Below are 41873 nucleotides of genomic sequence, written 5' to 3'. Positions count from 1 at the left end.
ATCGCCTTGGCCGCCATGATGGCGGTTGCTAATGGTTTAAGTGCCTTGGCGCCCAGCTTGAATTGGTTAGTGTTTTTCCGCTTTTTAAGTGGCTTGCCCCATGGTGCATATTTTGGTGTCGCTATGTTACTGGCGGCTTCCTTAGTGCCGCCAGAGATGAAGGCTCGAGCGGTTTCTCGGGTGATTATCGGCTTAACCTTAGCCACTATCGTTGGCGTGCCCTTTGCGACTTGGATGGGGCAAACCGTCGGTTGGCGCTCAGGTATCGGCATAGTGGCGATTATTGCCGCCGTTACCGCCGTGATGCTGTATTTTCTCGCGCCGAATGTCGCCGTACCGCAAAATGCCAGCCCTAAAAAAGAGCTGCAAACCCTTAAGAACCGTGAAGTTTGGCTCACGCTCGGCATTGCGGCTATCGGTTTTGGCGGGATTTTCTGTGTGTATACCTATCTGGCCGAGACACTGATCCAAGTCACCCAAGTCGAGCCCTTTAAAATCCCGGTGATGATGGCGGTCTTTGGGATTGGTGCCACCTTAGGCACTTTAGTCTGTGGCTGGGCGGCGGATAAGTCGGCGCTGGCGGCGGCATTTTGGTCGCTGGTGTTAAGCACCTTAGTGTTGGCGTTGTATCCAAGTTTGACGGGATCTTATTGGGCATTAATGCCAATTGTATTCTTTGTGGGTTCGGGGATTGGTCTGGCAACCATAGTGCAGGCGCGATTAATGGATGTGGCCCCCGATGGGCAAGCCATGACGGGCGCTTTAGTACAATGTGCCTTTAACCTTGCTAATGCCATTGGCCCTTGGGTTGGCAGCTTAGTGATCTTATCTGGCCAAGGTATTGCCGCGACTGGCTATGCCGCAGCACTTTTATCCCTCGGCGGTTTAGTCATGTGGTGGTTAACCCACAGAGAGAGCCGCCGCGCTGACAATCTTTGTACTGCAAACTGCATTGATTAAGCTGACCATGACGGCGCAGCTCTATATCTGCGCCGCCTATCGGTTAACTCTTAACTTCTTTGAATGGTGATATCGGCGATATAACCGTGCTCAGTAGCGAGTAGCGCTTGTTTTAGCATGCCTGCGGCCTCATCGGCGGACATAAAGCTTGAGGTATCTAGACTCTTACCACTGCTTGGCCAAAAGCCGGTATCCATACCGCCGGGATAAACTGCTATCAACTTCATCGGACTTTGCTTGAGCTCCAAACGTACCGATTCGATAAAGCCCCGCACCGCCCACTTGGCGGCGCAGTAGGTCGATTCACCCGCTTTGGCGGCGAGGGCGGCGGTGGACATAACGATCACCACCTTAACCGCTTGCTGCTTATAGCGTTTCACCAATTCACGCACCAGCAGAATCGTTGAGGTGACATTGTTATTCAGCAGCGCTTGGATTTCGCTCGCACCTTGGGTTTCCAGTGCGCCAAAGTAACCACTGCCAGCGCAGTGGATAACCGTATCGGGGGCATCGGTAAGGCCATCGAATAGCGCTTCGACACTCGCTTCGTCTGCTAAATTGGCACTGATGGCGCTAATGCTTTGATTCGAAAATGGGCTGAGGGCATTAGCCACAGTATGAAGACGGTTGGCATCGCGTCCCGTCAGTGTAAGTGCTTGGTTATCCTTGGCATACAGGGCGGCTAATGCTGCGCCTAAGCCACTGCTTGCGCCAGTAATCAGTATCATCTTTACCTCTAAATTCTATTTCGAAGTCTAAGTTTCGATCAGAGTGAACAGCGGCTGGTCGAAGGCGACCTCATCTCCGTCTTTCACCCAAATAGCGCCGACTATACCGTCACGCTCGGCCTCGATGGGATTTTGCATTCGCATGGCTTCGATAATGCAAAGCGTGTCGCCGCGAGCCACCCGTTGACCGATGCGCACCAAGGGCGCCTCGGTTTGGCCTTGCGAGGTATGGAAGGTGCCCACCATGGGCGATACTTGCACAAAACCTTCAATCACAGGTAAGGCGTCACGGGTTTTGGCAGGCTTTGGGCTCGATGCAGTGGAAGGCGGAGGATTATGCGCGCCTTCGAGTGTGCTTACTGTATGTGGGCCGTAGCGGGTGATGCGAATGGACTCTTCCCCTTCGGTAATCGCCAGTTCTGCAATCCCAGATTCCTGCACTAATTCAATCAGTTTTTTGATCTTTCGAAGGTCAACCGCCATGGCTTGTGGCTCCCTGTACTCACGCTAATCGCGTTTATGCCTTCAATCTCTTAATCGCCGCCGCGAGGGCAAACTCATAGCCCTGGGCGCCGAAACCACAAATCACCCCAATGGCCTTATCGGACAAATAGGAGTGGTGGCGGAATGGCTCGCGGGCATGGACATTGGATAAATGCACTTCAAAGAAGGGAATATCCACCCCGAGCAGTGCGTCACGCAGGGCCACACTGGTGTGGGTAAAGGCTGCGGGGTTGATAATAATCATCTGCGCATCGGTAGCATGGATCGCGTTGATCAGTTCAAATTCGGCATTCGATTGAATATGCTCAAGTTCAACACCTGCTGCTTGAGCTTGTTCACTCAAAATGGCAACGATATCGGCTAAGGTTTGATGACCGTAAACACTGGGTTCGCGGCGGCCAAGGAGGTTTAAATTGGGGCCATTGATGAGCAGAACTTTATGATTCATTACGCTTTCCTTTTACGACATGCCTTAACGGGTTGAATGCCATTAACTTAACCTGTTCGGGCGGATTTTGCATTATGAATATCGTTACTGTGCAAGCTGGGTTAATCCAACTTAATCTGGCGCATAGCCTTAGTGGCACCACGTTGTTTTTTGGTGTCTAAGCGTTTGGTTTGGCTGCTTTTGGTCGCACGGGTGGGGATACGTTTTTTGGGCACTTCGGCCACGCTGGCAACTAGGGCGATAAATTGTTCCAATGCGGTTTGCCGATTCGCCTCTTGGCTGCGGCTCGCCTGACATTTGATAATGATTTTGCCGCTGGCGGTAATCCGATGATCGGCTTTTTGCAGCAGGTGCTGCTGATAAAACTCGGGTAATGACGAGTTTCTGATATCAAAAATCAATTGGGCGGCGGTGGAGACTTTATTGACATTCTGCCCGCCAGCGCCGCTTGAGCGGATAAATTGCCACTCGATTTCATTTTCCGGAAGTTCCACACGGTTTGAGATTTTTATCATGGCAGACTTAGGGTTTTGTCCAATTGCTTTGAGAAGCGAGCAATAACTGCTTATGGCTTTTCAATAGATTTGTTATCATCGGGCGCATTCTTGCAGGGCAGGCGTGGTTGCCCGTTCGCAAAATAGTGTTCTCGTTTCGGAGTGCCTTTATGTTATGCCAAATCCCCGATATTGCTAAGGGTGTTATCAGTCTTTTCGCCAGTGGTCGACTCTCTTCAACCGATTATCGTACCCGCTTACAGCCGGCCATTAAGAGTTACCGCAAGGATTGGGGACAGGTTTGCCTGTATATTGAGGCGGACGTCTTACTTGAAGGTTGGGAATTTGAGTCGCTAACGGGCAGTGGTGAAGTCCAACTTCCTAATTTTGAAGCTTTAGTATTTGTTGGCGGCCCAGATTGGGTGGGTAACGCTGTGCGCTTACTCGGCCCCTTTATGCAGGGCGAAGTGGCTTGGTTCCCCTTGGAGCAGAAAGCCAAAGCCATTGCGTGGATCGCTAAACGTTCAACTTTTTAATGACCCATGGTGGGTATAACTTATAGGGAATTAACTATGTCTTTGTTGAAAACTATGACTGCCAAACCGACCGCTAAATTAGGCGCTATCGCCCTAGTGTTGGCCTTTACCGCAGGCTTAAGTGCCTGTGCGCCAGAGGTAGGTAGTGATGCTTGGTGTAAACAAATGAAGGAAAAACCTAAAGGTGATTGGACTGCGAACGAAGCGGCCGATTACGCCAAACACTGCGTGTTTAAGTAAGTTTTTCAAGCGAATAGTGTCACAGCTTGACAGATTAATCCTTGCAAGCTGTGAACTTATGCTTAAAATCCCTGTCTTAAGTTTGCACAAGCTATTGCTGAATTATGACTAAATCGTCCAAAGGTGATATTTGATTTCGACCGCTAAGCCATTCTTTAGCCGAATGGTGACCCTACTGATAGCCATTATCGTGCTGCAATTTGCGGGCGCGAATTTGGGTGCCCATCAGTTACATGCGGGCAATGGCGTAGAAGAAGCCGAGAATCATCCCCACCTACAATTTAGTGCTCCTGTGACCACCTTAGCTCAATGTGTGGATTGTGTGTGCCCCAATGAGCAGACTCCCGGATTCAGCACCGAGCAGTTTGGTGAAGCCGCATTCAATGCGGGCGTATCGACTGCCAGTGCTAGTAGCCACTCTCATTTAGTGCAAACCACTGAAATTCAAAACTTTGACCTTTGCCTTGATTGCCAATGCCATGGCGGCCATGTGGCGTTACTATCTCATTTTGAAAGCCAAACCCTAACGGCATTCGAAACGGCTTACATGCCAACGGATTTAGCCTATTTCCCTCCAGATCAATTACCTAAGTACCGCCCACCCATCGCTTAACCCTCAATATCTGCTTATTTCTGGTTGCGTATCTATTGTTCGGGCGCGCCGCAATAAGCCCTTAATTTATCCCCAAAGCAAAGGTTTTATTAACCTCGAACGTGTTTGGCTCGCGCTAGCGCTTTGAGCTTATTCGACATTTTGCCTCTGGGGAGCATTCGATTGGTATCCGCACGTCGATGGCGTAGGGCCAATCCTATTTAGATATTGTTAGGAATTGCGATGAAGAAAACCATTATCGCCCAGACCTTGTTTGGCCTGTTGAGTACGCTAGTGCTCGTTGGTGGACAGGTGAATTACGCTGTTGCAGCAAGCTCAAGCCTAGACGTCAAAGAGCTAGATGCAGTAGCGCAAGGTGAACTTTTAACCCAAGAAACTCAAACCTCGCTGAATCAGTGGTTACCAGAGTTACTCAAGCAAATTAACCAGTTGCCAGAGGTGCAGGCGCAAATTGCTCGGCAGCAACAGGCGGAGCTGGTGATTGCCGCGGCGGATCGCGCCGTCTATAACCCTGAACTTGGACTCAATTATCAAAATGCCGACACAGATACCTACAGCCTAGGGCTGAGCCAAACCATCGATTGGGGCGATAAGCGTGGCGTAGCAACCCGCCTTGCCCAGCTTGAGGCGCAGATCCTGTTAGCGGATATACAGTTAGAACGCAGTCAGATGTTGGCCGAGCGTCTATTAGCGCTGGCCGAGCAGTCGCAAAGCCACAAGGCGCTTACTTTTGCAGAGCAGCAATTAAGATTTACTCAGGCACAGCTCAATATTGCCGAGCAGCGCTTTGCCGCGGGAGATTTGTCTGATGTTGAGTTGCAACTGCTTAAACTCGAACTGGCAAGCAATACCGCCGACTATGCTCTAGCCGAACAAGCGGCCTTAGTCGCCGAAGGTAAAGTGATTGAGTTACTTGGGGTTGATAAGCTCAAGTTTAGGGAGTTCATCTCTGATATTGGCCAATTTGTGTCGATGATTGCCCCGAGAGCGGAATTACCCGCATTGACCAGTGCCCATCAGCAGGTGTTATTGGCAAAGGCCAATGCCATGAAGGTTAAGGCTGATACAGCGGCGGATCCCACCATCAACCTTGGTCTCGAACGGGAAGGCTCTGACAACAAGTTTGGCGTCGGTGTGGCTATCCCCTTGCAGGTTCGTAATAACTACAGTGAGTTACAGTCGGTTGCAGATAAGGGCATCGCTATCGCAGAGCAGTCCTACTTAGCCCGTGAGCGAGTGCTTACTGCTAAACAGGCGCAATTTAACAATGCCTTACCCCGTTTACTGGCTCGTTACCAAGATTGGCGTGAGCGAGTCGCAGCCTCGGGGAGTAAAGCCGCTAAATCCTTAAGTGAACAGTGGCGCTCGGGCGATGTGAGCACCAGTGAGTATTTACAGAGTCGGCGACAACTTGCGGCCAGTTATTTGGTCGGTTTAAACCTCGAAACGGCGATTTATCAGAGCTGGTTAACCTGGATGGGGGACAGCGGTCAACTGCTGCCCTTTATCGATTCGTTAACAGCCACTTCTCCCACTAACGCCGTGCCAGCCAAGTCAATCGTGAGGTCACACTAATGAATTCAACTTTTCCTAAATCTGTTTTTCACTCTTTCGCCAATGTGTCTGCAGCAGGTTTCATATCGGTGTTTACGCCATCACGTTTAGCGTTGGCACTGATGCTCACCTCGTTAACCTTGATTACGCCAACGTCAGCATTTGCTGGTGACGGCCATGATCATGCTGGCGAAAAACAAGTTAACAACGCAGCGAAGAGTACTGCTGCCGAGCAAGCACCGGATGACCATAGCGAGCAAGCGTTAACCTTTACGCCGGCACAGTTGGAGCTGGCGGGAATTCGTTTGTTACCCTTGAGCAGCGATAGCTTAAGTCTTGCCAATTTAAACCTCGATGTTCGAGCAACGGCTTCTTTAGTGGTTGACCGTGATAGAACCGCGACCTTAGCGCCACAGCTCGATGTTCGCGTACAAGCGCGCCATGTGGTACCAGGCCAAGAGGTGAAAAAAGGTGAGCCTTTACTTACCTTGGGTGGCGCAGCCGTTGCGCAGGCACAGGCGGACTACATTAATGCCGCTGCTGAATGGAGTCGAGTCAAGCGCATGAGTGAAGGCGCTGTGAGTGTGAGTCGCAGAATGCAGGCTCAAGTCGATGCCGAACTGAAACGGGCGATTTTAGAGGCGATAAAAATGACCCCTGAGCAAATTCGTACCTTAGAGTCGACCCCTGAAGCTATCGGTAGCTATCAACTGTTGGCGCCTATCGACGGCCGTGTGCAGCAAGATATCGCCATGCTAGGCCAAGTGTTTAGCGCAGGCACGCCATTAATGCAGTTGACCGATGAGTCGCACCTTTGGGTTGAGGCTCAGCTAACGCCTGCCCAGGCAGTCAATGTGAAGGTGGGTGCCCCAGCGCTGATCCAAGTGGGAGATAAAACCTTAGCAGGTAAGATTATCGGCCGCTCCCACGAGCTGGATAGCGTGACACGTACTGAGCAAGTGTTAGTCAGTATGCCTAATCCTGATCATGTGTTGCACGCTGGGCAATTTGCCGAGCTGTACTTTGCCGATGCCTCTCAAAACATGGCTGCGGCGAGTAGCGGGTCAGGTATTTCATCGGGAATTGTATTACCCGATGCAGCGTTAACCCGTAGCAGTGATGGCGATTGGCAGATTTTTATTCAGGATGAGGATGGTTTTGAAGCCATTGAGGTGGAGCTGGTGCAGCGTCAGCGCGGCTTGAGTTTAGTGCGTGGCAGTGAGTTGGATAAAGCACGGCAGGCACAATTAAAGGTGGTAGTTGCAGGGGCATTTTTCTTGGCATCGGAGCAGGCGAAAGCTGGTTTTGATATTCATGCCCACTAATCGCGATGCCTATCACTGTGCCTATGATTCTCGCTTAAGGAATTCTTATGTTGCAAAAAGCAATCGAAGCCGCGATTAAAAATCGGCTATTAGTGGTGTTGGCGCTGCTGGCGGCGGTCGCTGCCAGTGTGGCCATGTTGCCCAAGTTGAATCTCGATGCCTTTCCCGATGTCACCAACGTACAGGTGACCATCAATACCGAGGCTGAGGGCTTGGCCGCCGAAGAGGTAGAGAAACTCATCAGTTATCCGGTCGAATCGGCCATGTATGCTTTGCCAGCGGTGACTGAAGTGCGTTCGTTATCGCGCACAGGCTTGTCCATTGTGACGGTCGTCTTTGCTGAGGGCACGGATATTTACTTTGCCCGACAGCAAGTGTTTGAGCAGTTACAGGCGGCGCGGGAGATGATCCCAAGCGGGGTGGGTGTGCCAGAAATTGGCCCTAACACCTCTGGATTGGGGCAGATTTATCAATATATTTTGCGGGCAGATCCAAGTGCAGGCATCAATGCCGCCGAGCTGCGTAGTCTTAACGACTACCTCGTCAAACTTATCTTGATGCCCGTTGGCGGCGTGACCGATGTGTTATCTTTTGGCGGCGAAGTTCGTCAATATCAAGTGCAGGTCGACCCTAATAAGTTGCGTGCTTATGGCTTGTCGATGGCGCAAGTGAGTGAGGCGCTCGAAAGCAATAACCGTAACGCTGGTGGCTGGTTTATGGACCAAGGCCAAGAGCAATTAGTGGTTCGAGGCTATGGTATGTTGCCTGCCGGAGAGGCAGGGCTTGCCTCAATTGCTCAAATTCCACTCACTGAAGTACGTGGCACGCCTGTGCGAGTGGGCGACATTGCTAAGGTCGATTTTGGCAGTGAGATCCGCGTAGGCGCAGTGACTATGACGCGCCGTGATGAGGCGGGGCAGGCGCAAGCCTTGGGCGAAGTGGTGGCGGGCGTAGTGCTTAAGCGCATGGGCGCTAACACTAAGGCGACGATTGATGATATCGATGCGCGGATTAGTCTGATTGAGCAGGCGTTGCCCAAGGGCGTGTCCTTTGAGGTGTTTTACGACCAAGCAGACTTAGTCGATAAAGCTGTTACCACAGTGCGCGATGCGCTGCTGATGGCTTTTGTGTTTATTGTGGTTATCTTGGCGCTGTTCCTTGTTAATATCCGCGCCACCCTGTTGGTGTTGCTGTCTATCCCTGTATCCATTGGTTTGGCGCTGATGGTGATGTCTTACTATGGCCTTTCAGCCAACTTGATGTCCCTTGGTGGTTTGGCGGTAGCCATTGGTATGTTGGTCGATGGCTCAGTGGTGATGGTTGAGAATATTTTCAAACATTTAACCCAACCGGATCGCCGCCATTTAGCTGAGGCAAGGGCGCGTGCCGATGGTGAAACTGACCCGTACCATGGTGATGAGGATGGTGGTGTTAACGCTGATGATGACGAACATCAGGGGAATATGGCCGTGCGCATTATGCTGGCGGCTAAAGAAGTGTGCAGTCCTATATTCTTCGCGACCGCCATCATCATTGTGGTGTTTGCGCCGCTATTTGCGCTGGAAGGAGTTGAGGGCAAGCTGTTCCAACCTATGGCCGTCAGCATTATTTTGGCGATGATTTCCGCCTTGCTGGTGGCATTAATCGCGGTGCCAGCTTTAGCGGTATATCTGTTTAAACGTGGAGTTGTGCTCAAAGAAAGTGTGATCTTAAGGCCGCTGGATAGCGCATATCGCAAACTGCTCAGTGCAACGCTAGCGCGTCCTAAAATGGTGGTACTCAGTGCGGCGCTGATGTTTGTCATGAGCATGGCATTGCTGCCCAGACTCGGCACCGAGTTTGTGCCCGAGTTAGAGGAAGGCACGATTAACCTGAGGGTCACGTTAGCACCCACCGCCAGCCTTGGCACATCTTTGGATGTAGCACCTAAGCTTGAGGCTTTGCTGCTGGAATTCCCCGAGGTGGAATATGCCTTAAGCCGAATCGGTGCGCCCGAATTAGGCGGCGATCCTGAGCCTGTCAGCAATATTGAAGTCTATATCGGCCTAAAACCCATCGAAGAATGGCAATCGGCCAGTTCGCGTTTGGAGTTGCAACGGCTGATGGAGGAAAAGCTCAGTGTCTTCCCTGGGCTGCTACTCACCTTCTCACAACCGATTGCGACGCGGGTCGATGAGCTGCTTTCGGGGGTTAAGGCTCAGTTAGCGATTAAACTCTTTGGCCCCGATTTAGAAGTCTTATCTGAAAAGGGCCAAGTGCTGACCGATCTGGTGGCGAAAATCCCTGGTGCTGTGGATGTGTCCCTCGAACAGGTGAGTGGGGAGGCGCAGCTGGTAGTGCGGCCTGACCGTTCGCAGCTTGCCCGTTATGGCATCAGTGTTGATCAGGTGATGACACTCGTCAGCCAAGGTATTGGTGGCGCCAGTGCCGGACAAGTGATCGATGGTAACGCCAGATACGACATTAATTTACGCCTTGCCGCCGAGTTTCGCAGCAGTCCGGATGTGATTAAGGATTTGCTCTTGAGTGGCAGCAATGGCGCAATTGTGCGCTTAGGCGAAGTGGCCAGCGTTGCAGTGGAAATGGCGCCGCCGAATATTCGCCGTGATGATGTGCAGCGCCGCGTGGTGGTGCAAGCGAATGTGGCGGGGCGAGACATGGGCTCTGTGGTAAATGATATTTACGCGCTGGTGCCAAAGGCCGATCTACCTGCTGGATATACTGTGATTGTCGGCGGTCAGTATGAGAACCAGCAAAGAGCACAGCAAAAGCTGATGTTGGTGGTGCCAGTCTCTATCGCCTTGATTGCCTTGCTGTTGTACTTCTCCTTTGGCGCGGTGAAGCAGGTTTTGTTGATCATGGCGAACGTTCCTCTGGCATTAATTGGCGGTATCGTGGCGCTGTTTGTCAGCGGCACTTATCTGTCGGTGCCAAGCTCCATTGGCTTTATCACGCTGTTTGGGGTGGCGGTGCTCAACGGAGTGGTATTAGTGGATTCGATAAACCAACGCAGGCAGAGCGGCGAGTCGCTCTATGAATCGGTTTATGAAGGCACTGTGGGCCGCTTACGACCAGTATTGATGACGGCATTAACCTCGGCCTTAGGGTTAATTCCGATCTTAGTGTCATCGGGCGTTGGTAGTGAAATCCAAAAGCCGCTAGCGGTGGTGATCATTGGCGGTTTGTTTAGCTCAACGGCGTTGACGTTATTGGTATTACCTACCTTATACCGCTGGTTATATCGACACGATAAATTGCCTGATTAGTTGGGGCTGAGTCTTGGCATGATTTTGTGGTAAGTCTCAATGTTAAAGTTTAAAAATCAGCGAGCTATAGTGTGTGATATAGGCTAGGCTTAGCGCTGGTATTAAGGATAAGTATCTCTGGAGAGAGTATGATCGCAGTCATTTTTGAAGTCGTTCCCACGAAAGAAGGAAAGGAAGAGTATCTGCATGTGGCCGCTGAAATGCGCCAGTATTTAGAAGGCCGCAAGGGATTAATTTCGATTGAACGTTTTCAGAGCTTAACCGACGATGGCAAGGTGCTGAGCTTATCGTTTTGGGATGATATGGCCTCTATTACCCAATGGCGCAATCAAATGGCCCACAGCATTGCTGAGCAGACTGGCATAGTTCCTTGTTTGTTTAACGCTTATCGCATCCGTGTCGCCGAAGTGGTGCAAGATTATAGCGAAACCGTGCACGAAGCCGCAGAGTAATCGAGACCTGACAGGTTAAAAACAAAACCCATCGAAATCGATGGGTTTTTTATGTTCAATACTCTGCCTAAGTGACTTTTAAGGCTTATTTTTCCTGTTGAGCTTTAAGCAGATCGCGGATCTCAGACAGTAGTTCTTGATCTTTGGTTGGTGCGGGCGGAGCGGAAGGCGCTTCTTCTTGTTTACGTTTTAAGCTGTTAATGGCTTTTAAGCCCATAAAAATCGCGAAGGCGATAATGGTAAAGTCGATAACGGTTTGGATAAATTTACCGTAAGCGATGACAACCGCAGGCGCATCACCTTGGGCAGCGAGGAGCACAACGCTCAGATCACTAAAATTCACCCCCCTAAAATGATCCCAATCGGCGGCATAATGATATCGGCCACAAAGGATGAGACTATCTTGCCAAAAGCGGCACCGATGATAATACCCACCGCCATATCGATTACATTGCCACGGGATGCAAAAGCCTTGAACTCTTTAAGTAAGCTCATTAGGTTTCCTCCGAAAATATGATTAAATGTTAAATTTTATTGTATTAACTGTATCAGGAAAACCTTAGGGTCTTTTGCTGCCTGTTACCTTGCCAAGCTTATAGGGGCTTAAGGATTAAGGCAATTCTGAGATTAAGGATTTATCCTGCACTGGCAGATTTCACACTCTCAAGGTTACAGTTGTTAATTTTGGTGTGAATGGGTCTATTTTTGCTGACCGATAAATTCTGGCACTTCTAATACTTGTGATCCCCAGCGTTTAAACAAAGAGGCGTAGATAAACTCGATAAAAACGCGGTATTTGCGCGGCAGATAGGCTCGCTTGGGATAGCTGAGTACCACCTTGGTTTGCACCATAGGATAATCGTCAAGGAGTCGCACTAAATAGCCTTTCTCTATCGCCTCTTGGGCAATAATCGACGGCACGGCCGTAATGCCAAGCCCTGCAATGGCGGCTTCGCGGGCAATGGTGACATTATTCACTGTTAATTGCGTGACGGGCTCAATGACTACCCAAGTTTTACCATCAAATAGCTTCCATGCCCCTTCAATATGGGCCGACTGTAAACGAATCGCTTTATGTTTAGCCAAATCCTGTGGCACTTTTGGCGTGCCATGTTCGGCCAAATATTTAGGGCTGGCCATTAAGGATTTATAGGCGTTAACTAAGGAATAACTTTGTAGGCGGGTATCACTCGAGTCAGCGATTTGGAATAGCAGATCCACACCTTCTTCTATCACATCCACTTTACGGTTAGTGAGCTCGGCTTCTATGGTGATATCGGGATAAAGGGTTAAAAACTGGGCGAAGATCGGCCCAAGAAACAGTTGACCTAATTCAATAGGGCATACGATTCTTAGGTTACCTTTGATTAATTGCTGGTGGGCACTGAGCTGATTTTCGGCGCTTTGAAGATCACTTAAGATCTTATTGATTCGATTGTAATAACCTGAACCCGCTTCTGTGAGTTTGAGTGCGCGAGTCGTTCGGAATAATAGCTGAGTACCCGTATCGGCTTCTAGTTCGGCAATTTTGCGACTGACTGTTGCCTTAGTGAGTCCGAGGGCTTTAGCTGCCCCGGTAAAACTACCTTGCTCTACCACTTGAGCAAATATTTGCACCCGATTGAGATCCATGATTGTTACACCTGTGAAACAGTGGGTTGATTTTTAACTACCTAATAAACTTGATGAGACAGTAGTACACTAGTACTCACTAATCAAGGAGTCATTCATGTCCAAAAGTAAGCTCATTATCGCCGTTCCACTATTACTCGCCGCCGCTGCGGGTGGCGGCTATTACTGGTGGACGCAAGTACGTTTTATCGAAACCACCGATAATGCTTATGTTGAGGCCGATATCTCCCATGTGAGCGTAAAAGTGCCAGGTTATGTGGTGTTATCCGATGTGACCGATAACCAGCATGTGCGTAAGGGCGAGTTATTGGCGCAACTTGAAGATAACCAGTTTAGCGCCAAAGTCAGCCAAGCTGAGGCTGCACTTGCCAGTGCCAAAGCCGATCTACAAACCTTAGCCGCTAAGGTGGATCTGCAACATGCGCTGATCAGCCAAGCGAGTGCGGGTGTGGTGGCGGCGCAGGCTGATAAAATTCGTGCCGAGCAACAATTAAGCCGAGCGAAAAAGTTAAAAGTCAGCAATTACAGCTCACAGGACGATGTCGACCAATTACAGGCGGGTTTTGATTCTGCTGCTGCGCGCCTCGATGAAGCCAAGGCGCTGTTAGTGGCTAAAGAACGTGAGCTTGCTGTGTTTAATGCTCAGCTTAATCAAGCCAGCTCTGTGGTTGAGCAGTCGAATGCGGCATTGGAGCTAGCTAACATTCAGCTCAATGATACCCGTGTGACCGCGCCCTTCTCTGGGGTGATTGGTAAACGCGGCGCTATGGTGGGGCAGTATGTGCAGCCCGGCCAAGCACTCTTTAGTTTGGTTCCGGATGGGGCTGTGTGGATCTCGGCGAACTTTAAAGAAACCCAAATCCAACATATGCAACCCGGGCAGTCGGTGCAGGTCAGTCTCGATGCGTTTCCCGACAAAACCTTTACAGGTGTTATCGATAGTCTGTCGCCGGCGTCCGGAGCCAAATTTAGTCTGCTGCCCGCCGAAAATGCCACGGGTAACTTCACCAAAATCGTGCAGCGTATTCCGGTGCGGATCCGTTTAGAGCTCTCAGAAGAAGAGGCGCGTGTCGTCCCTGGGTTAAGTGCGGTGGTGAAGGTCGATACTGCGTCGCATCCGACGACAGCTATCGTTGCAAACGTCGGTCGCTAAGTAGGTCGTTAACATGAGCACAATTGCTGCTGCACCTGAGGCTATCGCCGCGGGGGCTACGCCGAGCGAATATGAGCGTGGTAGTCGCCGTTCGTGGATTGCCGTTTTTGGTGGTTTGATTGGCGCCTTTATGGCGATCCTCGATATTCAAATCACCAATGCCTCGATGAAGGAAATCCAAGGCAGCCTCGGCGCAACGCTGGAGGAAGGCAGTTGGATTTCAACGGCTTATCTGGTTGCCGAGATGATTGCGATCCCGCTCTCGGGCTGGCTAAGCACTGGGCTTTCGGTCAGGCGTTATCTGTTGTGGACCACAGCTGCCTTTATCTTTGCTTCTATCCTGTGTTCGATTTCGTGGAACCTCGAAGCCATGATCGCCTTTCGGGCGTTGCAGGGCTTCTTTGGTGGCGCGCTGATCCCGCTGGCGTTTCGGCTGATCTTAGAATTTTTACCCGAGAATAAACGTGCCGTGGGGATGGCGTTATTCGGGGTGACGGCGACGTTTGCGCCATCGATTGGCCCAACCTTAGGTGGTTGGTTAACTGAGCATTTTAGCTGGCATTACCTGTTTTATATCAACGTACCGCCCGGATTGCTGGTGATGGCGATGTTGGCCTATGGCCTCGAAAAACGCCCTGTTGTTTGGGACAGACTGAAAAATGCCGACTTAGCGGGCATTGTCACTATGGCGCTAGGCATGGGCTGCCTCGAAGTAGTGCTTGAGGAAGGCAACCGCAAGGATTGGTTTGGCTCGGATTTGATCCGCAATCTCGCCATAATTGCCGCGGTGAATTTGGTGTTGTTTGTGTGGATCCAGCTTAAACGTAAAGATCCTTTAGTGAATTTACGCCTGCTCGGTAAACGCGATTTTGTGCTTTCGACCATAGCTTACTTTTTGCTGGGGATGGCACTCTTTGGTGCTATCTATTTGATCCCACTTTATTTGTCCCAAGTGCATGATTACACACCGCTGGAAATCGGCGAAGTCATTATGTGGATGGGTTTCCCGCAGCTCTTGGTATTGCCATTAGTGCCGCGGTTAATGCAACGTTTCGACGGGCGTTATTTAGCCGCCTTCGGCTTTTTTATGTTTGCCCTCAGTTATTACATGAATAGCCAAATGACCGCCGATTACGCCGGGCCGCAGATGATCGCCTCCCAGGTGGTGCGCGCCTTAGGCCAGCCCTTTATCTTAGTGCCCATTGGCATGTTGGCGACGGCCCATTTTAAAGCCCCATGAGAATCCTTCGGCTTCGACCGTGCTGAACGTGATGCGTAACTTAGGCGGCGCCTTTGGTATCGCGCTGGTGGCGACCTTAACCGATAACTTGGCCCGTAGTCATTTGGCCCATGTGAAGGAGTCTCTGCCAGCGGTCAGCACACAGGCGCAGGATTATTTGAATCAGAGCGCCAACATGTTGCAACAGGGCGGCTCGGATCCCTATACCGCCTCCATGCAGGCCAAGGCATTGTTAGGGCAAACCATGAGTCAGCAGGCCTATATTCAAGCCTATAACGATGTGTTTTTTATTATGGGCGCCCTGTTATTAATTGCCGTGGTGGCTGTGCTGCTTATCCGTAAACCACAAGGGCCAGTCGCCCACGATGCAGTTGTCGAATAAGACTGACTTATTTCGTTTTCGCAATGCGTAACCCCTGCGCCTTAATTCCCCTAGGATTAAGGCGCTTTTTTATGTGTAGACCTGTGATAGACTCGAGCTCTTTTCCGGTTGTACGCAGAGCTTTTTTATGTCGATACCAGATTCAGTCGAGTGGCAAAATCTTAAATTTAATCAATTAACTGCTAACACTTTGTATGAGATTCTCAAATTGAGAGTCGATGTGTTTGTGGTTGAGCAAGCCTGTGCTTATCCAGAACTTGACGATAAGGATAGGCATCCTGAAACCCTTCATTTATTCGGCCTATCGCCCGCTGGCGAGCTGCTCACCTATGCCCGCATCTTACCTCCTGGGCTGAGTTATCCCGAGGCCAGTATTGGCCGAGTCGTCGTGTCTCCTGCTGGACGAGGTAAAGGGTTGGCAACGCCTTTGATGCAAAGGGCGATCGATGCTGCACTCAGCACTTGGCCTGCTGCAGGTATCCAAATTGGTGCTCAGGATTATCTGAAAAGCTTCTATCAGAAACTCGGGTTTAGCGCGTGCTCTGAAATGTATTTGGAAGATGGTATTCCCCATATTGATATGCGCTACCAGCCTCAGTGATCTGGTTTTAACTAGCTGAATTTACTCTTATTAAGGAAATCAAATGACTACAGTTACGGACTATAAAATTAATCAACAACAACTCGTTTGCGTCGCGAGCTTTTTAGCGAAAGAGGGTAAAACCGAGGCCTTGATTGTGGCGCTTGCTTCGCTGATCCCCGATACGCGCCGCGAAGCGGGCTGCATCCGTTATGAGCTGAATGTCAGCCGTGATGAACCGCGCCGCGTGACTTTTGTGGAAAAGTTTGTCGATATCGCCGCGTTCGATGAGCACTGCGCTAAAGAGGCTATTCAACATTATTTCCACCAAGTGATGCCTGAGTTGGTTGAGTCGTTCCAAGTCGAAACCTATCATCAGGTCATCGTCTAAGTGTTTTACCGTGTTATCGCTTAATAAACCTTATGTCGTCAGTAGAATGTATTAATTTACATTGTCTTTGCAGTTTATAGCATTGTATCAGGAGATTTTATTGGTTAGCTTACTGTCTTCGCTATTCAATGCCGCAACAAAATGTTAAAAACCAATTAACTCACGGATGTATACAATGCTAAAAACATGGACACTGAGCCTTATTCCCCTCGTATTTCTCGGTTTGAGCGGTTGTGCATCGACAAATGCTGATACTAACTCTAACTCGAAAGTTACAAATACTGCTGAAAAGAAAGCTGCCAAGGAGTGTGACAAAGTTGCATCTATTGGCTCCAATATTGGACGTTGCAAAAAATAACATCCTGAAGCTTTGGGTTATAAGCATTCTCAATTCAGCTAAATCTGCACACATTTGTGTGACAGTCTGGTTTGCCATCAGCAGCTACTGATTGACTCCTAAAACACCTGATGAACCCATCGGGTGTTTTTATTTAAAGGTATTATGCGGCGGTTAATCGCTCAAAGGGAATGGCAAAATCTGACGCATCAATTAGCTTTGTTTTTTAAATCAATTATTTAATTTTTTGCATGTTTGATGTTTAAGAGTATGCTGCAGAGAACTGAGCTTAACATATTAGATAATACTGATATTGAGTTGATTCAATCAGTCGTCAAGAGTTGTAATGAAAGAATTTGGCATTACAGTAAGTCGGCTTATCAAACTGTAATGCCAAAATTTATCGTGGGCAGACTAAGCGTTATTTTGCCGCTTGATGTATCTCAATTCGATTTCTTTCAAACGACGATTAAAGTCTTCTAAATGTGCCAACATGGCGGCTTCGGCTTTGGCTTCATCTTTTTCGATAACGGCTTGAACGATAATATCGTGTAAGCCCAAGGGATGGATTTCATCCGTTGGTGGCTCAAACTTTATTGTTTGATTTTTAAGTAAAATCAATAGTGATTTTACAATTGCCTCTAAGAAACGGTTGCCTGACATTTCTGCTAATAAATAATGCACTTCAGAGCGTAAAGCGACAGTCTCGGGATAAGCGTACGAGTCATTTTCATGTCGCAATGCTTCATGCAGCGCAATTGCTTGTGCTGGTGTGCAATTTTTAGCTGCCATTCTGGTGACTTGAGGCTCAATCAAAATGCGCGCTTGGCATAATTCGGGGAGTGATAACTTTCCCATCATAAACATGTCATGGCAGGCATCACTTAAACGCTCAAATGTCAGATGTTTAACAAATGCACCACCCATTGCACCTTGGCGAATTTCTACCAAGCCGCTCGCTTCAAGGCTCTTAATGGCTTCCCTGACAACGGTTCGACTCACTTGGAATAATTCTATGAGCTCGCGTTCGGATGGTAGTTTATCACCAGCTTTATAATCGCCACCTAAAATAGCATTTTTTAGCTGTTGTCCAACTTCACTAGATGCTTTTATCTGCTTAATTGGCTTGAAGTTATGCACTAGTTTGCCCTCAATATGCTTAGTTCTGCCATCTTAACATAAAAGTACTTTTGAGGCAGAAAATGTACTCTCGCTTTTCCTATATTAGTGATTAAAAAACATTCATTTTTGTTGATCGAAGTAACATCTCTATAAATTTCGCAACTAGTTTCTCATATTTGTTCAGTCTTCATTGTTAATTAAGGTTATACGTCATACATTTCTCCAAAGTGGTTTGGAGTCTGTTTCTTAACCAGTATAGGCATGGCAAACATGTCAACTAATAACAGGAAGATGATGATGAAAATGAAAAGCCTATCTTTTTTTGTGCTGTCGGCACTTTCTGTATCTGCGTTCGCAGATACAACGATTGATAAAATGTTTAGCGATGGAACGGTTAAAGGTGAATTGCGGTTATTTGATTTTACGCGTGATTATGATGGCGCAACGAATAAAAAACATGATACGTCATTAGGTGGGCTGTTTTATTATAATACCGCTAAAGTTAACGGTATTAGTTTTGGTACTAGCTTTGCCTCTGCTAATCCAATTTGGACTAATGATTCTGATAGTGTTTATGGTTTAGTGGCTCGAGATAAAAATGGCGACCATGATAGTGTCAATCGATTGCAAGAATATTTTATTCAAGGTGATTGGTGGAATACTAAATTTAAACTTGGAGCTCAAGAATTAAGAACTCCGATGATGAATCCTCACGATATTAGAGCCATTCCAAGAACCTTTCGTGGTTTTTCTGTTGAAAATAATAGCGTAAATAATCTCACTCTTTCCGCATTGTATATTACGGACTCAATGGGATGGTCTGATAACAGCTTCATATCGGTTAAAGAAGCTGTACAAAGTGAGCTAGCGAGAGCGGGTGTGATTACTGAGGTGGCAGATAACCCTGTTTATGCTCTGGGTGCTAAATATCAGTTACCTTTCGAAGCGGTCAAAACCGAGGTTAATCTTTGGCATTACCGCATGGAAGATGTTTTTAATCAAACCTATGCAAAAGTAAAATTCTCCACTGACATCAGTGCGGTTAATTTTTATCTTACTCCATCTTACTTAACTCAGAAAGCAACGGGTGATGAAACTGGCGGCCCACTAGACACATATCAATATGGTTTCCATCTCGGTGCCAAGTTTGCTGGTGCTGATGTCACTTATCTATATGCTAAAACTGGTGATGACACTGTGCTCACTCCATGGGGAGATGAAAAAGTGGTTATTCAACAGGTATATCAATCTGCGCGTGCTGATGAAGAAGTCAATGCATTAAAACTAGCCTATGATTTTGAGAAACTCGGCCTTAATGGATTAGAGGCCTATGCATATTATGGTCAATATGATGTGCCAGAAAATGCTGGTAGTGATTTTAGCGAAATCAACTATTCAATTAGTTATAAATTCTCTGGAGCACTTTCCGGTTTAGGGTTAAAAGCTCGTTATGCCACTATTGATTTTGATCAAGGTGAGAATTTCAATGATGTTCGGTTCTATATTAACTATAAATTTACTTTAGGTCATTAGTACTGAAAACTGCTCCCCTGCAACTTTTTAAGGGTATACCATTTTTTTTGGGGTATACCTATTTTTTCTTGTGAAATAAATTTTAAATTACTTTTTAATTAGATAATTGAAATTAGAGTATTTATCTATTAAATGGTGAGTTTGAAAATAGTCTGAAGTTGCTTATTAAATAAGGTTAGTTTTTCCATAAATTTAATATTTTGTGAAGTACTGCAAAGATGTTGCTAATACCTCTTTTTATGTATTGTCATATGTCATACATTTAATTGTCGATTGATTGGGTGTTCTTAAGTCAACGCAGCGGTTTTAGCTTCTAAATACACGTAAAAAATCTGGGCACGAATAGACCCAGCACCATTGTGAGTGCAATACCACTCGCAATGAGGGCAAAGGAGTATCAAATGAGTAATAAATCGAAAGAAATTGATCAATACACAGCGAGTGTGCTTCAAAACGGGATCTCTCGAAGAAGTTTTCTGACTCGAGCGGCAATGGGCAGTGGTGGTTTAGCTTTTGCCTCTTTAGGAATGGGGTCTGCCAGTGCTGCACCACTGCAAGTGGGTGCCGAATGTGCCGAGATTGGCGGTGCAACCTTAAGTTTTTTACCTAAACCTAAACCGATTGCAGATAAAGATATCGCAACGACTCAAACCTTTGACGTTGTTGTTGTCGGTGCCGGAGCTTCCGGTGTTCCTGCGGCATTATCTGCCAGAGAAAACGGCGCCACAGTTGCCTGTTTACAAAAACAAGCCATTCCTGTTTCACAGGGAAACACTGGTTCTGGCATCGATCTTAAAAATAGTGATAAAGCAGCTATTGAGGCGTTAGTAAGCCGTTTGATGGCTGATAATGCTCACCGCTCGCATCCTGGTTTATTAAGACAATGGGCTTACAACTCCGGTGAAGCTGTCACTTGGGTGATTGATCGAATGAAACAAAGTGGTGGCCAAGTGGTCGATCAGGGTACCAAGGTACAACATGGTATTCGAGGTATTGCGGACCAATCTGATCGTTTAAATTTTGTGACCTCATTCTGTGGCCCTAAACCCTACACAACCGGTGATGGTATTCGTGCACTGGCAAAAACAGCGGAAAAGGCAGGTGTAAAATTCTTCTTTAACACTCCTGCACAACAACTGATCCAAGACGAATCAGGCAAAGTGATCGGTGTTATTGCTCAAACTCGTGATGGTAAGTACCACAAATACATGGCGAAGAAAGGGGTCATCCTGTCTTCTGGTGATTACCAAAATAACAAGGCCATGTGTGATTTCTTTATTCCAGATTTGAAAAACTTTGAACGCAAACAAATGGACCGTACCGGTGATGGTTTTGCCATGGCGTATTGGGCCGGTGGGGTTATTGAACCTGTTGGTCATACCAAAATGTTGCATGACTTCGACGCGGGTCCTGCTTCAATGTGCGATATGCCTTTCTTAGCCGTTAACCGTAAAGGCGAACGCTTCGTTAATGAAACAGTTGAAATGTCATTAATGAATAACTACCTGAAAGATGAGTATAACGCGGGACATTACTCCCAGGTATTTGATTCGGATTACATGACACAAGCGAAGGATTGGCCTGGTCATCTTTATTCTCCAGAGGAGCTTAAGGTTTATATGCCTGAAGTGCCCGGCGAGAAAAAAGGTGTATTCCCTTCTTTGACCAATACCTACGCCGCCAACACCTTAGAAGAATTAGCTGTGAAGCTAGAATGTGATCCCAAAACCTTTGTTGCAAGCGTGAATCGTTACAACGAATTGTGCAAAAAAGGTAAAGACGAAGATTTTGGTAAACCAGCCAGCAAAATGGTTCCAGTGCTTAAACCGCCGTTTTACGGCATTCATCGTCGTATGAGAATTTCAACCTTATGTTCAGGAATTCTGGTGAACGAAAATCATCAAGTACTGGATGCGGATGGTAAAGAAATTCCTGGCCTGTTTATTGTCGGCAACTTGGGTGCGGGCTTCTATGGTGGTGTTGATTACCCATTAACAGTATTCGGTCTGTCTCTGGGACGTTGCTACACCTTTGGCTACTTAGCGGGCAAATACGTCGCGAAACTTTAAACGCCAAATTATCAATAGCGGCTGCTTTTAGTTGGCATCCAGTGACATGAATGATGGAATTTAAAAATGAAAAATCTCACAATTATTTTGGCTCTTGTCTTGGGCATTTTCGCAGCAAGTGCGATAGCAAAAGACAATGTTCTACTCGATCAAACCCATGCTGCAAAAGGGATTAAATGTAACAGTTGCCATGGAACAGGAGAGCGTCAAGCTGTGCCTATGCTTAAGTGTGTGCAATGCCATAACACTGAAAAGCTGGCGCTAAAAACTGAAAACCTGAAACCGACTAACCCCCATAACAACCGTCACTTTGCTACCGAGACGGATTGTGCTAAGTGTCACCACGTACACCAAAAGTCAGAAAATTTATGTGTAAGTTGTCACCCAAGGTTTGATTTGGTTACTCCCTAGAACCTTATCAGCATTAACTTGATATAAAGTATTGCAAATCGAAAATGCCAGTTAATGTTAACTGGCATTTCTTTTGGTCGGGTTTCACGACTTTATGCCTGAGTAACCATTTTTTAATGGCCTTTCCAATGGGTTATTTTCGTACCTACATCATCATCTTCAACGGTTAAGGTATTTATTTTTATGTTTGTTTTATTAAGCCAGTGAGTGGTTTCTACAAAAATAACTATACATATATGTTTTTTCATATATATTAAATTCCATATGTAATTTTATCTACCTTTGGACTAAACCATGCAACCTGTCGCATTTTTTAAGGCGCTTGCCGATGAAACTCGGTTGAAATGTCTGCTGCTGATCCAGCGGGAAGGGGAATTATGCGTGTGTGAACTGATGGCTGCGCTGTCTGAAAGTCAGCCCAAGGTTTCGCGCCACTTGGCTCAGTTAAAAAAAGCCCGGCTGTTAGTCGATCGACGTCAAGGACAATGGGTGTTTTATCGGATTAATACTGAGATCGCGCCTTGGTGCCAGCAGGTACTTGCCCAAACCTGTGATGATAACGACATCTTTTTGCAGGAGAACCTGCGTAATCTCTGTCAAATGGGTGGGCGGCCTGAGCGAGCAAAAGCGTGTTGTTAATATAACTTTTGAAACGTACTGGATTGGAGTTTGTCATGGCGGCTATAGAACAATATGTGGAGCTAACCCCCGATTTTAACGTGCTTTTTTTGTGCACACATAATGCTTGTCGGAGCATTTTAGCGGAGGCCATTGCTCGGCAACTGGCATTGGGGTTGCCACTGACTTTTATGAGTGCTGGCAGCGCCCCATCGGGCAAGGTCCATCCTATGACCCTGAAACATCTTCAGCAACATGGGTATTCAACCGCAGGCCTTCACAGTAAAAGTTGGGAGGCGTTAGCTGACTTCTCGCCGGATCTGGTTATCACCGTTTGTGATAGTGCAGCGGGCGAAACTTGCCCTTTATGGCTAGGAAATACCCCGAAATTGCACTGGGGATTACCCGATCCAAGCCAGCTGAACGTTGAAGATCAAGATGTCTTATTTTTTAAAATAATCAGATTGTTAGAGGGACGGATAGGTGCTTTGCTGCGTGTTGATCTAAAGGCCGAGCCTAGGGTTTTATCGGCAGCATTACAGCAAATTGTACTTGCCCACCCGTTAGTCGATTAAGAGGTTTATATGGGAATTTTTGAGCGTTATTTAAGTGTTTGGGTCGGGCTGAGCATTATTGCTGGGGTTGTGTTGGGGAATGTTGTCCCCGGTGTATTTGCTGCTGTAGCCGCGCTTGAATATGCCCATGTTAATTTAGTCATCGCCCTGTTTATCTGGGTAATGATTTATCCCATGATGGTGCAGATTGATTTTTCTGCGGTGAAAGATGTTGGCAAAGCGCCGAAGGGATTGATGTTAACGCTTTTCATCAACTGGCTCGTTAAACCTTTTACTATGGCATTGTTAGGCTGGTTATTTTTCAAGTTGCTATTTGCCGACTGGGTTCATCCACAAACCGCCAGTGAATATATCGCGGGAATGATATTACTCGGTGTGGCGCCTTGTACTGCAATGGTGTTTGTGTGGAGTCAACTGACGAAAGGTGACCCGAACTATACGCTAGTGCAAGTCTCTGTTAACGATATCATTATGGTGTTTTTATTTGCGCCACTCTCGGCATTATTACTCGGTGTGAGCGATATTCAAGTGCCATGGGAAACCCTGTTACTTTCGGTTGTCCTCTATGTGTTATTGCCTTTGATTGCGGGTGTTGCGACTCGAAAACGCCTTGAGACTCGCCATGATACGAGTGCTGTGCCGCAGTTACTGGCTAAACTCAAACCTTGGTCTGTGATTGGGCTACTCGCGACGGTTGTGCTGTTATTTGGTTTTCAAGCGAAGACTATTGTGAGTCAACCACAGAATATTCTACTCATAGCTATCCCTTTGATTATTCAAAGCTATGGCATTTTTATCTTGGCCTATTGGCTTGCCTTAAAACTAAAACTTACCCATGCGATTGCGGCGCCAGCGAGCATGATTGGCTCTTCTAACTTTTTTGAGCTGGCGGTCGCTGTGGCTATTTCATTATTTGGTCTGCACTCGGGAGCGGCTCTCGCGACTGTGGTTGGGGTATTAGTTGAGGTGCCTGTGATGTTGTCGCTGGTGTATTTTGCGAATCGCACTCGGCACTGGTTTCAATCTTAATAAATCGCAGGGTGTAGGTCTGCATTGTTTTAAGGAGCGATATGTTCCAAATATTTACTGATTTTGCGACTTGGCTAGTGTTTGGCGTGTTTGGCCTCGATGCGGGGTCGGCCTTGGGCGACGCAGTGCATTTTTTTGTTGAAGATGTCAGTAAAATTTTCGTATTGCTGGTGGTGATGATTTATGTGATCGCCCTGCTGCGGGCGTCCTTAGATGTTGAGCGAGTCCGCAATTATTTAGCGGGCAAGAATAAGGGCATGGGTTATTTGCTGGGGTCGATTTTTGGCGCCATCACGCCTTTTTGTTCTTGCTCTAGCATACCAGTGTTTTTAGGTTTTACCTCGGCGGGTATTCCCCTTGGGATTACTATGGCCTTTTTGATCACTTCACCTTTGATCAATGAAGTTGCTGTCCTATTACTCATGAGTTTACTCGGTTGGAAATTTACCTTGCTCTATGTGGTTGTGGGGATGGCAGTGGGTATGCTCGGCGGATTATTGCTAGATGCGATGAAGGCTGAGCGTTGGTTGCAATCCTTCGCCGCCGAAGCCCTCGTCCGTGGGCGTCAGATGACAGCATCAAATGCTGTTTCAACGACTCAGCGAGCCCTCTCTTTTTCTGAACGTCACCAATTTGCCAAAGCTGAGGCGATTGATATTTTTGGCCGCGTCTGGAAGTGGGTCATTATCGGCGTAGGTCTTGGCGCTGCCCTGCACGGTTTTGTACCTGAGGGTTGGGTTGAAACCCACTTAGGCCAAGGTCAATGGTGGTCAGTGCCCGCGGCTGTATTAATCGGCATTCCCCTTTATTCGAATGCGACAGGCATTATTCCTGTCATGGAAAGCTTGCTAGCAAACGGTCTGCCAATTGGCACTACGCTAGCATTTTGTATGAGCACTGTGGCAGCCAGTTTCCCCGAATTTATTTTACTCAAACAAGTTATGCAGTGGCGCCTGTTGGCGCTGCTGTTGATTGTGCTATTAACGGCATTTACGTTAGTAGGTTGGATGTTTAATTTTGCAGCACCGTATCTTTAAGGAAATAACATGAAACAAGTCAAAGTATTAGGTAGTGGTTGCGCTAAATGTAGTAAAACCGCTGAAATGATTGCAGATATATCTGAAGAAATGGGCATAGATGTGATTGTGAAAAAGGATGCCGATCCGCAAACCCTATTGAAATTTAACGTAATGAAAACCCCAGCGGTTGTGATCGATGGTGAGTTAATCCACAGCGGCTCAGTACCGACCCGAGATGAAATTGAAGGATGGCTAAGGGGGTAAATTAGAACCCATTTTAGTCAATCAAGGCTTGCTTTGGCCTAGCAATAATCGTTGTTAACAAGATGCGCCATTGTCATCCAATAGGGTTGGCAATGGTGATGTTATCGATTAAGTAAAAAGTCCGTCTTATTCATAACATATTAAAAATTAATAATATAAAACTCACAATCAGCATATTGGAATATCAGCATGGCAATCAAAATTGGCATTAATGGCTTCGGCCGTATGGGGCGTTTAGCCCTGCGCGCGGCATGGGACTGGGATGAGGTGGAGTTTGTGCAGATTAACGATCCCGCGGGGGATGCGGCAACCTTAGCCCATTTGCTTGAGTTTGATTCTGTCCATGGCCGCTGGTGTTATCCCGTGACGGCGAGTATTGATCAGATCCACATTCAAGATAAAAGTATTCGCACCACACGAAATAAAACGATTGCCGAGACCGATTGGTCTGGATGCGATGTAGTGATTGAAGCCTCTGGGGTGATGAAAACCAAAGCCTTATTACAAGCCTATTTAGATCAAGGTGTTAAGCGGGTGGTTGTCACTGCTCCCGTAAAAGAAGAGGGCGTGTTAAATGTGGTGATGGGCGTGAACCATCAGTTATATGACCCAGCCATGCACCCAATCGTCACTGCAGCCTCTTGCACCACTAATTGTCTTGCGCCTGTGGTGAAAGTGATCCACGAGCAGATCGGCATCAAACACGGTTCTATGACGACTATCCACGATATTACTAACACTCAAACCATTCTCGATGCGCCACATAAAGATTTACGTCGCGCCCGCGCCTGTGGTTTGAGTTTAATCCCAACCACCACTGGCAGCGCGACGGCGATTACCCATATTTTCCCTGAGCTTAAGGGCAAGCTAAATGGCCACGCCGTGCGGGTGCCGCTCGCCAATGCCTCTCTAACCGATTGTGTATTTGAGCTTGAACGCAGCGTGACCGAAGAAGAAGTGAATGCGCTGCTACAAACCGCCGCTGAGGGGGAGCTTAAGGGGATTTTAGGCTATGAGGAGCGGCCGCTGGTGTCGGTGGATTACAAAACCGATCCGCGTTCGAGCATTGTCGATGCGCTCTCGACCATGGTGGTGAATGGTACTCAGCTAAAACTCTACGTGTGGTACGACAATGAATGGGGATATGCCAACCGTACGGCAGAGCTCGCCCGTTTAGTCGGTCAGCTTGATGTGCCACTTTAGGAGAGCATAGTGCCTGCTGCCAAGCTATTTGAACAACTGATGCAATTGCCCGCCGCCGTGCGGCAATATTTGCTGATCACCTTCAATTATTGGAGTTTTACCTTAACCGACGGCGCGCTGCGGATGTTGGTGGTGCTGCATTTTCACGATCTCGGTTATACGCCATTCGCGATTGCGATGTTGTTCTTGTTCTATGAGATTTTTGGCGTCGTAACCAATCTGGTGGGCGGCTATCTCGGTGCGCGTTTAGGGTTAAATCGCACCATGAACCTAGGTCTTGGTATGCAGGTGTTGGCATTAGGAATGTTATTGGTACCTGCCGCCAGTTTACCGCTGTGGCTCGCGGGCGTGCCTTGGGTGATGGCGGCGCAGGCGCTTTCTGGAGTTGCTAAAGATCTCAATAAGATGAGTGCTAAAAGCGCGATCAAACTGCTAGTACCAAAAGGCGAGCAGGGCAAGCTTTATAAGTGGGTTGCCTTGTTAACGGGTTCTAAAAATACCCTCAAGGGCGCGGGATTTTTCCTCGGTGGTGTTTTGCTTGCCTTACTTGGATTTGAGCTGGCGATCGCCACTATGGCGAGCATGCTTGGACTCGTATGGCTACTTAGCTTAGTGATGCTGAAGAAGGATTTAGGTAAAGCCAAGAATAAGCCTAAATTTACGGAGATTTTCTCTAAGAGTCGTAGTGTGAACATTCTCTCGGCGGCACGATTATTCCTGTTTGCCGCCAGGGATGTGTGGTTTGTGGTGGCGCTGCCTGTGTATCTAGCGAGTAAATTTGGCTGGGATCATTGGGCGGTGGGCGGCTTTTTAGCTGTGTGGGTTATCGGCTACGGTATAGTACAAACCTTGGCGCCTAAGATCACTGGCAATCACCAACACCAAAGCTTAGCAGTCGGTGCTGTACCCGATGGTCGCAGCGCGTTAATTTGGGCCAGTATCTTGGCCTTTATCCCAGCATTGATTGCCAGCGCGATACAGTTCAGTTTTTACCCTGAAGCCAGTTTGTTGCTGGGCTTAATGCTATTTGGTGCTCTGTTTGCGGTGAACTCGTCGCTGCACAGTTATTTGATTGTGAGTTATGCCAGCGAGGAGGCGGTATCCCTCGATGTTGGATTTTATTATATGGCCAACGCTATGGGGCGTTTGGTGGGAACCGTGCTTTCTGGCTGGGTGTATCAGAGTCATGGGCTGGTGGCCTGCTTATGGATGTCGACAGCCTTTATCGCGACTACGGCCTTGATTTCTATTAAGTTGCCTCGACAATCGAAGGAATAACAACATGTTAATCTGGCGAAAGCACTTCAAGGGGAAGAGTTCGATTGGCTTAGTCTGTATTGTTTCGCTACTTGCAGCCTTTGTTGCGCCACTCTGTGCATCGGTTTCCCCAACGTTAAGTCCCAAAGAGGCCGACATGCCCAATCTCGCTTCAACATCCATTCGAGATTGGAAAAATCCAGCCTACATCACCCAAGCTTTCGATGAGATAGCCCTTAAAAATGAATACGATAAAGATAAGCACCGAGTACGAAAATGGCATAAACCCGTGCGCGTCTTTGTTGAGCACCAAGTTGGCGACAATGTGCTGCATGCGCAATTGGTGCAGATGCATCTAAGTCATCTTGCGCAAATCACGGGTCACAGTATTTTGCAGGTAGATAAGCTCGAAGAGGCTAATTTACATTTAGTCTTTACCCGCCAATCCCAATGGGCCGATGAGGTGATGAGCCTCATGGGCGCGAGTGCAGCCAGTAATATTCATGGCTCTGTTTGTATGGGCAAATTTGCCCTAAACTCTCAGAATGAGATTGAGCGCGCCTGGGTAATTATTCCCGTGGATCAGGCAAAAATGCATGGTAAGTTAGTGGCTTGTATCGTCGAAGAAATCACTCAAGTACTTGGTTTACCCAATGATTCTGAAAAAGTATTTCCGTCCATCTTTAACGATAAAACCCCGCAGGACTTACTCACTGGGCTCGATTATATTTTGCTGAAATTACTCTACAGTCGCCAGATTAACGCGGGGATGACGGCAAAAGAAGTGCAACCCATCATTCAAGAGCAACTCGCTCAATGGCAGCGTGATGGCACCTTAATCAATGCCGATAAAACCGTGCGCCAAGGTGAGTTGTACCCGCTATTAGGTTATTGATGCTTGAGTGTTACGGCAAAAGTTGACATTGCTCGCATGCGACTAATTATTGCTTTTTGTTTTAGGAATAAGGGCATAGTCTAGCTTTATACGAGGTAATCACGTTGGAGGCACACCATGCGGATGACACTGCAGTTTTTAGGGGCGACAGAGGAAGTGACCGGCTCATGCCATTTGCTCTCGGTCGATCATGAACACTTATTACTCGATTGTGGTTTAATCCAAGGTGGTAAAGCGGATGAATTGCGTAATCATGAGCCCTTCGCCTTCGACCCTGAGTCTATTTCCGCTGTTGTGCTCAGCCATGCCCATATCGACCATTCAGGGCGTTTACCTCTCTTAGTCAAAGCGGGTTTTGATGGGCCAATCTACACCCATAAAGCCACAGCAGAGCTGTGCGCGATCATGCTTAAAGATGCGGCAATGCTGCAAGTGCGCGACACCGAAAGAACCAATAAAAAGCGTGCTAAACATGATCTTGACCCCCTAGAGCCACTGTTCACCGTCGAAGATGCCGAACAGGCCATTAGTCAATTTGTGTCGCTGGAATACGGCCAAGTGACTCAGGTTATTCCCCATGTGGATATTTGCCTCTCAGATGCGGGGCATATTTTAGGTTCTGCCTTAGTCGAGTTATGGTTAGGCGAAGGTAAGTCCCAGAAGAAAATCGTCTTTAGTGGTGATCTTGGCCGGGCGGGTATGCCGATATTACGTAATCCCACCTTAGTCGACACCGCAGATTTAGTGTTAATGGAAAGCACCTACGGCGATCGTTTCCACCGAAGCTGGACTGATACTCTGGCCGAATTAAAGGCGATTTTTGCTAAGGCTGTCACCGAGAGCCGCGGTAATATTCTTTTGCCAGCCTTCTCTGTGGGGCGAGCGCAGGAGCTTTTATATCTATTTCATTTATATGCTAAAGATTGGGATTTATCTCGCTGGAAAGTCTGCCTCGATAGTCCAATGGCGATTGAGGCAACACGGGTATATGTTAATAACTATCCGTTAATGGATGATGATTTTAAGCGTTTTACTCGCCAGCACCCGGGGCAACATCCCTTACTATCGAATGTCGAATTTATTCAAACTACTGAAGAGTCTATCGCATTAAACGATGTGCATCAGGGCTTGATCATTATTGCGGGTAGCGGCATGTGTAATGGTGGCCGTATCCGTAGTCATTTGGAACATAATCTGTGGCGGCCAGAATGTGATGTGATTATCTGTGGTTTCCAAGCGCTTGGCACGCCTGGACGAGCCTTGGTCGATGGCGCTGAGGAGCTCACTATCCATGGTAATAGCGTCAAAGTTGCCGCCAAGTTACATACCGTCGGAGGCTTATCGGCCCATGCGGATCAGGCAGAGTTGCTACGTTGGTATCGGCACTTTGAAGATCAACCACCTTTAGTGCTAGTGCATGGCGAGGCCCAAGCACAACAGGGATTAGTGACCGTCATGAATCAAGATCCGAAAACTAAACCTAAGGCACTGGCTATTGCCACCCGTGGCGATAAGTTGGATTTGAACGCCTTACCCAAACTGATGTGGATAACAACTTAAGCGATAGGCCACAGCCCGAAGAGGGCTGTGGCAAAATGACTTTATTAGTCCGAGTTATTATCAAACTCTGTATCGTCGAATAACTCTAAGCTTGGATCGATACTAGGCACATCTTTAAATAGGCGAGTGAAGTGACGTTGCACCCCTTTCAAATCGATACCTGCCAATCCTGAGGCGAAACCAAACCAAGCATACAAGCCGCTAAAGTTGTCGAACATGGGCGGTAAATATTTTGGCGGCGTAATTATGCCTTCTTGGCAGGCTTGATAGAGAACGGGAATATCCTCAATGGCGAGTTTGCCTAAAAACAGCATAGGGATCAGTTCGGGTAAGCCCGATGTGATAGCGCTGCGGATAAAGTTGATGTTTTCGACATAACCACGCACATAGGAAATATCTTTGGTAAAAAAGCTGCCGCCTTCGACCATGCCGCCACGAAACACCCTTTGTGTGACTCGATAACTGTCCTTAGCGCTAAGATTTAACTCTCTAAAATAGTTAAATACTTCAATAAAGTTTGCCCCATTTTCCGCCATATCTACCGCAGCGACACGATCGCTAATGCGGCGGGCGCGGCCGGGGTTTGAGCTCAGAGTGAGCATTTCGAGTAAAACGGCAAGGCCTTCTTGGGTGGCTGCCACGCGGGGAGAGCCGACGCTGAGCCAAGTAGCATGGGGTTGAGCACGACCATTCAGTGTGGTGCCGACATGCACCCAACCTTCATGCACTTCGTACACATTGAGATCTGACTCGCTGAACATGGCCTTACTATTGAGTTTGACCGTATCGCCTCCCACTGCGGCGTCAGACACAATCCCGTCACTCAAACGCACCCGCATATCATCGCTATGGAAGTATTTTTCCAATCGCTGGCTCAGCACATTCACGGCTTCGGGGGCACTGATGATTTTAGGGTGATGCTTATTCATATGCCGCGCAGCGGGCAATGAGAAGATATAACTGAGTTTATCGCCCAATTGGCGCAGAGTGTGGCGATCGCCATGTAATCTGTGGCTGGCGCTGCCGTAGAGTTCTTGGCTAAGCTGACCAAAGACAGGGGTCCCTCGATGACCCAGCATATCGACCACCAGACGATACTGGTCTACGTTAGCGACTAATATCTTGCCCAGCTTGTCTTTTTTGCCTAAACGTCGATGAATGTCTTGTTTGAGCGAAAGTAATTCAGTCTGTGTTTTTACGGGATCGAAGGGCAGAGCAATTTTTTGATAAAAATCCTGTGTAATTGCTGGCAGAACCGTGCCTTTACTAGAAAGAAAACGCTCCTCCATTTCCCGCGGCCATTTGATGGCATCTAAAATCTTGATCGGGGTTTGAATGCGGATCAGCTCATCGGAAAAGCGACGTAAATCTTCTTGGTACTGGGCTAATGACTCTGACATTCCCGAAATCCTGTTGCTACTTAGGCGCTAAAATTAGTTCAATCATAGCGGTAAAGTCGTTGTTTTTATAGGTTTCTTACCCAGAACAATTAAATTTTATCGATTAAGCATCTTATCTGCTATCGATTTAGTGAATCATTTTGGTGCAATATGAATTGTTTTAGCCTGAAAATGGCGAAGATTTTTTATGCAAGTAACTGTTAAATATTGTGTTATCCCAATGAGATGAAGACTAATTAGCTTATGCTAAAAGGTTATAAAGTCTGTGTGAGATGATTATGGCTGCACTGTGCTATTTGAGAAACGATGCAGCAGTGCATGTGTTGGTTGTGTCGATTTAACGGTAGCTGATAAAACTAGGCTGACACAGGTTTATAAAATGAGGAAAAGTCGGCTTGGTAAATCAGTGTTAACGTTTGCACCCAGCCCCAAGGAGCTGGGTGAAGGTTTGGATAACAGTCGTGAACTTAAACGACCATAATGCCTTATGGGAGTAGGAAGTTTAGAAAAAGTCATCATCTCCTAATGCGCGTCGTAATTCGGCACGTTCGAGATAATCTTCTAAGCGTTTCTTGATTTCACGCTTATGCTGCATTGCCTCTGCTGCTTTGCTATTTCTAGGGGTGGTCATTGCCTCAATTTCAGTATCGTTGGGCACGACTTCAGTAATATGAGCCATAACGAATTCCTCATGTTGTTCCTAACGCCTTTCTATCTAAAAAGAGTGTGGCAGAAAAGCAAAAAATTTTACTCATAAACGCAAATTTTTTTTCCCATACGACAGTGTGTTACTCCTATGGCATTACTGGATTTTTAGGGGAGTTAAGGCTATTTAAGTTTTTGCTGAATTTTGTGATTTAGCGCATAACACTTTCTTTTTATATTGATGTTAAGTCCTACTTAAATAGTCGGATAAACTTGAATTTGCATAAAAATCGAACAACACTTGGGGAAGACACTCAAATGTAACTTTGCTAGGGAAGCTAATATGGACACGGACCGTTTTCCTGAATCTTTCGGCCCCCCAAAAAGTTTTTTCGTTAGTGTGATTCGTTCAAGTTGGCTGATGTTATTTGCCGCGCTGACTTTTATGGGTATTTCTTGGTTTGTTTTAGAGGAATATTTAAGAGATCGAGGCGAAGAGCGGTTTAATAATAATGTGCAGGATTTGTCCGAAGCCGTTACCCGAAGAATGACGGCCTATGAGCAAGTTTTACGTGGTGGAGTAGGGCTTTTTTTGTCCTCCAACGGCGTCACCCGCAGTGAGTGGCATACCTATGTAACCAATGCTCGTTTATCTGATTATTACCCAGGAATTCAAGGTATTGGTTATGCTGAGTTAGTTACGCCTACTATCTTGGATCAATTTACCCAGCAAGTCCGAGAGGAGGGATTTACTGATTTTCGCGTCACTCCCACAGGTAATAGAGAGCTTTACTGTGTTATCAAATATTTAGAACCATTCGACTGGCGAAATCAACGGGCATTTGGTTTTGACATGTGTTCCGAATCAACTCGTCGCACTGCAATTCTAAACGCTATTGCTTCGGGACAAGTTAAGGTGTCTGGCAAAGTTACCTTAGTGCAGGAAACACCCGATAATTCTCAGGCTGGTGTATTGATGTATGTTCCTTTTTATCATGGTCAACCCGTGACAGAAGCGGAACGTCTACAGCAAGCGATAGGTGTGGTTTACGCACCTTTTCGGATGGATAATTTAATGCAGGGCATTATGGGAAAACGTTTTTCCGGTCTAAAACTTGCCATTTATGATGGTTCAGAGGCAAATCATGCCAGTTTAATGTTTAGTTCCCACAAAGCGCTTCCCTCTCCGAAGGATGTTTTTTATCAATCAAAACTAGAAAACATGGAAGGGCAAGTTTGGCGAATAGATGTTTCTTCTGAGTCGCGCTTTATTTCAATTGCAGAGCAAACCCAAAGTATGTGGCTGCAAGTGATTGGCTGCGCCTTTATTCTTGCCTTACTTTATGCAGTGATCAGTATGGCTCGTAACCGTTACCAAGAGTCAATGTTAACCGCCGAATTAATTGCCAATGAAAAACGCTTTCGTCTAGTCATCGAGGCTTCTCCGAGTGCACTGTTTATGGTTGATAAAACAGGCGCGATTACCTTAGTCAATACCCATGCCGAAAGGCTTTTTGGTTATACGAGGGAGGAGTTACTTGGACGTTCAATTAATATGTTACTACCTGAATCGCTTAGGGAAATTCATAAAAAGCATCTATCTCATTACCTGCTTCATCCCATCGCGAAGAATATGTCGATGCGGGATGATCTGTTTGGTTGCTGCAAAGATGGTACACGTTTGGCGATCGAGGTCGGATTAACTCCTATTCACTTTAGTAATGGGATCTACATTTTAACGACGATCAATAATATTTCTGAACGTAAGCGGATTGAAGCGCAGCGTATCGAGCATACGACAGAGTTGGAGCGTATTAATCAAGAGCTAGATAGATTTGCCTATATTGCTTCCCATGACTTGAAGTCGCCCCTCAGAGGTATTGAGCAACTAACCCATTGGTTAAGTGAAGATCTTGCTGATAACACTAATGAAAATGTCCAAAAATACTTAGGTTTAATTCAGAATCGTATCCAGAGAATGGTGTTATTACTCGACGGGTTGTTAACGTTTTCACGCATTGGGCGTGTTGATATTGAAATGGTTGACACTGATTGTCGACAACTGGTCGAAGATATGTTCGCTTTGGTCGCTCCGCCTCAGGGATTTGAATTGGTCATCGAAGGTAATTTTCCACGATTTAAAACGGTTAAAACGCTCTTAGAACTAGTCGTTCGGAATTTAATTAGCAATGCCATTAAACACCATGATAGAGGTGGTGGTGTACTTAAGGTGCAATGTGAAACAAAAGGCCACTATTACTGGTTTAGCGTGATTGATGATGGACCTGGAATTTCTGCCCCGTTTCACCAGAAAGTATTTGAAATGTTTCAAACTCTTAGACCAAGAGATGAAGTCGAGGGAAGCGGTTTGGGATTGTCGCTTGTCAAAAAGACGGTTGAAAGTCTAGGGGGAGAAATTCTACTTGAATCAGCGGGGCGAGGTTGTTGCTTTAGGTTTAGCTGGCCGATGCACATAGTCAACAAGGAGGCGGTATGAGTAATAGCCATGACTATAAACAAGTGACCATTCTGTTAGTTGATGATGATGATGTGGATTATATGGCGGTGCAGAGGTCGATGAAGCAACTGCGTTTGCTTAATCCTCTTGTGCGAGCGAGGGACGGGCTTGAAGCACTTTCAATTCTGACGCATACCAACGCTATCAAGGGGTCATACTTGATCTTGCTCGATCTCAATATGCCCAGAATGAATGGTTTTGAATTTCTTGAACATATTCGTTCTGATCCGACGTTGTCTTCTTCCGTTGTGTTTATGCTGACGACTTCTAGTACCGATGAAGATCGGATGAGAGCCTACCGTCACCATGTGGCTGGTTACATGGTTAAAACAGATATTAAAGATGGTTTCCACAATATTTTTAATATGTTGGAAGGCTACTGGCGCATCGTTGAGCTTCCAAGCGTATAGGATGTGTATATGGATTTACTACTTATCGATGATGATGAAGTTGATAGAACCGCTATTATTCGAGCGCTACGACAGTCCAAGTTAGCTTTTAATGTGGTTGAGGCAAACTGTGCTTTTGATGGATTGAATCTTGCCTTGGAGCGTCATTTTGACGGGATTCTACTCGATTACCTATTGCCCGATGCTAATGGCTTAGAAGTGCTTATCAAGCTCAATTCTATGACTCAAGATCAAACTGTGGTGGTGATGTTGAGCCGTTACGAAGATGAAAAACTCGCTCAGCGTTGTATTGAGTTAGGTGCCCAAGATTTCTTACTTAAAGATGAAGTTAACTCAAGAATCCTGAGTCGTTCAATTCGTTACGCTAAACAGCGCGCCTCAATGGCACTTGCCCTACGAAATAGCCATCAGAAACTGAAAGAACTGGCGGAGCACGATTCACTCACCAAGTTGATGAATCGTTATGGATTTGAGCTGTGTTTAAATCGCGCCATTGCAAGAGCAAAACGCAGTAATGATTTTTTAGCCGTGATTTTACTTGATCTTGATGATTTTAAAGCGATTAATGACACGTTAGGTCACCAGACTGGTGATATTTTGTTGGTGAAAGTCGCATCTAGACTCAGTGCCGTGTTACGGGATGGTGACGTCATTGCTCGTTTAGGCGGGGATGAATTTGTGGTGTTAGTGACTGACAATGACTACAAATATTTCCCCATGATAGTGGCTAACCGTCTACTTAAAGCTTTTGAAGAAGTGTTTTGCCTTGGAGATAACGATGTGATGATTGGCGCCAGTATTGGCGTGGCATTTTATAATGAAGCCGCCTCCGATAGCTCTGAGTTAATGAAATGCGCCGATATCGCCATGTATCGTGCTAAGAAAATGGGGCGCAATCAGATCCAGTTTTATTCCGAGGCGCTAGATAAAGAAGTCCGCTACCGCAATCATATCGAGTCCAGCTTAAAAATGGCCTTAAGGCAGAATCAGTTTAAGGTTTATTATCAGGTGCAAGTTGACGCGCAAACACACCATATGGTGGGAATGGAGGCGTTAATTCGTTGGCAGCATCCCGAAGATGGTTTGATTTCTCCGGACCAATTTCTGCCCATAGCGGAAGAAATTGGGTTAATGGAAGAAATCGGTGACTGGGTATTGTATGAAGCCTGCCGACAGGCCCAATATTGGCTGAGCCAATTAGCATCAACAGGGCATCGCTTTACCATTGCAGTGAACTTATCTGCATCTCAAATTGGGCATATCAACTTATATGAGAAAATCGCCCATGTTCTTAACGTGACAGGGCTAGCGCCCAGTGCACTTGAGTTGGAAATTACTGAAAACTGTTTGATTGAAGAACCCCACGAACATGCCAAGATCCTCGATAAAATAGCCCAACTTGGAGTGCGATTTGCGTTGGACGATTTTGGTACCGGATTTTCATCCCTTGAACATATAAAGTTGTTCCCCATCAGCGTGTTAAAAATCGATAAAAGTTTTATTGCTTCCTACGATAAGGACGAAAAGGACACTCGTTTACTCACAGCGTTGCTTAACTTTGCCTATGGCTTTAACGTCACCTCTGTTGCCGAGGGAATTGAAACCCTCGAGCAAGCGGAGTTTTGTACAGTAAGGCACTGCAATCTATTACAGGGATACTTCTTTTCTCGTCCTCTAGAGGCAAGCGAATTTGAAGCAAGGTTCATTACACCGTTAGTCACTAAATTGTGAAGATTATCTTACGTTTGACTAAGGCTTAGGTTTTCGTCTGGTGAGGAATATTTTCTTGCTTTACACTGAGCAATAGACAAATATCAGCGCCCCTTTCTGATGCAATGTGCTCAGAGCTTCAATCACTGTGTTTAATTTGGTCATTTAGTAATGAAAATCGGTATTTTATCTCAGTTTCCAGAATTGTATTCCACCCGACGTTTAGTGGCCGCCTGCGAAAGCCGTGGTCATGAGGCTGTGGTGATTAATACCTTGAATTGCTACATGAATATTAATTCCGTTAAACCTAGCATTCATTATCAGGGAGAAGAATTAACAGGGTTTGATGCCATTATTCCGCGTATTCATGCCAGTGTGACCTTTTATGGCTGCGCAGTGGTGCGCCAGTTTGAAATGATGGGTGTATTTGCCGCCAACGATTCAATTTCGATAGCACGCTCGCGGGATAAGTTACGTGCTCTGCAATTACTTTCACGCAAAGGCATTGGTATGCCTATCACTGGATTTGCCAATAAACCCAATGATATTCCTGATCTCATTAATATGGTGGGCGGTGCTCCTTTAGTGATCAAGTTACTCGAAGGTACGCAGGGGATTGGGGTGGTATTAGCGGAAACGAAAACCGCCGCTGAGAGCGTGATTGAAGCCTTTTTAGGGCTCAAAGCCAATATTTTGGTGCAAGAGTATATTCAAGAGTCCAACGGCAGTGATATTCGTTGTTTTGTGGTGGGTGATAAAGTGGTGGCCTCGATGAAGCGTCAGGGGCCAGAGGGCGATTTTCGTTCAAACTTACACTTAGGCGGCTGTGGTGAAAAAGTGAAAATTACGCCAGAAGAGCGCAAGATGGCCGTTGCCGCTGTTAAAGCGATGGGATTAGTCGTTGCAGGCGTGGATATTTTACGTTCGAATCGTGGCCCGTTGATCCTTGAGGTGAACTCAGCTCCCGGTATCGAAGGTATTGAGCAAACTACGGGTATTTCGGTAACTGAGCCTATTGTGGAATATATTGAGAAAATGGTGTTAGCACGTAAGTCGAATCGGGCGGTGATCGCTTAATAAAATACGCCGCGATTAACGCGGCGTGTTTCTTAGTTCTTTATTTTATAAATCAAAGCTATAGGAGTAACCTAAAGCGATTTTAGCATCGTCATCAGCCAGATCAGTATCTGATACCATAAAAGAGACTGTGCCCATGCTGGTATCTGCACTAAGTGTTAGGTTGTAATCGGCATAGTTATCCTCACCAAACCAAGCTTCAACCACATCTCCTGTGGAGTAGCCATAGTGGAATGACAGGCTAAGTTTCTCGGTTAAAGGGAAAGATGCTGTGGCGGCAAGATAACTCATATCTTTGTTATCGAGTGGTTCCGCCGCTACGTCATCACCCGCATTGATCACGTGGGAATAACTAAGTTCGACCCACTTCCAGGTAATAGCCCCGTGGAGCTCACCAAAATCGATGCTGCCTTCGGCATCGGGGTAGGCATAATAGAGATAGCCAAAATCATAGCTGAGATCGTCGGTGATGTTGCCACCGTAACCAGCATAGAGGTCTAACTCGTAGCTAGTGTCATTGCCAAAATCGACATTTGATGCCCACGTACCCGCATAAAATCCTGAGTCATGACTGTAGTCAAGACCGCCTTGGATCGCCACCGCATCATTGGTTTGAGTCACTCCGCGCCATAGATAGTTTGATGTGCCGCCAATATTGCCGGATACCGCCGCAAAGACGTTAGTGGTTAGTAATAATCCCGTCGATAATGCCAAAACGCTGTACAGTGATTTTCTCATACTCATCCCCTCGATTGATTTATTTATCGATTCACTCATGCCACTTAAATACGGCGGCATTGGTGCATCATGGTTTTTTCTGATAAGGGAGTTGCTAATCACATGCCATTATTTGAACATCTTTAAAAACAACTGGTTACATAATTTATGTTAATTAAATGTTTTAAAGTGCTCAAAAATGGAGCGGTGGACGCACTGTGTTTGTGCAAAAAATCATCTTTTATGCTTTCGTGAGGGAAAAAAAACGCCTCACAGAGGAGGCGTTTTATAAAATCAATGTCGAGCGAATTAGTTCACACTATCACGCAAGGTTTTACCCGCTTTAAACTTAGGCACAGTGGCTTCAGCGATCTGGATTTCTTTGCCCGTTTGTGGGTTACGACCAGTACGAGCTGCACGAGTCGCTGTTTCAAAGGAGCCAAATCCGACGATAGAGATTTTGTCACCGTTTTTCATTGATTCAGTAATCGCCGCTTCGAAAGATTTCAATGCTCGTGCTGCTTCAGCTTTAGTGATATCGGCATTTTCTGCAATTTTGGCGATAAGTTCAGTTTTGTTCATTTTTATTGTCTCTTCTTTCCGTAGATTTATGTAAGTCAGCGAGCCTAACATGCCACAAGGTTAAAGCGTTGGAAAGCCCTTTGCTGCGGGCTTGTGTCATCGAAGTAACAAAATTGGAGGGTATTTGCGCCATTCGTGACTTAGGTTTTATTCTTCGAGCAACTGATATAAGAGTTGCTTAACCAATTTGGGTTCGAAGGGCTTGTCGCACAGGGCATTCACCCCAGCCTGAGATACATTACTTAAATGTGTATCGTTAGCCTCAGACGAGACCATTAAAATAGGCACGTGGGATTGTTGACTTTCATTACGGATAAATTGCGTTAATGCCAGTCCATCAACGCTGGGCATATTGTAATCAGTGATAATTAAATCAAACATATTATGACGCATTAATTCAATGGCTTGCGCACCATCTTCTGCTTCGGTAATCAGTTTTATCCCCAAATTACCAATAGTTCGCTTGATCACATTACGTGCCATGCGACTGTCATCAACCACAAGCACGCGTACATCGTGCACATCGAAGTGGCTTAAGTCGAGTTCATCGTGGCTGAGCAAATCGATGGTCGCATTTAGCGCCTTGCCTAAGTGTTCGGCATTAAAAGGTTTTGGCAGAATCGCGACTACGCCAGACTGGCGGAAAATCTCCAATTGTTCACGGCGACATTCACTTGAGATCAGCATAAATTGAATATCTTTATATTCACTTTTGCTGCGCAGGTAGTTCAAAAACTCGGTCGCTGTTCCATCTTCAAAATGCATTGCACTGGCAATGAGATCGGGTTTGTGTCGAGCAATGAGTCCTTTAGCCTCTTCAATATTGGCAGCATTTTCGATGCTAACAATGCCTTCTTGCTGTAAGCGCTTGATGATAATGCGGCGCTGGGTTTCCGATGGCTCAATAATAAGCATCGATAATTCGTTAGGCGATAAATGAGTCATAGTCACAAGCTATTGGGCTTTTTTAGAAAGGCGTTAACTTAGGCGAGAAATAACTGCTTCGCAACACATTAAATCAAGCTTTCAATTTTGCAGTTAAATAATCACGGGTTACCCGTGAAAATGCGATCCAATACTGTACTAATAGCAGGGCAATGATAGACAGCACCAGCGGTAACATCGGGATGTTATGACCCTCTACCACCACTTTAACGTCTTGAGGTGTAATCTGATAGGCGATAATGGCAGTAACCCCAAGTGCTGACAGGCCTAAGGTTTGTAATCCAATATAAATTTTGAGCACTAAGCTAGACCAAGGTGCTTGTGTCAGTATGCCAAACAAAACGGGTAATACACCTAAGGTAAACAAATCGAAGGAGGTGGTGGCGACAGCCCGTAATAGGGCAACAATGGCAAACAGAGTATAAAGGGTTATCAATAGGATTAGGCGTTTAGGCATAAAGTTAGGGTTACTGGCTAATGTGAAGTGGAGCAAGTGTAGGAAATGCCCCGAACTGAGTCCAGCATAACCGTATTATCATGTAGAATACGCCTTTGCTTGGGCATTAAATTAGGTTAAGTGATGACAGAAGTAGAATTTTGGGACTTAGTGACCCGCAGTGAACCAGCGCAATCCCAAGAGTCTTTGGTTGAGGCATTAAAGCTGAAACTGAGTAAACTGAGTGATGAAGAGCTAAAAGTCTTTGATAAGCTGTTTGGTCAACAGATGCGCCGAAGTTATTTATGGTCGGTTTGGGGGGCGGCTTATATCATTACGGGGTGTGATTCTGATTATGCCTTTGCCGAATTTCGCGCTTTTCTGATTTCACTTGGACAAGCCAGTTATGAGGCTGTGATTGCCCAGCCTGATTCGTTAGCGAAGTTAACTGCATGGCCAGAAAAGGATGGTTATGCCTATCCCTTTATTGAAGATTACGATCTTATTGCAGGGCAATTATACGAAGACCGAACGGGTAAAGAGTTGCCTTTTATGCCTTCGGGTAAAGCGACTCCCGTAGGCAAAAAATTTAGCACTAAACCCAAAGACTTAAGACAGCAATATCCTGAGCTTAGTGCGCGTTTTCCGTTTTAATTCGCCCTAAGAGCGCAAACATGCGTTACTGGTAACGTCGAAGGTCATGCCGTATTGGGTACACGTTTGGCGCATGAACTGATGCTCCTCCTGTGCTAATTGGCGGGTAAATTCTTGATCGAGCTGCTCAGTCAGGCGTTGCTCTGCAACTTGCTGTGACTGGGCCAGTTTATCGAAGTGCGATTTTACTGCTTGTTGCTGTTCGGCCGTCAGTGTCGCTGCATGGCTAGATAAACTGATCAGTGTGCTGAGTGTGAGCAGAGTGCATAAGGTAAACTTTGTTATCACTGCATGGCGTATGGGGGCCGTTTTTAGCTTCATAGATAAACTCCAAATTAAAATCACCAGAACTCGGTTGGTTTTTAAATCGTCGTTTGGCTTTCATCGTG

The 41873-nt window shown here is 46.5% G+C and carries 41 protein-coding genes and 2 pseudogenes; 29 read left to right on the top strand and 14 right to left on the bottom strand.

Features of this window, described 5'->3' with window-relative positions; translation table 11 throughout:
* A partial coding sequence (locus SHEWPOL2_RS12580) for an MFS transporter (protein WP_037428711.1) occupies positions 1-960 on the top strand: 960 nt, incomplete at its 5' end.
* A gap of 50 nt (positions 961-1010) precedes the next feature.
* On the opposite strand, the gene SHEWPOL2_RS12575 is transcribed toward SHEWPOL2_RS12580, so the two are convergent.
* The 4 genes from SHEWPOL2_RS12575 to arfB all read right to left on the bottom strand — a co-directional run bounded on the left by SHEWPOL2_RS12575 (position 1011) and on the right by arfB (position 3155).
* The gene (locus SHEWPOL2_RS12575; protein WP_037428707.1) at positions 1011-1688 is read right to left on the bottom strand and encodes an SDR family NAD(P)-dependent oxidoreductase; all 678 of its coding nucleotides are present in this window, start codon (positions 1686-1688) and stop codon (positions 1011-1013) included.
* A gap of 27 nt (positions 1689-1715) precedes the next feature.
* Positions 1716-2171: an acetyl-CoA carboxylase biotin carboxyl carrier protein gene (accB, locus tag SHEWPOL2_RS12570; RefSeq protein ID WP_037428704.1), complete on the bottom strand. Its 456-nt coding sequence runs from the start codon at positions 2169-2171 to the stop codon at positions 1716-1718.
* 34 nt (positions 2172-2205) lie between these two features.
* Entirely contained in the window at positions 2206-2640 is a 435-nt protein-coding gene (gene aroQ, locus SHEWPOL2_RS12565) for a type II 3-dehydroquinate dehydratase (RefSeq protein ID WP_037428701.1), read from the bottom strand.
* Between the two features lie 101 nt (positions 2641-2741).
* Positions 2742-3155, bottom strand: a complete 414-nt coding sequence (gene arfB / locus SHEWPOL2_RS12560) for an alternative ribosome rescue aminoacyl-tRNA hydrolase ArfB (RefSeq protein ID WP_037428698.1) — start codon at positions 3153-3155, stop codon at positions 2742-2744.
* Between the two features lie 149 nt (positions 3156-3304).
* Here arfB and SHEWPOL2_RS12555 point away from each other — a divergent pair, with 149 nt between their 5' ends.
* The 7 genes from SHEWPOL2_RS12555 (at position 3305) to SHEWPOL2_RS12525 (ending at position 11120) form a co-directional block, all read left to right on the top strand.
* Positions 3305-3670, top strand: a complete 366-nt coding sequence (locus SHEWPOL2_RS12555; protein WP_023268861.1) for an STAS/SEC14 domain-containing protein — start codon at positions 3305-3307, stop codon at positions 3668-3670.
* A 36-nt stretch (positions 3671-3706) separates the two neighbouring features.
* Positions 3707-3910: a DUF3012 domain-containing protein gene (locus SHEWPOL2_RS12550; protein WP_037428695.1), complete on the top strand. Its 204-nt coding sequence runs from the start codon at positions 3707-3709 to the stop codon at positions 3908-3910.
* 163 nt (positions 3911-4073) lie between these two features.
* Positions 4074-4523 carry a hypothetical protein gene (locus SHEWPOL2_RS12545; protein WP_037428715.1) on the top strand — a complete coding sequence of 150 codons (450 nt, stop codon included), beginning with the start codon at positions 4074-4076 and terminating at the stop codon, positions 4521-4523.
* A 222-nt stretch (positions 4524-4745) separates the two neighbouring features.
* Positions 4746-6098, top strand: a complete 1353-nt coding sequence (locus tag SHEWPOL2_RS12540) for a TolC family protein (RefSeq protein WP_037428692.1) — start codon at positions 4746-4748, stop codon at positions 6096-6098.
* Positions 6098-7402 (top strand): efflux RND transporter periplasmic adaptor subunit, encoded by a 1305-nt coding sequence (locus SHEWPOL2_RS12535; RefSeq protein WP_037428690.1) that lies wholly within the window; start codon positions 6098-6100, stop codon positions 7400-7402. The genes SHEWPOL2_RS12540 and SHEWPOL2_RS12535 overlap by 1 nt, the downstream gene beginning before the upstream one ends.
* 47 nt (positions 7403-7449) lie before the next feature.
* Positions 7450-10668 carry an efflux RND transporter permease subunit gene (locus tag SHEWPOL2_RS12530; RefSeq protein WP_037428688.1) on the top strand — a complete coding sequence of 1073 codons (3219 nt, stop codon included), beginning with the start codon at positions 7450-7452 and terminating at the stop codon, positions 10666-10668.
* 128 nt (positions 10669-10796) lie between these two features.
* Positions 10797-11120: an antibiotic biosynthesis monooxygenase gene (locus SHEWPOL2_RS12525; protein WP_037413966.1), complete on the top strand. Its 324-nt coding sequence runs from the start codon at positions 10797-10799 to the stop codon at positions 11118-11120.
* An 85-nt stretch (positions 11121-11205) separates the two neighbouring features.
* Here the strand turns inward: SHEWPOL2_RS12525 and mscL are convergent.
* Positions 11206-11615 (bottom strand): annotated as a pseudogene (gene mscL / locus SHEWPOL2_RS12520) (large-conductance mechanosensitive channel protein MscL).
* 204 nt (positions 11616-11819) lie between these two features.
* Entirely contained in the window at positions 11820-12752 is a 933-nt protein-coding gene (locus SHEWPOL2_RS12515; protein ID WP_086024034.1) for a LysR family transcriptional regulator, read from the bottom strand.
* A gap of 97 nt (positions 12753-12849) precedes the next feature.
* Here SHEWPOL2_RS12515 and SHEWPOL2_RS12510 point away from each other — a divergent pair, with 97 nt between their 5' ends.
* From SHEWPOL2_RS12510 to SHEWPOL2_RS12495, 4 genes and pseudogenes are all read left to right on the top strand, one after another.
* On the top strand, positions 12850-13905 hold the full coding sequence (locus SHEWPOL2_RS12510) for an HlyD family secretion protein (protein WP_037413972.1): 1056 nt from the start codon (positions 12850-12852) through the stop codon (positions 13903-13905).
* Positions 13906-13918: 13 nt separating this feature from the next.
* Positions 13919-15527 (top strand): annotated as a pseudogene (locus SHEWPOL2_RS12505) (DHA2 family efflux MFS transporter permease subunit).
* Between the two features lie 127 nt (positions 15528-15654).
* Positions 15655-16128, top strand: a complete 474-nt coding sequence (locus tag SHEWPOL2_RS12500; RefSeq protein WP_037428685.1) for a GNAT family N-acetyltransferase — start codon at positions 15655-15657, stop codon at positions 16126-16128.
* 43 nt (positions 16129-16171) lie between these two features.
* Positions 16172-16498: a putative quinol monooxygenase gene (locus tag SHEWPOL2_RS12495; protein ID WP_037428684.1), complete on the top strand. Its 327-nt coding sequence runs from the start codon at positions 16172-16174 to the stop codon at positions 16496-16498.
* A gap of 751 nt (positions 16499-17249) precedes the next feature.
* Here the strand turns inward: SHEWPOL2_RS12495 and SHEWPOL2_RS12490 are convergent.
* Positions 17250-17975 carry a FadR/GntR family transcriptional regulator gene (locus tag SHEWPOL2_RS12490; protein ID WP_037428682.1) on the bottom strand — a complete coding sequence of 242 codons (726 nt, stop codon included), beginning with the start codon at positions 17973-17975 and terminating at the stop codon, positions 17250-17252.
* Positions 17976-18227: 252 nt separating this feature from the next.
* Between SHEWPOL2_RS12490 and SHEWPOL2_RS12485 the strand changes: the two genes are divergently transcribed.
* The 12 genes from SHEWPOL2_RS12485 (at position 18228) to SHEWPOL2_RS12430 (ending at position 30390) form a co-directional block, all read left to right on the top strand.
* A complete protein-coding gene (locus tag SHEWPOL2_RS12485; RefSeq protein WP_229778012.1) occupies positions 18228-19490 on the top strand; it encodes an OprD family outer membrane porin in 1263 nt (420 codons plus the stop codon).
* A 401-nt stretch (positions 19491-19891) separates the two neighbouring features.
* On the top strand, positions 19892-21559 hold the full coding sequence (locus SHEWPOL2_RS12480; RefSeq protein WP_037428680.1) for an FAD-binding protein: 1668 nt from the start codon (positions 19892-19894) through the stop codon (positions 21557-21559).
* Between the two features lie 66 nt (positions 21560-21625).
* Positions 21626-21970 (top strand): cytochrome c3 family protein, encoded by a 345-nt coding sequence (locus SHEWPOL2_RS12475; RefSeq protein WP_037413986.1) that lies wholly within the window; start codon positions 21626-21628, stop codon positions 21968-21970.
* A 294-nt stretch (positions 21971-22264) separates the two neighbouring features.
* Complete coding sequence (locus tag SHEWPOL2_RS12470; protein WP_037413988.1) at positions 22265-22609, top strand: metalloregulator ArsR/SmtB family transcription factor; 345 nt, start codon at positions 22265-22267, stop codon at positions 22607-22609.
* A 35-nt stretch (positions 22610-22644) separates the two neighbouring features.
* A complete protein-coding gene (locus SHEWPOL2_RS12465) occupies positions 22645-23163 on the top strand; it encodes an arsenate reductase ArsC (RefSeq protein ID WP_050991359.1) in 519 nt (172 codons plus the stop codon).
* A gap of 9 nt (positions 23164-23172) precedes the next feature.
* The gene (gene arsB, locus SHEWPOL2_RS12460; RefSeq protein ID WP_037428679.1) at positions 23173-24192 is read left to right on the top strand and encodes an ACR3 family arsenite efflux transporter; all 1020 of its coding nucleotides are present in this window, start codon (positions 23173-23175) and stop codon (positions 24190-24192) included.
* 41 nt (positions 24193-24233) lie between these two features.
* Entirely contained in the window at positions 24234-25229 is a 996-nt protein-coding gene (locus tag SHEWPOL2_RS12455) for a permease (RefSeq protein ID WP_037428677.1), read from the top strand.
* Positions 25230-25238: 9 nt separating this feature from the next.
* Positions 25239-25475 (top strand): thioredoxin family protein, encoded by a 237-nt coding sequence (locus SHEWPOL2_RS12450; protein WP_037428674.1) that lies wholly within the window; start codon positions 25239-25241, stop codon positions 25473-25475.
* 189 nt (positions 25476-25664) lie between these two features.
* A complete protein-coding gene (locus tag SHEWPOL2_RS12445) occupies positions 25665-26678 on the top strand; it encodes an ArsJ-associated glyceraldehyde-3-phosphate dehydrogenase (protein ID WP_037428672.1) in 1014 nt (337 codons plus the stop codon).
* A 9-nt stretch (positions 26679-26687) separates the two neighbouring features.
* The gene (gene arsJ / locus SHEWPOL2_RS12440; protein ID WP_037428668.1) at positions 26688-27956 is read left to right on the top strand and encodes an organoarsenical effux MFS transporter ArsJ; all 1269 of its coding nucleotides are present in this window, start codon (positions 26688-26690) and stop codon (positions 27954-27956) included.
* Between the two features lie 136 nt (positions 27957-28092).
* Positions 28093-28830, top strand: a complete 738-nt coding sequence (locus SHEWPOL2_RS12435; protein ID WP_239642761.1) for a DUF2927 domain-containing protein — start codon at positions 28093-28095, stop codon at positions 28828-28830.
* Positions 28831-28947: 117 nt separating this feature from the next.
* A complete protein-coding gene (locus tag SHEWPOL2_RS12430; RefSeq protein WP_037428663.1) occupies positions 28948-30390 on the top strand; it encodes an MBL fold metallo-hydrolase in 1443 nt (480 codons plus the stop codon).
* A gap of 44 nt (positions 30391-30434) precedes the next feature.
* Here the strand turns inward: SHEWPOL2_RS12430 and SHEWPOL2_RS12425 are convergent, their stop codons facing one another.
* Together SHEWPOL2_RS12425 and SHEWPOL2_RS22740 are read right to left on the bottom strand one after the other, a co-directional pair.
* Entirely contained in the window at positions 30435-31790 is a 1356-nt protein-coding gene (locus tag SHEWPOL2_RS12425; protein WP_037428660.1) for a flavohemoglobin expression-modulating QEGLA motif protein, read from the bottom strand.
* A gap of 502 nt (positions 31791-32292) precedes the next feature.
* Positions 32293-32469, bottom strand: coding sequence for a hypothetical protein (locus SHEWPOL2_RS22740; protein ID WP_011621344.1), 177 nt, complete (start codon positions 32467-32469; stop codon positions 32293-32295).
* Between the two features lie 309 nt (positions 32470-32778).
* On the opposite strand from SHEWPOL2_RS22740, the gene SHEWPOL2_RS12415 reads away from it, so the two are divergent.
* The 4 genes from SHEWPOL2_RS12415 (at position 32779) to rimK (ending at position 38150) form a co-directional block, all read left to right on the top strand.
* Positions 32779-34932 (top strand): CHASE domain-containing protein, encoded by a 2154-nt coding sequence (locus SHEWPOL2_RS12415; protein WP_037428657.1) that lies wholly within the window; start codon positions 32779-32781, stop codon positions 34930-34932.
* Positions 34929-35363, top strand: a complete 435-nt coding sequence (locus tag SHEWPOL2_RS12410; RefSeq protein WP_037428655.1) for a response regulator — start codon at positions 34929-34931, stop codon at positions 35361-35363. The genes SHEWPOL2_RS12415 and SHEWPOL2_RS12410 overlap by 4 nt, the downstream gene beginning before the upstream one ends.
* A 9-nt stretch (positions 35364-35372) precedes the next feature.
* Complete coding sequence (locus tag SHEWPOL2_RS12405) at positions 35373-37094, top strand: GGDEF domain-containing response regulator (protein WP_037428652.1); 1722 nt, start codon at positions 35373-35375, stop codon at positions 37092-37094.
* 150 nt (positions 37095-37244) lie between these two features.
* Positions 37245-38150: a 30S ribosomal protein S6--L-glutamate ligase gene (gene rimK / locus SHEWPOL2_RS12400; RefSeq protein ID WP_037414013.1), complete on the top strand. Its 906-nt coding sequence runs from the start codon at positions 37245-37247 to the stop codon at positions 38148-38150.
* Positions 38151-38195: 45 nt separating this feature from the next.
* On the opposite strand, the gene SHEWPOL2_RS12395 is transcribed toward rimK, so the two are convergent.
* From SHEWPOL2_RS12395 to SHEWPOL2_RS12380, 4 genes are all read right to left on the bottom strand, one after another.
* Entirely contained in the window at positions 38196-38888 is a 693-nt protein-coding gene (locus SHEWPOL2_RS12395) for a TorF family putative porin (protein ID WP_037428649.1), read from the bottom strand.
* 288 nt (positions 38889-39176) lie between these two features.
* The gene (locus tag SHEWPOL2_RS12390) at positions 39177-39500 is read right to left on the bottom strand and encodes an HU family DNA-binding protein (RefSeq protein ID WP_219848070.1); all 324 of its coding nucleotides are present in this window, start codon (positions 39498-39500) and stop codon (positions 39177-39179) included.
* A 96-nt stretch (positions 39501-39596) separates the two neighbouring features.
* A complete protein-coding gene (locus SHEWPOL2_RS12385) occupies positions 39597-40394 on the bottom strand; it encodes a response regulator (protein WP_037428647.1) in 798 nt (265 codons plus the stop codon).
* A gap of 73 nt (positions 40395-40467) precedes the next feature.
* Positions 40468-40851, bottom strand: coding sequence for a hypothetical protein (locus SHEWPOL2_RS12380; protein ID WP_037428713.1), 384 nt, complete (start codon positions 40849-40851; stop codon positions 40468-40470).
* Positions 40852-40974: 123 nt separating this feature from the next.
* Between SHEWPOL2_RS12380 and SHEWPOL2_RS12375 the strand changes: the two genes are divergently transcribed.
* The gene (locus SHEWPOL2_RS12375; protein ID WP_037428645.1) at positions 40975-41484 is read left to right on the top strand and encodes a DUF4240 domain-containing protein; all 510 of its coding nucleotides are present in this window, start codon (positions 40975-40977) and stop codon (positions 41482-41484) included.
* A gap of 6 nt (positions 41485-41490) precedes the next feature.
* Here SHEWPOL2_RS12375 and SHEWPOL2_RS12370 read toward each other — a convergent pair whose 3' ends face one another.
* The gene (locus tag SHEWPOL2_RS12370; protein WP_037414024.1) at positions 41491-41805 is read right to left on the bottom strand and encodes a hypothetical protein; all 315 of its coding nucleotides are present in this window, start codon (positions 41803-41805) and stop codon (positions 41491-41493) included.
* Between the last annotated feature and the right edge of the window lie 68 nt (positions 41806-41873).

It is taken from the genome of Shewanella sp. POL2 (assembly GCF_000282755.1).
GTDB classification, from domain to species: domain Bacteria; phylum Pseudomonadota; class Gammaproteobacteria; order Enterobacterales; family Shewanellaceae; genus Shewanella; species Shewanella xiamenensis.
Note: the sequence above shows the minus strand (reverse complement) of the source record. Positions and strands in the feature narration are given on the sequence as shown.

What these genes read in the sequence shown, in the direction of transcription:
- SHEWPOL2_RS12575 (WP_037428707.1), bottom strand. Translation starts at nt 1,688, where the DNA reads ATGATACTGATTACTGGCGCAAGCAGTGGCTTAGGCGCAGCATTAGCC.
- accB (WP_037428704.1), bottom strand. Translation starts at nt 2,171, where the DNA reads ATGGCGGTTGACCTTCGAAAGATCAAAAAACTGATTGAATTAGTGCAG.
- aroQ (WP_037428701.1), bottom strand. Translation starts at nt 2,640, where the DNA reads ATGAATCATAAAGTTCTGCTCATCAATGGCCCCAATTTAAACCTCCTT.
- arfB (WP_037428698.1), bottom strand. Translation starts at nt 3,155, where the DNA reads ATGATAAAAATCTCAAACCGTGTGGAACTTCCGGAAAATGAAATCGAG.
- SHEWPOL2_RS12555 (WP_023268861.1), top strand. Translation starts at nt 3,305, where the DNA reads ATGTTATGCCAAATCCCCGATATTGCTAAGGGTGTTATCAGTCTTTTC.
- SHEWPOL2_RS12550 (WP_037428695.1), top strand. Translation starts at nt 3,707, where the DNA reads ATGTCTTTGTTGAAAACTATGACTGCCAAACCGACCGCTAAATTAGGC.
- SHEWPOL2_RS12545 (WP_037428715.1), top strand. Translation starts at nt 4,074, where the DNA reads ATGGTGACCCTACTGATAGCCATTATCGTGCTGCAATTTGCGGGCGCG.
- SHEWPOL2_RS12540 (WP_037428692.1), top strand. Translation starts at nt 4,746, where the DNA reads ATGAAGAAAACCATTATCGCCCAGACCTTGTTTGGCCTGTTGAGTACG.
- SHEWPOL2_RS12535 (WP_037428690.1), top strand. Translation starts at nt 6,098, where the DNA reads ATGAATTCAACTTTTCCTAAATCTGTTTTTCACTCTTTCGCCAATGTG.
- SHEWPOL2_RS12530 (WP_037428688.1), top strand. Translation starts at nt 7,450, where the DNA reads ATGTTGCAAAAAGCAATCGAAGCCGCGATTAAAAATCGGCTATTAGTG.
- SHEWPOL2_RS12525 (WP_037413966.1), top strand. Translation starts at nt 10,797, where the DNA reads ATGATCGCAGTCATTTTTGAAGTCGTTCCCACGAAAGAAGGAAAGGAA.
- SHEWPOL2_RS12515 (WP_086024034.1), bottom strand. Translation starts at nt 12,752, where the DNA reads ATGGATCTCAATCGGGTGCAAATATTTGCTCAAGTGGTAGAGCAAGGT.
- SHEWPOL2_RS12510 (WP_037413972.1), top strand. Translation starts at nt 12,850, where the DNA reads ATGTCCAAAAGTAAGCTCATTATCGCCGTTCCACTATTACTCGCCGCC.
- SHEWPOL2_RS12500 (WP_037428685.1), top strand. Translation starts at nt 15,655, where the DNA reads ATGTCGATACCAGATTCAGTCGAGTGGCAAAATCTTAAATTTAATCAA.
- SHEWPOL2_RS12495 (WP_037428684.1), top strand. Translation starts at nt 16,172, where the DNA reads ATGACTACAGTTACGGACTATAAAATTAATCAACAACAACTCGTTTGC.
- SHEWPOL2_RS12485 (WP_229778012.1), top strand. Translation starts at nt 18,228, where the DNA reads ATGTCAACTAATAACAGGAAGATGATGATGAAAATGAAAAGCCTATCT.
- SHEWPOL2_RS12480 (WP_037428680.1), top strand. Translation starts at nt 19,892, where the DNA reads ATGAGTAATAAATCGAAAGAAATTGATCAATACACAGCGAGTGTGCTT.
- SHEWPOL2_RS12475 (WP_037413986.1), top strand. Translation starts at nt 21,626, where the DNA reads ATGAAAAATCTCACAATTATTTTGGCTCTTGTCTTGGGCATTTTCGCA.
- SHEWPOL2_RS12470 (WP_037413988.1), top strand. Translation starts at nt 22,265, where the DNA reads ATGCAACCTGTCGCATTTTTTAAGGCGCTTGCCGATGAAACTCGGTTG.
- SHEWPOL2_RS12465 (WP_050991359.1), top strand. Translation starts at nt 22,645, where the DNA reads ATGGCGGCTATAGAACAATATGTGGAGCTAACCCCCGATTTTAACGTG.
- arsB (WP_037428679.1), top strand. Translation starts at nt 23,173, where the DNA reads ATGGGAATTTTTGAGCGTTATTTAAGTGTTTGGGTCGGGCTGAGCATT.
- SHEWPOL2_RS12455 (WP_037428677.1), top strand. Translation starts at nt 24,234, where the DNA reads ATGTTCCAAATATTTACTGATTTTGCGACTTGGCTAGTGTTTGGCGTG.
- SHEWPOL2_RS12450 (WP_037428674.1), top strand. Translation starts at nt 25,239, where the DNA reads ATGAAACAAGTCAAAGTATTAGGTAGTGGTTGCGCTAAATGTAGTAAA.
- SHEWPOL2_RS12445 (WP_037428672.1), top strand. Translation starts at nt 25,665, where the DNA reads ATGGCAATCAAAATTGGCATTAATGGCTTCGGCCGTATGGGGCGTTTA.
- SHEWPOL2_RS12435 (WP_239642761.1), top strand. Translation starts at nt 28,093, where the DNA reads ATGCCCAATCTCGCTTCAACATCCATTCGAGATTGGAAAAATCCAGCC.
- SHEWPOL2_RS12430 (WP_037428663.1), top strand. Translation starts at nt 28,948, where the DNA reads ATGCGGATGACACTGCAGTTTTTAGGGGCGACAGAGGAAGTGACCGGC.
- SHEWPOL2_RS12425 (WP_037428660.1), bottom strand. Translation starts at nt 31,790, where the DNA reads ATGTCAGAGTCATTAGCCCAGTACCAAGAAGATTTACGTCGCTTTTCC.
- SHEWPOL2_RS22740 (WP_011621344.1), bottom strand. Translation starts at nt 32,469, where the DNA reads ATGGCTCATATTACTGAAGTCGTGCCCAACGATACTGAAATTGAGGCA.
- SHEWPOL2_RS12415 (WP_037428657.1), top strand. Translation starts at nt 32,779, where the DNA reads ATGGACACGGACCGTTTTCCTGAATCTTTCGGCCCCCCAAAAAGTTTT.
- SHEWPOL2_RS12410 (WP_037428655.1), top strand. Translation starts at nt 34,929, where the DNA reads ATGAGTAATAGCCATGACTATAAACAAGTGACCATTCTGTTAGTTGAT.
- SHEWPOL2_RS12405 (WP_037428652.1), top strand. Translation starts at nt 35,373, where the DNA reads ATGGATTTACTACTTATCGATGATGATGAAGTTGATAGAACCGCTATT.
- rimK (WP_037414013.1), top strand. Translation starts at nt 37,245, where the DNA reads ATGAAAATCGGTATTTTATCTCAGTTTCCAGAATTGTATTCCACCCGA.
- SHEWPOL2_RS12395 (WP_037428649.1), bottom strand. Translation starts at nt 38,888, where the DNA reads ATGAGAAAATCACTGTACAGCGTTTTGGCATTATCGACGGGATTATTA.
- SHEWPOL2_RS12390 (WP_219848070.1), bottom strand. Translation starts at nt 39,500, where the DNA reads ATGTTAGGCTCGCTGACTTACATAAATCTACGGAAAGAAGAGACAATA.
- SHEWPOL2_RS12385 (WP_037428647.1), bottom strand. Translation starts at nt 40,394, where the DNA reads ATGACTCATTTATCGCCTAACGAATTATCGATGCTTATTATTGAGCCA.
- SHEWPOL2_RS12380 (WP_037428713.1), bottom strand. Translation starts at nt 40,851, where the DNA reads ATGCCTAAACGCCTAATCCTATTGATAACCCTTTATACTCTGTTTGCC.
- SHEWPOL2_RS12375 (WP_037428645.1), top strand. Translation starts at nt 40,975, where the DNA reads ATGACAGAAGTAGAATTTTGGGACTTAGTGACCCGCAGTGAACCAGCG.
- SHEWPOL2_RS12370 (WP_037414024.1), bottom strand. Translation starts at nt 41,805, where the DNA reads ATGAAGCTAAAAACGGCCCCCATACGCCATGCAGTGATAACAAAGTTT.